This is a genomic window from Amycolatopsis sp. NPDC049688 (assembly GCF_040674975.1).
Lineage (GTDB): Bacteria > Actinomycetota > Actinomycetes > Mycobacteriales > Pseudonocardiaceae > Amycolatopsis.
This window is the reverse complement of sequence record NZ_JBFANY010000022.1, coordinates 1-57,671: the sequence shown is the minus strand read 5'-3', so window position 1 is coordinate 57,671 and position 57,671 is coordinate 1. Positions and strand designations below refer to the sequence as shown.

Sequence of the window (57,671 nt, the reverse complement as noted above, 5' to 3'; positions counted from 1 at the left end):
ATGGCCGGGCAGTACGCGAAACCGCGGTCCAACACCGTCGACGCGCTGGGGCTGCCGGTCTACCGCGGCGACATCATCAACGCCCCGGAACCCACGGTGGCCGCCCGGACCCCGGACCCGCGCCGGATGCTGCGGGCCCACGCCCACGCGCTCGAGGCGATGGACCTGGTCCGCAAGTTCTGCGCGGACGACGTCCACGTCAGCCACGAAATGCTGCTGCTCGACTACGAACGAGCCGTGCTGTGGGCGGACGCGACCGGCCCGGAACCGCGGTTGTCGAGCGGGCTGGCGCACTTCCTGTGGATCGGCGAGCGCACCCGCCAGCTCGACGGGGCCCACATCGCCTTCGCGGAGCTGCTGTCCAACCCGATCGGCCTCAAGCTCGGGCCGAGCACGACCCCCGAACAGGCCGTCGAGTACGTGGAACGCCTCGACCCGCACCGCACGCCGGGCCGGCTGACGCTGGTCAGCCGGATGGGCCACGACCTGGTCCGCGACGTGCTCCCGCCGATCGTGGAGAAGGTCGCCGCCTCCGGGCACGAGGTGATCTGGCAGTGCGACCCGATGCACGGCAACACCCGCCGGTCGGGCAACGGGTTCAAGACCCGGCACTGCGACCACGTGCTCGACGAACTCGCCGGCTTCTTCGAGGTCCACCGCGGCCTCGGCACCCACCCCGGCGGCATCCACGTCGAGGTCACCGGCGACGACGTGACGGAATGCCTCGGCGGTTCCCCCGGCGTCACCGAGGCCGACCTGCCCGCCCGCTACCGGACCGCCTGCGACCCGAGGCTCAACGCGGCGCAGTCGGTGCAGCTCGCTCGTTCGGTCGCGCAGCTGTGGTGCGGCACGCAGGTGGAGGTCCGGTGATCAGCGGGACCACCCGGCTGTACGTCGTCCTGGGCGATCCCGTCACCCAGGTCCGGTCGCCCGGGCTGCTGAACCCGCTGTTCGCGCGGCTGGGCGTCGACGCGGTGCTCGTCCCGGTGCACGCGAAACCCGCGGACCTCGCCCAGGTCGTCGGTGGCCTGCAACGCATCGGCAACCTCGACGGCATCTTCGTCACGGTGCCGCACAAGACGGCCGCCGCCGGGCTCGCCGACCACCGCAGCCCGACGGTGGAGATCACCGGCAGTGCCAATGCGCTCCGGCGGGAAGCCGACGGCAGCTGGTACGCGGAAAACTTCGACGGCCTCGGCTTCGTGGCCGGTCTCGCGGGGGCGGGCCACGACGTCACCGGGGAACGGGTGGCGCTCGTCGGCGCGGGCGGCGCCGGCAGCGCGATCGCGGCCGCCCTGCTGGACGCCGGGGTGGCCCGGCTGGCGGTGTGCGACCCGGACACCGCGAAGCTGCACGCGCTGCGCGACCGCCTGGACGCGCACTGGCCGGGCCGGACCGCCACCTCGGCCGAACCGGACACCGACGGCGCCGCCCTCGTCGTGAACGCCACGCCGCTCGGGCTGGACCCGGGCGATCCGCTGCCGTTCCGGCCGCGGCTGCTGCCCCGGGGCTGCGTGGTGGCCGACATCATCATGAAGCCACGGGAAACGCGGCTGCTGCGTGAAGCCGCGGAACTCGGCCATCCCGTGCATTGCGGAATGCACATGCTCGACGGGCAACTGGACTCCTACCGGGCCTTTTTCGGGTTGCCCTGAACGGCGGGGACTACTACCAGGCCGGGGGATGCGGCCCGGCCGGGCGCCGCCATATTTTGGGAACCGGGCGAAGATTCGGAGAAATATGGACGCGCGACAGCCTGCAGAACTCCCGCAGCCGGTCGAGTACGACGAAGCCGCGTGGAATGCACTGGTGAAACACCTGGAAAGCGAGTTCGGCGACAGCGTTGCCGCCGAGCGGAAGCCCGCGGCCGGTACGAATGCGGTGGACCTCGTTCTGCAATGCCTGATGGACTCCTACCGCGCTTTGTTCGGCCTTTGGTGAAGAGGTTCGACCCCATGGAGAATCGGAGAGACATGAACGCGCGACAGGCACCGGTGTTCCCCCAGTGGCCGCACTACGACGAGGCCGAGCGGGAAGGCCTGATCCGGGCCCTGGAGCAGGGCCTGTGGTGGCGGATGGGCGGCGACGAGGTCAATTCCTTCGAGCGCGAGTTCGCCGAGCACCACGGCGCCGAGCACGCGCTCGCGGTCACCAACGGCACGCACGCGCTCGAGCTCGCCCTGCAGTGCATGGACGTCGGGCCGGGCACCGAGGTCATCGTGCCCGCCTTCACCTTCATCTCGTCTTCCCAGGCGGCGCAGCGGCTCGGCGCGGTCGCGGTCCCGGTCGACGTCGACCCGGACACCTACTGCATCGACGTCGCGGCCGCCGCCGACGCGATCACCCCGCGCACCAAGGTGATCATGCCGGTGCACATGGCCGGGCTGATGGCGGACATGGACGCGCTCGCGAAGCTCTCGGCCGACACCGGCGTGCAGATCCTGCAGGACGCCGCGCACGCGCACGGTGCCCGCTGGCAGGGCAAGCGCGTCGGCGAGCTGGGCACGGTCGCGACGTTCAGCTTCCAGAACGGCAAGCTGATGACCGCGGGCGAAGGCGGTGCCGTGCTCTTCCCGGAGAAGGAGATGCACGAGCGCGCGTTCCTGCGCCACAGCTGCGGCCGTCCGAAGAACGACACCCGGTACCTGCACCTGATCGCCGGCTCCAACATGCGGCTCAACGAGTTCTCGGCGTCCGTGCTGCGCGCGCAGCTGAGCCGCCTCGACGACCAGATCGCGCTGCGCGACGAGCGCTGGGCCCTGCTGTCCCGGCTGCTCTCCGGCATCGACGGGGTCGTCCCGCAGGGCGACGACCCGCGCGCCGACCGCAACTCGCACTACATGGCGATGTTCCGCATCCCCGGGATCACCGAGGAGCGGCGCAACGCACTGGTCGAGAAGCTCGTCTCCGCGGGCCTTCCCGCGTTCGCCGGGTTCCGCGCGATCTACCGCACCGACGCGTTCTGGGAGATCGGCGCGCCGGACGAGAGCCTCGACGCGGTCGCGAAGCGCTGTCCCAACACCGAAGCCATCAGCGCGGACTGCGTGTGGCTGCACCACCGCACCCTGCTGGCCGGGGAGGCCGAGATGCACGCGACTGCCGAGATCATCGCCGACGCGGTGGCGTCTGCATGACGGTCAAGGTCGCCGTGGTCGGCCTCGGCTGGGCCGGCCGCGAACTGTGGCTGCCGCTGCTGCGCGAGCACGCGGACTTCGAGGTGGTCGCCGCCGTCGACGCCGACCCGGCGTCACGCGCGGCCTTCGCCAAGACGGCGGGCATCCCGGTGCACGCGGGCGTGGAAGCGCTCTCCGCGCGGGAGGTCGACCTGGCGGTCGTCGCGGTCCCGAACCACCTGCACGCCGAGGTGGCCGGCTCGCTGATGGCCACCGGGATCCCGGTCTTCCTGGAGAAACCGGTGTGCCTGACCTCCGCCGAGGTCGACGTCCTGGCCGCCGCCGAACGCAGCGGCGGGATGCTGCTGGCCGGCAGCGCCGCCCGGTACCGCGCCGACGTCGCGGCGCTGGCGCAGCTCGTGCCCGACCTCGGCGACGTCCGGCACGTCGACCTGGCGTGGGTCCGGTCGCGCGGCGTGCCGCGGGCCGGCTGGTTCACCCAGCGCGACAAGGCGGGCGGCGGAGTGCTGTTCGACCTCGGCTGGCACCTGCTCGACACGCTCGCGCACCTGCTCGGCCCGGGCCGGTTCACACAGGTGACGGGGTCGACCTCGGATGACTTCGTCAACGTCGGTGCGTGGAGCGCCGCCTGGCGCAAGGACTCCTCGGGCGCCGACACCGCCGACGTCGAGGACACCGCCCGCGGTTTCCTCGTCCGCGACGACGGCGTCTCCGTTTCGCTGCGGGCCAGCTGGGCCTCGCACGAGGCACGGGACGTCACCCTGATCCGCGTGGAAGGCAGCGCCGGCGTCGCGGAGCTGCAGTGCACGTTCGGCTTCAGTCCCAACCGCCGGCCCGAACCCGAGCTGACGCTGACCAGCGAGGGCACCACCACCCCCATCACCCTGCCCGCCGAGCCGATCGGGGCCGAGTACCGGCGCCAGCTGGACGGGCTCGCCGCCAGGCTGGCCGACCTCGGCAACCGCGGCGCCGCCGTCGCCGAGGCTCGGCCGATCGTCCGAATGATCGAAAACTTCTACGCCTCGGCCCGCTCGGCGCGCGATCCGCGCCCGGTCCCGGCGTACCAGTAGAGAGGGTGCTCCATGGCTTTCCCGATCGTCGACCGGCCCGGCACCGAGGCCGATCCCTCGGTGTCCGCCCGGCACGCGGTCGTCTTCGACCTCGACGGGGTCGTCGTCGACAGCTTCGCGGTGATGAGTGAAGCCTTCGCCATCGCCTACGCCGAAGTCGTCGGGGACGGCCCGGCGCCGTTCGAGGAGTACCGGCGCCACCTCGGCCGGTACTTCCCCGACATCATGCGGATCATGGACCTGCCGCTGGCGATGGAGGAACCGTTCGTCCGCGAGAGCTACCGCCTCGCCGACCAGGTGACGGTTTTCGACGGTGTCGTCGAACTGCTGCTGACGCTGCGCACCCGCGGGCTGCGGCTCGCCATCGCGACCGGCAAGAGCGGTCCGCGGGCGCGTTCGCTGCTCGACAAGCTCGGCCTGCTCCCGTTCTTCGCGCACGTGATCGGCTCGGACGAGGTCGCCCGGCCGAAGCCGGCCCCTGACATGGTGCTCAAGGCCCTGGACCTGCTGGACGTCCCGGCCGAACGGGCCATCATGGTCGGCGACGCGCCGACCGACCTGGCCAGCGCCCGGGACGCCGGCGTCGCCTCGGCCGCCGCGCTGTGGGCACCCCCGGACGACGTCGGCGAGCTGCTCGCCGCCGGGCCCGACGTGGTGCTGCAGCGTCCGGCCGACCTCCTCGCCCTGTGCCCGGCGCTGTCGCTCCGCTGAAGCCGGTGTACCTCGGGATCGACATCGGCGGCACGAAGGTCGCTTTCCGCGCCGAGACCGACGCCGGGCCGGTCGACGAGACGGCGTTCGCCTGGGGGCCGCGGCACAGCGCCGCGGCGGACCTCGCCCGGCTCGCGGGGCACGTGGCCGAGCTGCGGACGCGGCTCGGCTCGCCCCTGCGCGCGGTCGGGGTCGCCATGCCCGGCACGGTCTCGCCGGACGGCCGGGTCACCGCGTGGCCCAACCGTCCTGAGTGGACAGGCCTGGCCCTGGACGTGTCGCTGCAGGAGCTGTTCCCCGAGGCGGCTGTCGCGTGGGCGGACGACGGCGACCTCGGCGCGCTCGCCGAGGCCCGGGCCGCGGACTGCGGCAACCTGCTCTACCTCGGGGTCGGCACGGGGGTGGGCGGCGGCCTGGTCCTGCGTGGCGAGCCCTGCCCCGGTCCTTCCCGCGGCTCGTTCGAGCTCGGCCACGTCGTGGTCGAGCTGGACGGGCCGCCCTGCGTGTGCGGCAGGCGCGGCTGCCTGCAGGCCATCGCGTCCGGACCGGCCACTTTGGACCGTGCGGCCGACCTGCGGGAAGCGGCGGTGACGTTCGACGACCTCCGGCAGGCCCTGGGCGACGGGCAGCTGTGGGCGGTCAGTGCGGTCCGCCGCACGGCCCGCGCCCTGGCCGCCGCGGCGACGGGTGTCCAGGAGCTGCTGCACCCGGACCGCCTGGTGCTGGGCGGCGGTTTCGCGGCGGGCATCCCCGAACTCGCCGGCTGGGTTTCCGAGCACCTGACGGAGTTCGCCCGGCCCGGCCAGCTGCCGTTGCCGGTGGGACCGGCCGCGCTGGGAGGCCTGTCTTCCCTGCGCGGCGCGGTGTCCCTCGCCCGCCTGATCGCTACCAGGTGACCGGCAGCTTGACCATGCCCTGCACCGCGTGACCCGGCCGGAACGGAATCTCTGCCGCCGCGGTCGCCAGGCGCAGGTCCGGCAGCCGGTCGAACAGTTCCTGCAGCGCGACTTCCTGGATGATCCGGGCCAGGTTCTGGCCGAGGCACTGGTGGGCGCCGAACCCGAACGCGATGTGGTTGCGGGTCGGGCGGTGCCAGTCCAGCACGTCCGGGTCTTCGCGGACGTCCTCGTGGCGGTTGAGCACCGACGTCAGGAAGATGATGCCGTCGTCCTTGCGGATGGTGACCCCGCCGATCTCGATGTCCTCCGTGGCCACCCGCGTGATGCCGTCGGTGATGGAGGTGTAGCGCAGCAGCTCCTCGCCGGCCGCGCCCCACAGCGACGGGTCCGCGCGGAGCTCGGCGAGCCGCTCCGGGTTGTCCAGCAACGTGAAGATGCCGAGCGAAAGCATGCTGGCCGTGGTTTCGAAGCCGGCGCCGAGGATGACCACGGTCAGGTCGACCAGGTCGGCGCGGGACACCTCGCCCTCGGGCGCTTCGACGAGGTCGCCGAACAACCCCTCGTTCAGCTTGTGCCGGTTCTCGCCGGCCAGGGCGAGCAGGTACTCCCGGAGTTCCCCCATGGCGATCGCCGGGTTCTCGCCGGACAGCATCCGGGTCGTCCGCTCTTCGAAGTGGTCGTGGTCCTCGTACGGCACACCCAGCAGGTGGCACATCACCATCGACGGCAGCGGCTGCGCGAAGTCGGTGACGAGGTCCGCGGGCGGCCCCTTCTCGACCATCGCGTCGAGCACCCGCGCGGCGATCTCGTGGATGCGCGGCCGCAGGGCATTGATCCGCCGGTGCGTGAAGCTCGGGATCAGCCGCCCGCGCTGCACCTTGTGCACCGGGTCGTCCACACCCACCAGCGGCGGGGTGAGGCGGTTGCGGATGCGCCCGACCACCTCGGTCGTCGCGGGGAAGGCCGGGTTCCGGCGGTCGGTGGACAGGCGCGCGTCGGCCAGCAGCCGGCGGGCCTCGGTGTGGCCGGTGACGCCCCAGACCACGCGGCCGTCGTACAGCTCCAGCTGCGAGATCGGGCCGTGCGCGGCCGCCGCCCGGTAGCCGGCGGGCGGCTGGTAGGGGCAGGTCCGGTCCTCGGGGAAGGCGGCGATCTCGGTCACGGGTTCCTCGGTGGCGGTCATGGGCCGTCCTTCCGGGCGGAAAAAGCGTGCTGCGACGTCGTTTCGCGCCCACGTTAGGGAAGGGACGGGCCGCCGAGCATCCTGCAAGCTGGTAGGCGTGGGCGCTATCAGATCGAGGGATGCCCGGGCGATCACCGGTGCCCTAGCGTCCCGGAGGTGACTGCTGACACTTACCTGAGGCACCCCCACGTCGCCGGTGACGTGCTCACGTTCGTGGCCGAGGACCGGGTGTGGCTGACGTCGGTCGCGGAGGCCCTCGCCGGGACCGCGACGGCGCGGTGCGTGGTCGAGGACGCCGGTCCGGGCGGGGCGCGCGTGTCGCTGCCGCGGCTGAACCCCTCGGCGACGCGGCTGGCGTGGACGTCGGTGACGGGTGGCAACACGGTGGCGTTGCGCGGTGGCTCGCGCGAGGTCTGGTACACCGAGCTCGACGGCGGCCGCCCGCAGCAGTTGACGCACTGGGCCGACCGGAACACCGCGACCTGCGGCTGGCTTTCCGACACGGAGGTGCTGGCCCGCTCCGGCTACGGCCGCGCCGCCGACCGGCGCGCCTGGATGTTCGCCGTCCCCGTCGGGGGGCCGCCGCGCGAGGTGCCCTGCGGGCCCGCCGCGGAGCTCGCGGTGCGCGCCGACGGCGCCCAGCTGGTCGGCACGATGACGGTGTTCGAGCCGGTCTACTGGAAGCGGTACCGGGGCGGCTGCGCCGGCAAGATCTGGTATTCCCCGGACGGCAAGACGTTCGAGCCGGTGCTGCGGTCACTCGGCGGGAACCTGACCAACCCGGTCTGGGCCGGCTCGCGGATGGCGTTCCTCTCCGACCACGAGGGCGTCGGCGCGCTCTACTCCGCGGAGATCGACGGTTCGGGCCTGCGCCGGCACGGCGACCTCGGCGAGTTCTACGCGCGCAATGCGACTTCGGACGGCAACCACGTCGTCTACGAGCAGTCCGGCCGGCTCTTCCTGCTGGCGCCCGGCAGCGAACAGCCGGTGCAGCTGCGGATCCGGCTGGCGAACGCGGGCCACGGCCGGCTCCCGCGCACCTGGTCCGGGGCGACGGCGACCGGCGGCTTCGCGCTCGACCCGGCGGGCCGGCACCTGGTCGCCGAGGTGCGCGGCACCCTGCACCTGCTCCCGGCCGGAGGCGGCGAGCCCCGGCCCGTCTTCGACGTCCCGGGCGCGCGGGCGCGACTGCCCGTCGTCACCGAGGACGCCGCCACCGTCGTCTGCGTCAGCGACCAGGGTGGCGAAGAAGGCATCGACGTCCTCCCACAGGACGGCTCCCCGGCCCGCCGGCTGGCGCACGGGCAACTGGGCCGGGCGCGGGAACTCGTCGTCGCGCCCGACGGCCGGACCGCCGCGGTCGCCACGGACGTCCGGCTGCTGACCGTGGACCTGGCCGCCGGCACGCTGACCGAGCTGGTCCGCACCGACGACGACCACGGCCCCTGCGCCGGCCTCGCCTTCTCACCCGGGTCCGACCTGCTCGCCTGGGCGCAGCCGACGTCGTCCCGCGGTGGTGGCCGCAGCCGGATCCGGCTCGCCCGGCTGGCGGACGGCCACCTCGCCGACGTCACCCGCGGTCGGTTCCAGGACGGCTCACCGGCCTTCACCGCCGACGGCCGGTACCTCGCCTTCCTGTCGGGCAGCACGCTCGACCCGACGGGCCCGAACCTCAACGGGCAGCTGCAGCAGGCCGGGTTCGTCCCGGGCGTGCGGCCGCACCTGGTGCCGCTCGACGGGCGGGCGCCGTCGCCGTTCGACCCGAGCTACGGCGGCTGGCCGGAAGAGGACACGCCCGCGGAGACCGGGGTAGATCTCGAGAACCTGCCCGAGCGCGTGGTGCCGTTCCCGGTCGAGGCGGGCACCTACGAGTCCCTGGTGGCGGTCGAGGGTGGCGTGGCCTGGCTGGACCGGCCGATCCACGGCGTGCTCGGGGAAGCGACCCGGCACGCGCCCGGACCGCCGCCGATGCCGCGGCTGGTGGGCTTCCGGCTCGCCGACGCGAGCCGCCCGACGCTGCTGGAGAAGGCCGTCGGCCCCTACTCCGTCGCCGCGAACGGCGGCCGGCTGGCGTACCGCGCCGGTGGTTCCGTGCACGTCAAGCCGCTCGGCGACGACGGGACCGAGCTGGTCGCCGACCTCGGCGCGATCGAGGTCGAGACCGACCCGGCCGCCGAGTGGTGCCAGATGTTCGACGAGTCCTGGCGGCTGATGCGGGACCGGTACTGGCGCGCCGACGTCGACGGCGTCGACTGGCCGTCGATCGGCGCCCGCTACCGGCGGGTGCTGGACCGGATCGGCTGCAGCCACGACCTGTTCGACGTGATCATGGAGATGCACGGCGAGCTGAGCGTCTCGCACGTCGGCGTGTTCTTCATCGGCGGCCAGGGCCGTCCCACGCCGCCGCCCGGGTACCTCGGCGCGGACCTGGCGCCGACGGCCGGGGACGGCTGGCGCATCGAACGGCTGCTGACCGGCGACATCTCCTCGGCCATGCACCGCACCCCGCTGATCGGACCCGGCGTGACGGCCCGGCCCGGCGACGTCATCACCGCCGTGGACGGCGAGCCCGTCGACCCGGCCTACGGGCCGATGCCGCAGCTGGCCGGGAAGGCCGGCAAGCAGGTCGCGCTGACCCTGCGCCGCGACGACGCCGAGTTCCGCCTGGTCGTCGTGCCGACCCCGCACGAATCCCGGCTGCGCCACCACGACCTGACCGTCCGCCGCCGGGCCCGGGTGGCCGAGCGGACCGGCGGGCGCGTCGGCTACCTGCGGATCATCGACATGGTGGCGGCCGGGTGGGCCGACCTCAACCGCGACCTGGGCGAGGAGCTCGAGCGCACCGGGCTGATCCTGGACCTGCGGGGCAACCACGGCGGCGACCTGCACCCGCTGCTGGACCTGCTGACCCGGCGGGTCACCGGCTGGCACCGGCCGCGGTTCGCCCAGCCCTACACCTGGCCGTACGACACCGTCCGCGGCCCGGTCGTGGTGGTCGTCGACGAGTTCACCACCTGCGGCCCGGAAAACCTCGTCGTTTCCCTGCAGCTGCTCGGCGCGGCGACGCTCGTCGGCACCCGCACGCACGGCTCGATGACCGGCTCGATCCCGGCCGACCAGGCCCTCCTGGACGGTTCGCGGGTCTCCCAGCCGACGGTGTCGAAGTGGTGGGACGGGCCCGGCTGGCTGGACGGCCACGGCGTCACCCCCGACGTCGAGGTGGAGATCACGCCGCAGGACTGGGTCGCCGACCGCGATCCGCAGCTGGACACCGCGATCGACCTCGTCCTCGCGTCCCTCGACCGTGACGGCCACCCCGTGCCGCCGGAGCTCGGGCCGCCCACCCACGGCCGGCTGGAGCGCTGATGGAGGTCATCGGAAGCGGCTTTCTCGCCCGCAGCTTCGCGGCCCTCGCCGACTCCCACCCGGGGGTCGTGCTCGCCGCGTTCGGTGTGTCGGTCGCTTCCGGGATCCCCGAAGCGGATTTCGCCCGGGAAGCCACGCGCCTGTACGAGCTGATCGACCGCTGCGAACGGCGGCAGGAGCGGCTCGTGTTCTTCTCGACCGCCTCGGCGGCCATGTACGCGGTGCCCAGGGAACCGGGCCGGGAGGACGGGCCGGTCTTCCCCTCGACCGCCTACGGACGGCACAACCTGGCCCTGGAAGCGGTGCTCGCCGCCTCCCGCGCCGACTACCTCGCCCTCCGGCTGGCCCACGTCGTCGGCCCGGCGCAGCACGCGCGGATGCTGGTGCCCGCCCTGGTGCGGCAGATCGAATCGGGCGCGGTCCGGCTCTACCGCGGCGCGCGGCGGGACCTCATCGACGTCGACGACCTGGTCGACGTGGTGGACCGGCTGCTCGCCACCGGCGCGAACCGGACCGTCGTCAACGTCGCCACCGGCACGGCCACGCCGATCGAACGGATCGTGGACCACCTCGAAGCCGGGCTCGGGATCCGGGCGGAACGCGAGTACGTCAGCGAAACGGCGAGCCAGCCGGTGTCCGTCGCCCGGCTGCACCGGCTCGTGCCGGAATCCGCCCGCCTCGGCGACGACGGCTACTGCCGCCGCGTGCTGGGCAAGTACTTCCGGGAGTACGCCGGCCGCGCGCCGGCCACGACCGGCTGAGCACCCACCGTCGACCCACAGGGACGTCCTCCATGACATTCGTCGTCGAAACCCAGCGACAGCCCCGTGAAACCCTCCTGGACCGGCTCGGCACGCCGGGCGAGCCCGACCGGTTCTACACGCAGCTGGGCCGGACCGGCCTGCGCGTCAGCCGCCTCGCACTGGGCACGGTCAACTTCGGCGGCCGGGTCGAGGAGGTGGAATCCCACCGCCTGATGGACCACGCGCTGGCGCGGGGCCTCAACTTCGTGGACACCGCGAACATGTACGGCTGGCGTGTCTACAAGGGATACACCGAGGAGGTCATCGGGCGGTGGCTGGCGGCGAGCCCGTCACGGCGCGACGACGTCGTCCTGGCCACCAAGGTGGGCAACGAAATGGGCCCCGGCCCCAACGAACGCGGCCTGTCCGCGCGGCACATCGTCGCCGCGTGCGAGGCGTCGCTGCGGCGGCTGGGCACCGACTGGATCGACCTGTACCAGATGCACCTGGCCGACCACACGAGCGGCTGGGACGAGGTGTGGCAGGCGATGGAGCAGCTCGTCGGCCAGGGCAAGGTCCGGTACGTCGGCTCGTCCAACTTCGCCGGCTGGAACCTCGCGGCGGCCCAGGAAACGGCCCGGCAGCGCCACTTCCTCGGCGTGGTGTCCGAACAGTGCGGGTACAACCTGGTGACCCGGTTCCCGGAGCTGGAGGTGCTGCCCGCCGCGCAGGCGTACGGCATCGCGGTGTTCGCCTGGTCCCCGCTGCACGGCGGCCTGCTCAGCGGGGTCCTGCGGAAACTGGCCGAGGGGACGGCGGTGAAGTCCGCGCAGGGCCGCGCGGTGCCGGCGCTGGAGGAGTGGCGCGACACGATCACCGAATACGAGCGGTTCTGCCGCGAGATCGGCCGGGAGCCGGCCGACGTGGGGCTGGCGTGGGTGCTGTCCCGCCCCGGCGTCACCGGAGCGGTCATCGGCCCCCGCACGGAAGACCACGTCGACGGCGCGATCGACGCACTGGGCGCGCCCCTGTCCGAACCGGAGCTCACCCGCCTCGACGCCCTGTTCCCGCCGCCCGGCCGGGGCGGCCCCGCGCCGCAAGCCTGGATGTCGACCTGACCCCTGAGAGGAAAGCTGATGTCGCAACACAAGAACCCGGGAATCCTGCCGCACGAGTCGCCGGTGGAGAAGGAGGTCCGGGAGCGGCTCACGAAGCTGCTGACGGAGACGCCGATGCCGCCGGTGTACCTGATCGACAACCTCCCGGTGTACCTGCGGCGCCACCAGCTGGCGGACCTGCTGACGATGGACGCGCTCTACCGCGAGCTGGTCGACCTCCCGGGCGTGATCATGGAGTTCGGCGTCCTGCACGGCCGCCACCTGGCGACGCTGGCGGCGTTGCGCGGCATCCACGAGCCGTACAACTCGTTCCGCCGCATCATCGGGTTCGACACGTTCACGGGTTTCCCGGACCTGAACGAGGTGGACGAGGTGAGCCCGAGCGCGGCGGTGGGCCGGTTCGCGGTGCCGGAGGACGAGGTGGACCACCTGCGCGAGGTCCTCGCGGCGCACGAAGCGGGAGATCCGGTGTCGCACGTCCAGCGCACGTTCGTGGTGCAGGGCGACGTCCGGGAGACGGTGCCGCAGTACCTGGCGGAGAACCCCGAGACGGTGATCGGGATGGCGTTCTTCGACCTGGACCTCTACGAGCCGACGCGGGACGTGTTCGAGGCGATCCGGCCGCACCTGACGAAGGGCAGCATCCTGGCGTTCGACGAGCTCGGCCACCCGCGGTGGCCGGGGGTCACGAAGGCCCTGCGGGAGACGCTGGGGCTGGAGAACCTGACGCTGCGGCAGCTGCCGCACCGGGAGCAGCCGGTGATCTACGCCAAGTGGGGCGAATAGCCACCGAAACGCCGAAAGGGCGCGCCGCGAGCAATCGCGGCGCGCCCTTCCGGCATAAACCTCAGCGAGTCAGCGAACCCGTGTACGTCCGGTTCACATCCACCGCCGAAACGCTCACATACCCGTCCAGCAACGCCTTCGTGTCACTCCCGGGCTCGAGCACCGGCGGCGGCGTCACCGCGTTGTACCCGATCTGGTACGTCCCATCACCGTTCGGCGTGTACGCGATCCGCCCCTGCACCACACGCCCCACCGTCGTCCACCGCACCGGCGAAGGCCCGGATCCCGGCTGGACGTCCGGCTGGTTGACGTTCACCAAAGCCATGTCCTGCACGAACGTCCACGTCCGCGGGGAAGCGAGCAGCCGCACCACGACGTCGGCCGCGGCCGCATACGTGTCGTTCGAAGGCGGGGGCGAAACCTGCGTCCCCGCACTGACCGCCACCGCGGGCACGCCCCGCTCGACCGCCACCGTGGCCGCGCCGATCGTGCCGGAGCCGTTCACCGCGATGTCCGTGTTCGGGCCCGAATTGATACCCGACACCACCAGGTCCGGGCCGCCGGTCCAGCCGAGGCGCTGCGGCAGCACGCCGGTCAGCGCGATGTCGACCGAGTCCGCCGGCGTCACCGACGGGCTGTCCGCCGCACACGGGGCAGTCCCCTGGCAGACACCGAGCACCAGGCCGTGCCCGGGCGCGTTCGCGCAGTCCGCGGCGAACTCGGCCGGCACGGCCAGGGGCGGGGCCACGGCGACGAAGGGCGCGCCCGACACGGCCCGGCTCTTGCCGCTCTGCTGCCCCCACGGCCCGACGATGGCGACGTCGGCCCCGGCCCGGCACAGGGCCTGGCGGAGCACGTAGATCCCGCGCCCGTCCGATCCGTTGGCCTTCGCGGCCTGCACCCCGTCGTCGTTGACCAGCACGACCTTCTTGCCCGCCAGGGAAACCCCGTCTTCCCGGGCGCTGGCCGGTGCGGGCACCGCCACCGCCGTGACCACCGCCGCGGCGGCCGCGGCCCGCAGAACTTTGGACAGCATCGTCCTCCTCTTCCGGATCTTCCGATCAGTTGTGTGCGTGGACGAGCCATTCGATGCGCCGGACCACTTCGGACGGCAGCGGCAGCGCGGCGATCTCCCGTGCCAGCCCGGCCGCGGCCGCCGCGTAACGAGGGTCGGAGATGATCTCCTGGCACTTTTCCGCGATCGCCTCGGTCGTGGCCTGCTCGTGCGTGAGCATCAGCGCGGCACCCGCCTCGACGAGCCGGCGGGCCATGTCCAGCTGGCGGAACTGGCCGGCGTCGGGGAGCAGCACCTGCGGCACGCCGAAGCTCAGCGCCGTCATCATCGTGCTGCCGCCGCTCTGGTGCACCAGGACGTCGCAGGTGGGGGCGAGGACGTCGAGCGGGATCCAGCCCACCTCGACGTTCTTGGCGTCCAGCCGCTCCCGCAGCGTGGGGACGGCCTCCTCGGGCACCGCCACCGCCGCTTCCACGTCGAGCGTGGTGACGTTCTCGACGATGCCTTGGACGAAGTCGTACTGGTGGTAGTCGGCCACGCCCGTCCCGACGGTGATGCCGACGCGCCGGTCCGCGCCCTTGGTGTACATCCACGGTTCCAGGCGGCACTGCGAGTTGCCCGCGATCCAGCGCATCATCTGCCCGTGCTTCGAGCCCGGTTCCCGCAGGCTCGGCGGCATGACCTCGACCAGCAGGTCCGGCTCGGGCAGCGCGTCCAGCCCCAGGTCCGCCAGCTCCTTCTGCAGCTGGGCGGTCGCCCCGGCGTCGAACAGCTTCGGGTCGTGGATGTCCCACGCCTGCCGCACGTACGGGACGCCGAGCCGGGCGGCCAGCAGGGGTGCGCCGTAGGCCAGCATGCCGCCGATGACGACGTCCGGGCGCCAGCTTTCGCCGAACGCCACCAGGCTGTCCATCGGCAGGGTTTCGATCACCGCGAACAACCGGCCCGCCCAGTGCTCGCGCTCGACGGCGTCGGCCGGCACCTCCGCCAGCCCGTGTTCGGCGCGGATCTGTTCCCGGGTCAGGTTCGGCTGCATGACCGGCACCGCGGGCAGCCCGGCCGCGGCGATCGCCGGGACGACGTCGTCGGCGGCCGCGGTCACCATCACCTGGTGCCCCGCGTCGCGCAGGGCGGTGGCGAGCGAAACGTGGGCGAAGAACGTCGACGGGGTGATCCCGGCGAGCACGATGACCTTCAAGTGTCCTCCTGGCTACTGATCCGTCCTCAGTGGACGGTGGCGGTTCACCACAGCGTGTGCAGGCCCGTCAGCAGGCTGCGTGCCTCGACGTTGAAGTAGTTGCTGTACCGCACCAGGTTCGTGGCCTGCCGGGCGGTCATCCAGATGAAGTCCGGCGGCACCTCGACCGGGAAGTCGTCGCCCACCTCGACCACGACGTACCGGTTCTCCGCGTGGTGGAAGCGCCCGCCCTCCTCCGAGTGCACGACGTCGTGCTTGACCGCCTCGGGCGGGGCGTCCAGCACGTGCCGCAGGTACCGCGGCGGCTCGGCGCCCTCGTAGTTCTCCGGCGTGCAGTGCACGGTCGGGGCCATCTCGATGACGTCGAACGTGCCCGCCTGGGTGCGGGCCTGGACGAGCACGTGGAGCACGCCGCCGATCCGCTTGGCCAGGAAGGCGAGCAGCCCGCGGCCGACCGGCGCCAGCATCGGCTGCGTCCAGTGCGCCACCTCGCGGTTGCTCGCCTGGACGTCGACGCCGATCACCGAGAAGTACCGGCCGTTGTCGTGGCTGATGTGCTTGTCCGTGGAGTACCAGCCGTCCACCTGGTTGAGCGGGATCCGCTGCTGGTCCAGGCTGTGCTTGGTCTTGGCTTCGGTGAACCAGCTGAGCACCGACGGCAGCTCGTGCAGCGCGCCCTTGCGCTCGGCCAGCGACCGCAGGAGCGAACCGCGGAACGAGTCCTCGTCGAGGATCGACGGCCGGTCGACCGGCGCGGCGAACGGGATGCCGGAGAGCACCGTCCGCGAGTCCATGTTGACCAGGTTGTCCACGTGCAGCAGCTCGTGCAGCTGCGCCAGCGTCAGCCAGCAGAAGTCCTCGAGCACCGGGATGTCGTCGGTCACCTCGATGACCATGTTGCGGTTGCGCTTGTGCAGGAACCACGCGCCCTGCTCGGACTGCAGCACGTCGACCAGCACCCGGCCGCGCCACGGGGCCGTGAAGTACTCCAGGTACGGGATGGGCTTGCCCTTGTGCACCCGGGTGTAGTTGCTGCGGGTCGCCTGCAGGGTGGGGGAGAGCTGGGTCAGGTTGACGTTGCCCGGCTCCATCTTGGCCTGCATCAGGCAGTGCAGGACGCCGTTGAACTCCTTGACGAGGATGCCGAGGATGCCGGTTTCCGGCTGCCGGATGATCGGCTGCGTCCAGTGCGCGTGCTCGCCGTGGTCGGTGTGCACCGCCAGGCCTTCGACCGCGAAGAACCGGCCGCTGTCGTGGACGAGGTTGCCGCTGCCGGGCTGGAACCGCCAGCCGGCCAGCTCGCCGAACGGGACCTGGGTGACCTGGTAGCTGTTGGCCGCCTGGCGTTCGGCGAACCACTCGTGGAACGCCGGGGTCGGGACCACCACGCGGTCGTGCGTGTTGGCCGACTCGGTGAACCGGCGCAGCAGGTCGTCGTCGGTCGTGGTCAGCAGCCCGGCAGTGGACATCGGCGCGCGCCCTCTTTTCCTTCGACCGTGGGATCAAGCCGCTGTCGGCCCGCATGAGTCGTCCCGATTCGTCCGTAGGCTAGGGCGGTGGCCCGCGGCCGGACATCCCTCGTTCTGATAGCGGCGGCCGGTTGCGGAGGGCGAACGACCAGCTTGAGGGATCCGCGGTCACCGGTGCTCCCGGTAAGTAACTGTCTGGCCGAACAGAACCGCGCGAACCTAGGGAGACCGGTGTTCGAGACACACGAGCAGCACGTCTGGATGCGCGGGGAAGTGCCGCCCGCGAAGGTCCGGTACGACGAGGAAACGCGTATCCACCACGTCTACGGGTACGACGACGCGCTGGCGGTCATGATGGACCCGGCGACGTTCTCCAGCAATTCCCAGCGGCTGATGCCGAGCAAGTTCAAGTTCGCGACGGAACTGACCGACGGCAACATGGTGCGGCTCGATCCCCCCGAGCACACCCAGCTGCGCAGCATCGTCAACCGCGGGTTCACCCCGCGGATGATCGACAACCTGGACGGGCGCATCGAGTCTCTGACCCACGAGCTGCTGGACGAAGCCGAAGACGGCGACCGGATGGACCTGGTGGAGGCGCTCGCCTACCCGCTGCCGGTGATCGTGATCGCCGAGATGCTCGGCGTGCCGGGGTCGGACCGCGTCTGGTTCAAGCAGCTGATGACCAAGCACCTCAACAGCGACAAGGACGCGCTGGAGGACGTGGCGGCCGCGATGGAACAGCGCGTCGCCGACATCCAGCAGCTGCGGGCGTACCTGGCCGAGCACACCGCCGAGCGCCGTCGCACCCCGCGCGAGGACCTGCTGACCGCGCTGGTCCAGGCCGAGGTGGACGGCGACCGGCTCACCGACGCCCAGGTGGTCAACTTCGCCAACCTGCTGCTGATCGCCGGGCACGTCACCACCGCGTCGATGCTCGCCAACACCGTGCTGGCGCTGGACATCAACCCGGTGCAGGCCAAGCGGATCCGCGAGGACCGGGAGCTGGTGCCGGGCGCGATCGAGGAGTCGCTGCGGATGTACCCGCCGTTCCAGCGCATCATCCGGGCGACCATGGTGGACACCGAACTCAGCGGGCACAAGATCCCCAAGGATCGCCTGGTTTCGGTGTGGATCGGCGCGGCCAACCGCGAAGAACGCATTTTCGCCGATCCCCACAGTTTCGACCCGACCCGCGACTACAAGCTGCACCTGTCGTGGGGCCACGGCGTGCATTTCTGCCTGGGCACGCCGCTGAGCCGGCTGGAGGGCCGGATCGCGCAGAACATCCTGTTCGACCGCTACCCGGAACTGCGCACCGACCCGGAACGGCCGCCGGTTTCCCAGCCGTCGCCCGATTTCACCGGCCTGCAGTCGCTGCCGGTCATCCTCCGCTAGCGCACGCCGGGCCTATCAGGTTGGGGGATGTTCGCCGGGTGCCGTCTCCCTATGTTCGAAAACGGGCCTCGGCGCGTTCCGGCCCCGGGCCGGCGAATCGCCCGCATTCCGACTCGAGGAGAGGTTCATGACCAGCACCGCCGAGACTTCGGCCGAAAAGGTGGATCTGTTCGCCCCGGACGTGATCGCCGACCCGTGGGCCGCGCACGCCAAGGTGCGGGAGGCGCCGACCCTGCAGATCGGCGGGTTCATGGGCGGCCCGCCGATGTTCCTGGCCGCCCGCTACGAACACGTGAAGAGCGTCCTCACCGACCCGCGGTTCCTCACCAACCCGCCCGAGGACGCGGACATCGAGGACATCCGCAACGGCGTGTTCCAGCACCTGGAGATGCCGGAGGAGCTGATCCCCTGGCTGAAGAACCTCATCAACGCCTCTGACGGCGACGACCACGCCCGGCTGCGCAAGCTGGTGTCCTACGCGCTCACCAACCACCGGGTGAGCAAGTTCCGGCCCCGCGTCGAGGAAATCGCCGCGAAGCTGCTCGACGACCTGGCCGAGGCGACCAAGGACGGTTCGCCGATCGACCTGGTCCAGGCGTACTGCTATCCGCTGCCGATCCAGGTGATCTGCGAGCTGGTCGGCGTCGACGTCGAGGACCGGCCGATCTGGAAGACCTGGAGCGACGCCATGGCGACGCTCGACGGCAAGACGCTCCCGGGCGCGGTACGCGCCGCCCTCGCCGGCGCTCGTGCGCTGATCGCCCGCCGGCGGGCCGAGCCGAAGGACGACCTGGTCACCGCGCTCGTCCAGGTGCAGACGAAGGACCCGGGCATCGTCACCGACGACGAGCTGGTCGGCATCCTGTTCAGCCTGGTCACCGCCGGGCACCAGACGACCACCTACCTGATCGGCAACTCGGTGCTCGCCCTGCTGGAGCACCAGGACCAGCTCGCGCGGCTGAAGGCGGACCCGTCGATGTGGGCGCAGGCCGTGCGCGAGCTGCAGCGCCTGGGCCCGATCCAGTTCGGGCAGCCGCGGTTCGGCACCGAGGACATCGAACTCGGCGGCGTGCTGATCCCGCGCGGGATGCCCGTCGTGCCGATGATCATGGGCGCGAACAGCGACCCGCGGAAGTTCCCGGAGCCGGAGAAGCTGATCGTCGACCGGCTGAGCGTCGGCAGCGAGAGCCACCTCGGGTTCGGCAAGGGCATCCACCGGTGCCTGGGCCAGCACGTCGCCTACCTGGAGGCGGAGGTGGCGCTGCGCGGCCTGTTCACCCGGTTCCCGGACCTGTCGCTGGCGGTGCCGCGCGACGAGGTCCCGTGGATCCTGCGGCCCGGGTTCACCCGGACCAAGGACCTCCCGGTGCTGCTGGGCAAGCCGTCGTCCTGAAGCCGCGGCCTCGAGCCGTGAAAGCTCGCCGGGGGCGAGTGCCCCGGGGCACTCGCCCCCGGTGGTCGTCCCGGGGCCACGTTGTTGAGGAGGCACCATGGAATCCGCGCCGACCACCACCGCCGACCGGCTCAAGGAACTGCGCCGCCGCACCGAAGAAGTGGTGGCGCACGGCTCCGTCCGCGCGGCCGAACGCCAGCACCCCCGGGGCAGGCTGACCGCGCGGGAACGCATCGACCTGCTGCTCGACCCCGGGTCGTTCGTCGAGCTGGACGCGTTCGTCCGGCACCGGTCGGTCAACTTCGGCCTGGAGCACAACCGGCCGCTGGGCGACGGCGTCGTCACCGGGTACGGCGAGGTGGACGGGCGCCCGGTCTGTGTGTACAGCCAGGACGCCAGCGTGTTCGGCGGCTCGCTGGGCGAGGCGCACGGCAGCAAGATCGTCAAGGTGATGGACCTGGCGGTCAAGACCGGACGGCCGATCGTCGGCATCAACGACGGGGCCGGCGGCCGGTTGCAGGAAGGCGTGGTCGCGCAGGCGATCTACGGCGAGATCTTCCGCCGCAACGTGCGCACGTCGGGCATCGTGCCGCAGATTTCGCTCATCCTCGGGTCCTGCGCCGGCGGTGCCTGCTACTCGCCCGCGCTGACCGACTTCGTCGTGATGGTCGACGGCAACTCGCACATGTTCCTCACCGGCCCGGACGTCATCCGCGGCGCGACCGGGGAGCAGGTGGGCATGGAGGAGCTGAGCGGCGGCCTGACCAACAACACGCGCTCGGGCAACGCGCACTACCTCGGGTCCAGCGACGAAGACGCGATCGGGTACGTCCAGCAGCTGCTGTCGTACCTGCCGTCCAACAACCTCGCGGATCCGCCCACGTTCGCGCCCGGCGCGGTGTCCGCCGGCGCCGCCGACCTCGACACGCTGGTCCCGGACCTGGCGACGCAGCCCTACGACATGCGGGAAGTCCTGCGCTCGGTGGTCGACGAGGGCGAGCTCGACGAGGTGCAGGAGCTGTACGCGCCGAACGTCATCGTCGGGTTCGCCCGGATCGAGGGGCAGAGCGTCGGGATCGTGGCCAACCAGCCGCTGCAGCTGGCCGGGTGCCTCGACATCAACGCGTCCGAAAAGGCCGCCCGGTTCGTGCGCACCTGCGACGCGTTCAACGTCCCGGTGGTCACCTTCGTCGACGTCCCCGGTTTCCTGCCCGGCACCGAGCAGGAGTGGAACGGCATCATCCGGCGGGGCGCCAAGCTCATCTACGCCTACGCCGAGGCGTCGATCCCGCTGGTCACCGTGGTGATCCGCAAGGCGTACGGCGGCGCCTACGACGTCATGGGCTCCAAGCACCTCGGCGCCGACCTCAACTTCGCCTGGCCCACCGCGCAGATCGCGGTGATGGGGGCGAGCAACGCCACCGACGTGTTGTACCGCAAGACGATCGCCGAGGCGGCCCGCCAGGCTGCCGACGTCGAGGCGCTGCGCGCCAAGCTGGCCAAGGAGTACGAGGAAACCCTGCTGACCCCGTACCTGGCGGCCGAGCACGGGTACGTCGACGCCGTCATCGAGCCGTCGCAGACCCGGGAGTACGTGGCCACCGCCCTGAAGAGCCTTCGCGGCAAACGGGACCTGCGGCTGCCGCGCAAGCACGGCAACATCCCGCTCTGATCCGCGGTGCCTCCGGCCGGGCGGAACCGCCCGGCCGGAGGGGTCGTCAGTGCCCGCTGTGCCCCGTCGCCTGCTGTCCACTGTGGACGCCGACGTGCGGGTGCATGTGGAACCGGGCGATCTCCGGCGGGTGCACGACGAACGGGCGCATCATGCCCATGTCCTCGTGCTCGAGGATGTGGCAGTGGTACATGAACTCGCCGCTGGCGCCGTCGAACTGCCCGGCCACGGTGATCCATTCCCCCTGCCGCGCCTGGAAGGTGTCCTTCCAGCCCTCTTCCCACTGCTCGATCGCCGGCCCCGGGTTCGGTGCCGGCAGCGGCCGCGAGGTGCCGCCGACCGGGACGTTGAACGCGGTCAGGTCGGTCCACGTCGTCCGCGACAGCAGCTGCAGCCGCGTCATGTGGATGTGCATCGGGTGCGGCGACCCGCCGAGCTGCAGGAAGTGCCACACCGCCCACCGGCCGCGGTCGATGAAGATCGTCCGCGTGTCGTCGAACAGGCCGGCGACCTTCTTGAACGTCCGGACGTTCCCCGAGGCGGGATCGGTGAGCTGGATGATCCCGGTCGCCGGGAACGACGCCGGCAGCTCGGCCGGGTCGGTGATCTCCCGCAGCTCCCACATCGTCGGGTCCGGTTCGCCGGCCACGGTCCCCGGCAGCAGCGCCACGTAGACCTCGTCGTGGTCGGCCGGCACGGTGGTGCCGGACGCGAGCCGCACGTAGGACTTCGACAGCTTCGGGGGCACCACGACCGCCCGGGCCCGCGACGCGACGCGGAACTCCATGATGTCCGGTTCGCCGACGCTGCCGGTGTTGGACAGCCGCAGGCGCTGGCCCGGGAACCGGCTGAAGTCGACCAGCAGGTCGACGCGTTCGGCCGGGCTGATGGTCAGGCCGCCGGCCGGCATCGGCACCGGCGCGGGCAGCAGCCCGGCGTCGGTGCCCGCGATGCGGATCGCGTCGTTGTGCAGGACGCCCGCCTCGTCGATCAGGTCGAGGCGGAAGAACCGCGAGTTCGCCGCGTTGAGCACGCGGAAGCGGTACAGGTCCCCGGTTACGTCGAGGTGCGGCCAGATGACGCCGTTGACGAGCTGGAAGGGACCGGTGACCGGCGCGGTCGTCCCGGTCGCCGGCACGTACGGCAGCTTGTACAGCAGCTGGCCGGTGAGCGCGCCGGTGGCCGGGTCGGTGTCGAGGTTGCGGTCGCTGATGACCAGCGGGATCTCCCGCTCGCCCCGCGGCAGCCCGGCCGCGTCCTCTTCGGCGTCGCGGATCAGGTACATGCCCGCCAGGCCGGAGTAGACGGTGAACCGCGTGACGGCCATCGCGTGGTCGTGGTACCAGAGCGCCGTCGCCGCCTGGCGGTTCGGGTACTCGGTCAGCTGCGCGTCCCCGGCCGGGACGCCGTTGTGCGCCCAGCCGTCGTTGTGGGCCGCGGTCACCGCGCCGTGCAGGTGGACCACGTTCCACGGCGGGATGTCGGCGACGCCGTCGTAGAGCGAAACACCGGAAGGCAGGCTGCCGTCCGGATTGCGATAACCGGGCGTGTACGCGGGCGACGGTTTCGCGAACGGAACCCGGGCCGCCACCAGGGGAATTTTGCCGGTGAGTTCGTTGCTCCACGCGACGCGCACGCGTTTCCCGCTGCGCACTTCGACGGTCGGGCCGGGGTACGACCCTTCGAAGGTCCACAGTGCCGTTTCGGGCAGCTGGGAATGCAGCTTCACCCGCGCGTTCGTCATGCGGACGGTGATCAGGTCCTGCTGCGGCCGCAGTACCGGCGGGATCCGCAGCGGGTCGAGGAACTTGGTCAAGCCGAAATTCGGGGCCCCAGGCCCGAGCGGCTGGGCCGGGGGTGCGGCCGCCGCTTCGGGTGCGCCCGAGCCGAACAGGCTCGGGCCGAACATGTTCACGCCCACCACCAGACCCGCCGAGCCGAGCATGGCGGAGGTGAGGAACGTGCGGCGGCCGACGGACTCGTCGGGCTCACCGTCCACGTCATCCAACGGATAAGCATCGTTCACGGGGGGCATCATCAGCCACCGGATGCCCGAATTGCCAGGGTAATAGGGGCCGGTACCGCGGAACTACTCATGTTGGTAGTGGCCCCCCGCCGCGGCGTCCGAAATCCTGGCGGGGCGTGGCATCGCACGCTGACTGGAGGGCTTTTTCGTGCCGACGGCTCTGTTCCCGACCGTCCTGTCACCGGGGGCGGGAACCGCCGCCGTGGCGCTGGCTAGGGTGGCGCCATGACCGCCCCCGCCGAACCGGCGTCGCCGTCTTCCCTGCTGGCTCTCCTGAAACCCCATCTGGGCCGTTACCGCCGCCCGCTCGTCGTGATCGTCGTGCTCCAGCTGGCGCAGGCGGTGGCGTTGCTGTACTTGCCGACGCTGAACGCCGACGTGGTCGATTACGGCGTGCTGACCGGCAACACCGGCTACATCCTCGGGCACGGCGGGATCATGCTGGCCGCCACGCTGGCGCAGATCGCCTGTGCGGGCGGCGCGGTGTACCTCGGCGCGCGGGTCGCGATGGGACTGGGGGCGGACCTGCGGGCCGCGCTGTTCGACCGCGTGTCGGGCTTTTCCGCGCGGGAGATGGCCCGATTCGGCCCGTCGTCGCTGCTGACCCGCAGCACCAACGACGTCCAGCAGGTGCAGCTGATCCTGTACACCACGCTGGCGATGCTGCTGACCGCGCCGTTCGTCGGGATCGGCGGGATCGTGCTGGCCGTGCGGCAGGACGCCCCGTCCTCGCTGGTGCTGCTGGTGGCGGTGCCGGTCGGGGCGCTGACGATCGGCCTGCTGATCCGGCAGATGGTGCCGGCGTCCCGGCTGCTGCAGCGGTTCGTGGACGCGGTCAACCGCGTGATGCGCGAGCAGATCACCGGCATCCGCGTGATCCGGGCGTTCGTCCGGGACGAGAACGAACGCCGCCGGTTCGCCGGGGCGAACACCGACCTGATGGGCGTGGGCATCCGCCTCGGCCGGGTGCAGGCGTTCTTCGGCGCCACTTCGCTGTTCATCTCCAACGTGGCCGCGGTCGCGGTGCTGGCCATCGGCGGGCACCGGGTGGCCGGCGGCACGCTCCAGCTGGGCACGCTGATCGCCTTCCTGACCTACCTGACGCTGACCCTGGGCGCGGTCACGCAGGGGCTGAGCGTCTTCATGATGGCGCCGCGGGCGAAGGTCAGTGCCGGCCGGATCACCGAGGTGCTGGCCACCGAGCCGGGCATCGCCGAGCCGGCCAAGCCCGTCACCGTCGAAAAGTGGCGCGGGAACCTGGAACTCGAGGACGTCACCTTCGGCTACCCGGGCGCCGAGGTGCCGGTCCTGCGCGGGGTGAGCCTGGCCGCCCGGCCCGGCCGGACCACCGCGATCATCGGCTCGACCGGCAGCGGCAAGACGACTCTGATCAACGTGATGGCGCGGCTGCTCGAAGTGGACGAAGGCGCGGTGCGCATCGACGGCGCCGATGTCCGCCAGGTGGCCCGGCGCGATCTGTCCGAACTGGTCGGCCTGGTGCCGCAGCGGGCCTACCTGTTCGCCGGGACGGTCGCGGACAACCTGCGCTACGGCAACCCGGCCGCCGACGAGGCCCAGCTGTGGCACGCGCTGGAGGTCGCGCAGGCCGCCGAGTTCGTCCGGGCCATGCCCGAGGGCCTCGACACGGTGCTCGGGCAGGGCGGCAGCACGGTGTCCGGCGGGCAGCGGCAGCGGCTGGCGATCGCGCGGGTGCTGCTGGCCCGGCCGCGGATCTACCTGTTCGACGACGCGTTTTCCGCGCTGGACACCACGACCGAGGCGGCGGTGCGCAGCGCGCTGGCCCGCGAGATCGGGGACGCCACCCAGGTGATCGTCGCCCAGCGCGTGTCCACCATCCGGTATGCGGAGACGATCGTGGTGCTCGAAGCCGGCCGGGTCGAGGCCACCGGCACCCACGAGGAACTGCTGGCCACCAGCGCCACCTACGCGCAGATCGTCGACTCGCAGCTGACCGTCGGGGAGGCGGCCTGATGACCACCGCGAAGCCGGCGGCCGGCCGCGGCACCGCACTGCGGCTGCTCGGCACCATGCGCCCGGACTGGGCGCGGATCACCGCGATGGCCCTGCTGGCCATCGTCAGCAACGCCACCCTGGTCACCATCCCGTCGCTGCTCGGCGACGCCACCGACGCGATCGTGGACGGCATCCGCGGCGGCGGCGTCGACTTCGGCGCCGTCAACCGGTTCCTGCTGTGGGCGGGGGTGCTGGCCGTGCTGTCGGGGACGAGCACCGTCGCCCAGGGGCGGCTGACCGCCACCGTCGTGCAGCGGATGGCGTACCGGCTGCGCGAACGCACCAACCTGACGCTGTCGCGGCTGCCGCTGTCCTACTTCGACACCCAGTCCCGCGGCGACCTGCTGTCCCGGACCACCAACGACATCGACAACGTCTCGCAGTCCGTGCAGCAGACGGCCAGCCTGCTGCTGACGTCGGTGTTCCTGTTCCTCGGGTCGCTGGTGATGATGCTGCGCATCTCGCTGCTGCTGACCGTGGTCGCGCTGGTCGTGCTCCCGGTGACGCTGTGGGCCGCCAAGGCGCTCGCCCGCCGCGCGAAGCCGCAGTTCGCGCAGCAGTGGAAGGCCACCGGGGCGCTCGGCGGCCACCTGGAGGACGTCTACACCGGGCACGACCTGGTCACCGCGTTCGGGCGCTGGGGCCAGGCGCGGGAGAAGTTCGCCGCGCACAACGACGACGTCCGCACCGCCGCCGCCGGGGCGCAGTTCCGGGCCGGGCTGGTCGCGCCGGCCCTGACGTTCCTCGGCAACGTCGGTTTCGTGCTGATCGCGGTGGTCGGCGGGGTGCGCGTCGCGGGCGGGGCGCTGACCATCGGCTCGCTCCAGGCGTTCATCCAGTACGTGCTGCGGTTCAACCAGCCGATCTCGCTGATCGCGTCGCTGATCGGCCCGATCCAGTCCGCGCTCGCGTCGGCCGAGCGGGTGTTCGAGCTGCACGACGCCGAGCCCCAGCGACCCGACCCGGAGCACCCCCAGCGGCCGGCGACCATCACCGGCCGGGTCGTGTTCACCGGCGTCTCGTTCCGGTACGTCCCGGACCGGCCGCTGATCGACGACCTGTCCCTGACTGTCCAACCGGGACAGACGGTGGCGATCGTCGGCCCCACCGGAGCCGGCAAGACGACGCTGGTCAACCTGCTGCTGCGGTTCTACGACACGGACGCGGGCACGATCGCCGTCGACGGCGTGGACATCACGGACATGACCCGCGACGACCTCCGCCGCCGGATCGGCATGGTGCTCCAGGACACGTGGCTGTACGGCGGCACGATCGCCGACAACATCGCCTACGGCCGGCCGGACGCAACCCGCGAGCAGATCACCGCCGCCGCGACCGCGGTGCACGCGGACCACCTGATCCGCACTCTCCCCGAGGGTTACGACACGGTCCTCGACTCCGAGGCCGACGGCCTCTCGGCGGGGGAGCGCCAGCTGATCACGATCGCCCGGGCGTTCCTGGTCGAGCCGGCGATCCTGGTGCTCGACGAGGCGACCAGCGCGGTGGACACGCGCACCGAAATGCTGGTCCAGCAGGGCTTGGCGGCGCTGCGCGAGGGCCGCACGAGCTTCGTGATCGCCCACCGGTTGTCGACGATCCGCGACGCCGACGTGATCCTGGTGATGGAGGCGGGCCGGATCGTGGAGCAGGGCAGCCACCGCGAACTGATCGAGGCGGGCGGCGCGTACGCGCGGCTGCACGCGGCGCAGTTCACGGCCAGCCCGGCCGCGTCCGACGCCTGACGGCCCCGGCGGAACTACCAACTAGCGGTATGGGGCTCCAGGCTCGCTTTCCCTAGCGTGGTGAGCGATGAGTGACAGCATGCGCACCCCGTCCGGCATCCCGGTGCGGGCGGTCTACGGGCCGGCGGACCGGCAGGCCGATCCGCCGGAGCCGGGCACGTTCCCGTTCACGCGCGGGAACTTCGCCACCGGATACCGCAAGAAGCTGTGGACCTTCCGGCAGTACTCCGGGTTCGGCACGGCCGAGGAGTCGAACCGCCGGTACCGCTACCTGCTGGACCAGGGCAGCACCGGCCTGTCGGTCGCGCTCGACCTGCCCACCCAGTGCGGGTACGACTCCGACGAGCCCGAAGTCGGCGAGGAGGTCGGCCGGGTCGGCGTGGCCGTCGACACGCTCGCCGACGCCGAGGTCCTGTTCGCCGGTATCCCGCTGGACAAGATCAGCACCAGCTTCACCATCAACGGCACCGCCGCGATCCTCCTGGCCTTCTACGTCGCCGCCGCCGAACGGGCCGGGGTCTCGCGCGGCAAGCTGACCGGCACCATCCAGAACGACATCCTCAAGGAGTACGCCTCCCGCGGCACCTGGATCTGGCCGCCGGAGCCGTCGCTGCGGCTGATTGCCGACACCATCGAGTTCTGCGCCGCCGAGGTGCCGAAGTTCAACGCCATCTCCGTCGCCGGCGCGCACTTCCGGGACGCCGGGGCGACCGCCGTCCAGGAGATGGCCTTCACCCTCGCCGACGGCGTCACCTACTGCGACACCGTGCTGGCCCGCGGCCGGATGACGATCGACGAGTTCGCCCCGCAGATCTCCTTCTTCTTCTACACCCACGGCGACTTCTTCGAGGAGATCGCCAAGTACCGCGCCGGGCGGCGGCGCTGGGCGACGATCGTCCGCGAGCGGTACGGCGCGAAGACGGACAAGGCGGCGATGTTCCGATTCGGCTGCGTCGCCGGCGGCGCCTCGCTGTACGCGCCGCAGGCGCAGAACAACACGGTCCGCGTGGCCTACGAGGCGATGGCGTCCGTGCTCGGCGGCGTCCAGTCGATGTTCACCGCCGCGTGGGACGAGCCGTTCGCCCTGCCCAGCGAGGAGTCGGCGACGCTCGCCCTGCGGACGCAGCAGATCCTCGCGCACGAGACCGGCGTCGCCCGGGTCGTGGACCCGCTCGGCGGCTCCTACTTCGTCGAGGCGCTCACCGACGCCACCGAGGAACGCATCGTCGCGATCATGGCGGACCTCGACGCCCACGGCGGAATGGTCCAGGCCATCGAGGACGGCTACCTCCAGGGCCTGATCGCCGACGAGGCCTACCGGCTGCACCGGGACGTCGAGGCGGGCGAGCGCCCGGTCGTCGGCGTCAACCGGTTCACCTCGGCGGAGGAACCGCCCGAGATCACGATGTACGAGCTCGACGGCGAAGGCCGGGAACTGCAGCTGAAGCGCCTGGCGCGGGTGAAGGCGGAGCGTGACGGCGGGGCCGTGCGCGCCACCCTCGCCGCGCTGGCGAAGACCGCGGAAGGCGACGGAAACCTGATGGGACCGCTGATCGACTGCGCGAACGCCTACTGCACGATCGGCGAGATCGTCGCCGAGCTCAAGCGGGTCTGGGGCGAGTTCCGGCAGCCGGTGGTGTTCTGATGCCGGCCAGGGTGCTGATCGCCAAGCCGGGCCTGGACGGCCACGACCGCGGCGCGAAGATCGTCGCCCGCACGCTGCGGGACGCCGGGTTCGAGGTGATCTTCACCGGCATCCGCAAGCGGATCGAGGAGATCGTGACGATGGCCCTGCAGGAGGACGTCGCCGTGGTGGGGCTGAGCATCCTCTCCGGCGCGCACCTGTCGCTGACCACGCGCACGGTCGACGCGCTGCGGGCCGCGGGCGCCGGCGACATCGCGGTGATCGTCGGCGGCACGATCCCGCCGTCGGACGTCCCCAAGCTGGAGGCGGCGGGCGCAGCGGCGGTCTTCCCGACCGGGACGGCGCTGGACGTGCTGGTGGCCGAGGTCGGCAAGCTGACGGCGGAGCCGCGGTGACCGCCGGCCCGCTCGCGGGCATCCGCGTGCTCGAGGCCGGACACATCCTCGCCGGCCCGTACGCCACGATGCTGCTGGCCGACCTGGGCGCGGAGGTCATCAAGATCGAGCCGCCGTCCGGGGACCTTTCGCGGCAGGTGAGCGACGCCTACTTCGCCAGCATCAACCGGAACAAGCGCAGCCTCTGCCTCGACCTGACCACCGCGGAAGGCCGCCGTCGCCTCGGGGAACTGGCCGCCGAGTCGCACGCGCTGCTGGTCAACCTGAAGCCGTCGGTGATCCACCGCCTCGGCCTCACCTACGACTCGCTGCGGCGGTGGAACGAGCGGATCGTCTGCGTCGCGATCACCGGCTACGGCCTGGACGCCGGCGACGAGCCCGCCTTCGACTACGTGGTCCAGGCGGCGACCGGGGTGGCCGCGCTGACCGGCGACCCGGCCGGGCCGCCGACCCTGCCGGGGTATTCGGCGGCCGACAACTCCGCCGGGCTGGCCGCCGCGCTCGGCCTGCTGGCCCAGATCGTCTCCGGCCGCGGCGGCCAGGTCGAGGTGACGCTGCGGGACGTGATGCTGTCCCAGCTCAACTACCGCGCCTCGGCCTACCTCAACGAGGGCACCGAGCCGCGCCGCCTCCCGTCCGGCGCGCACTCGTTCTACGTGCCCGCCCAGCTCTTCGGCACGGTAGCGGGCCACCTCGCCCTGTTCGTCACGCACGACGGGTTCTGGAAGTCGTTCGCGGCGGAGGCGGGCATCGACGGCTTCGCGACGATGGCCGAGCGCGTGGCCCGGCGGGACGAAGTGCTGGCAGTGGTGTCGGAGGTGCTCGCGACGGACACCGCGAAGTCCTGGGAGGCCCGGCTGCGCCCGCTCGGCGTGCCGGCGTCGGCGGTGCGGACGCTGCCGGAGGCCCTGGCCGCGACCCCGGAGGCCATCGTGACGGCCGGGGAATTCCGGCTGGTCGGCAGCCCGGTGCGGATCGCGGGGTACGAGCCGGAACACCGGCCGCCGCCGCAGCTGGGCGAGTACGCCTAACGAGCGGGAACCGCGGCCCGCAGCCGGTTCCGGAGCTCATCCACCAAGTCCTCGAGCCCCTGCCGCCCGTTCGCGGTGCCGAAGACGTGGTAGTCCGGCCGTACCAGCGCCGAAGTCGCCCCGAACCGCGCCAGGAACGGCCGGAGGACGTCGTCGTCCGGCCGCACCACGCGGGCACCGAGCGAAGCCAGGAACGGAGAGTCGTACTCCTCGGTGGTGACCAGCACGAAACCCGGCCCGACACCGGGCCCCTGCGGCACCACCACACCCGCCCCCGGGCTTTCGTGCAGCAGCCCGCCAGTGAGCGGCGAAGCCGGTTCGGGACGGCCCGCCGGTTTGCCGCGGCGGTTCGCCAGCACCGTTTCGTCCCGCTCGGCGGCCGCCGCCGGGTCCGTCACGCAGATGACCCGGCCCAGCTGGACCGACGCGAGGATCGCTTCCTTCGCCTGCTCCCGGCGTTCCGTCTCGTAACTGTCCAAAATGGACTCGTCGGCCAGTCCGCCGAGCACCAGGTCCAGCTTCCACGCCAGGTTGGTGACGTCGCGGATACCCGAACACATGCCCTGCCCGGCGAACGGCGGCATCAGGTGCGCCGCGTCGCCGGCGAGCAGGACGTGCCCGGCCCGCCACCGGTCGGCCCACCGGGCCTGGAAGATGTAGGTCGTGCTGCGCAGCAGGGTGGCCGTTTCCGGGGTGACGCCGAAGGGCGCCATCAGCCGCCACGCCGTCTCGTCCTTGTTGAGCTCCGCCGCACTTTCCCCGGGCAGCCGCATGAACTCCCAGCGACGGCGGCCGGGGCCGCTGCCGACGAGCGTCGTGGGCCGGGCCGGGTCGCAGATCTGCACGTTCGTCGGCACGAACTCGCGCGGCTCGTGCAGCCGGACGTCGCAGAGCAGCCACTCGTAGGAGAAGCCGAGGTCGGTCACCGGCACGTCGAGGTGCTCGCGGACGAAGCTGTTGGCGCCGTCGCAGCCCACGACCCACCGCGCCGAGATCGTCCGCGGCACCTCGTCTTCGTCGACGGCAGTCACCTCGACGCCCGCGTCACCGTCGGCGATGCCCACCACCTCGTGCCCGCGCAGGACCGTGATCCCCGGGAGCGCCTGCGCCCGGGCCGCGATCAGCTCCTCCAGCGCAGGCTGGTGCATGGTGTTCGCGTCCGGCCAGCCGTACCGGCCGGTCGTCGAGAAGGCGATGTCCAGCAGGGTCCGGCCGTCGGCGGTCTGCCACTGGTAGCCGTTGGCCGGCGCGGTGATCGCGGCGAGGTCGCCGCCGATGCCCGTGGCGGCCAGCAGCCGGGCGGTTTCGCCGTCGAAGCTGGTCGCCCGGGGCAGTTTGTACGGCCGGGGCCGCCGTTCGAGCACCGTCACCCGCCGGCCGCGCTGCGCCAGCAGCACCGACAGGGTCGCGCCGATCGGGCCGTTGCCGACGATGACGACGTCGGTGTCCGTCACGGCAGCTCGTTCCGGAGCACGTGGTTCACCCGCTCGCGGACGCAGGCGATCCGGTCGGGCAGCGACGGGTCGCCTTCCGGCCACACCAGGTCGATGCCGACCCGGCCGCCGAACGTGCTCATGACATAACCGCCGAGGGCGAGGGTCTCGCGCATCCGGGACGCGGAGTGCAGGTTGGCCAGCCGCAGGCCGGCCGGGGTGCGCATCGGCGGGGCCACCCCCCAGTTCATGATGCTGACCACGGCGAGGGCGAGCTTCGGGTCCCACGGCTTCGCGGCCGCCGGCTGCGAGAACATGTCGAGGATGCTGCGCTGCACCGAGCCGTCGGCCAGCCCGGCCCGCAGCTGCTCGCCGATCGCCCGGCCGATCACCACGGCCTCGGGCGCCATCCCCGGCGACACCTTGAACCCGGCGCCGCCGAGCACGTTCGTGCCCTCGGTCGCGCCGACCGGAGGAGCCAGCCGGCTGCGCAGGTTCACCGAGTACCGGTACACCAGGTCGGTCAGCGGCATGTCGCGGAGCTCGGCCTCGGCGAGCAGGATCGCGCCCGACACCAGGCCGTTGATCGTCACCTTCTCGCGGTGGCCGAGGTCCGCCAGCGCCGCCGTTTCGGCTTCGGAGAGCCGGTGCTGGACGACGTGCCGGACGACCGGTTCCGCGGGGGACACCGCGGGCGGCGGCCCGGCCGCCGGGGGGCCGTCGGCGTGGATGCCTCGCTCGGCGAGCAGATCCTCGAGCGACCGGGGGTACGGCTGCCGCGGCAGGTCGAACGGCACGCCCTCGACCACGTCGGTGTAGCACGACCAGAGCGTCGAGAGGATCGCCGTGGCGTGGTGCGCGTCCCCGACGCTGTGCTGAAGCGCGAAGCAGACACTGGCCTCGTCGCCGTCGCGGACGACGTTGAGCGCACTCAGCGCCCGGCTCTGGTCGAGGTCCAGCCCGTCCAGCGGCCGGGCCGGGTCGCCGTCGGCGAACCGGATCTCCGGCCGCGCGTCGGATTCGGTGAGCACGACGCCGTCGCCGTCGATCTCGACCTTGGCCGCGAGGTGCGGGTAGGCGCGGTACACTGCTTCGAACGCGGTGGTCAGCGCTTCGGGGTCCAGCCGGCCGGTCGCGCGCACCGTGTAACCGATGTACGCCTCCTTGACCGCGTGGATCCGTTCGCTGGGCGCCAACGCCCGCCGGACACCAGCTCGCGTCACGAGTTCCTCCAGTGCATCGCGGTCACGGCCGGCTCAGTGCGGCGCCGGCCAGCTTTTCGGTCATCGTCGCGATCATCGGGGCGGCCTGCTCGACCAGGAAGAAGTGGCCGCCCGGCAGCACGTGCAGGTCGGCAGGCCCGGTCGTGTGCTCGGCCCAGGCGCGAGCTTCTTCGACGGACACCCGCGGATCGCGATCGCCGGTGAACGCCGTGATCGGGCAGTCCAGCCGCCGCCCCGGCTCGTGCCGGTACTTCTCCACCGCCCGGTAGTCGCTGCGGATGGCGGGCAGGATCATCGCCAGCAGCTCCGGGTCGGCCAGCATGGCCGCGTCGGAACCGCCCAGCTTCCGCAGCTCGGCCACGAGCCGCTCGTCCGACACCCCGCGGAGGTCGTCGTCGCGGTAGCGCGACGGCGCCCGGCGTCCGGACACGAACAGGTGCACGGGCGCGGGCAGCCGCAACGCGATTTCGTAACCGATGAGCGCGCCCATGCTGTGCCCGAACAGCGCCAGCGGCCGGTCGTCGAACGGCCGCAGCACGGCGAGGATCTCCTCCGCCAGCCCGCCGATGCTGCCGACGGGCGGTTCGTGCCGCCGGTCCTGGCGCCCCGGGTACTGCACCGCCAGCACCTCGACCTCGGGCGCGAGCGCCTTGGCCAGCGGGAAGAAGAAGCTGGCCGAGCCGCCGGCGTGCGGCAGGCACACCAGGCGGACCCGGGCGTCGGGTGCCCGTTCGAAACGGCGCAACCACTTCTCGGCGTCTGGTCGGTCCACGAGCGGCCTTTCGCGGTCAGGCGAGGTTCAGGGGAAGGGTCTTGGTCCGGGTGAACGCCGGCCGCAGGATCCACGGGAGCTCGTCCCGCGGCACGGCCAGCGACAGGTCCGGGAACCGGGTGAACAGCGCGTGCAGCGCCACCTCCGCCTCCTGGTAGGCCAGGTGCTGGCCCAGGCAGCGGTGGATGCCCTTGCCGAAGGACAGGTGCATCTCGTTGGCGACGGTCAGCCGGTCGACGATCAGCTTGTCCGGCTCGGAGAACTTCCGCGGGTCGGTGTTGGCCGCCAGCAGCAGCGGCGCGACCGGCGCCCCCTTCGGGATCGTGACGCCGCCCAGCTCGACGTCCTCCGACGGGAACCGCACCTGCGTGAACTGCAGCGGCCCCAGCCGCTGCAGCTCGCGCACGGCCTGCGCCCACAGCGACGGGTCGGCCTTCAGCCGCGCGAGCTGCTCGGGGTGTTCGAGCAGGAAGAGCACGGAGTTGCCGATCAGGTACGTCGTCGTCTGGTGCCCGGCGGTGACGAGGCTGAACAGGATGCCGACGATCTCGTCGTCGGAGACGCGCGAGGGGTCCTCGGCCTGCGCCTGCACGAGCGCGGTGACCAGGTCGTCCTTCGGTTCGACGCGCCGGCGGGCCATCAGCTCCCGCGAGAGGGCGATGCACTTGCGCAGCGCGGGCGGGATGTTCGGGGCGTCCATGGTCGCCATCGCGTTGCCCCAGGCGTGCCAGGCGGCGCGGTCCTCCTCGTCGATGCCGACGAGCTCGCAGATCACCGTGACCGGCAGGGGGAAGCAGAACTCCTCGACCAGATCGACCGGCGACCCGTCGGCGCTCTGCGCGACCATCTTGTCGATCAGGTCCTCGGTGATCTTCTCGACGCGGGGCCGCAGCGCGTTGACCCGGCGCGCGGTCAGCAGGTACGAGACCAGCTTGCGCAGCCGCGTGTGCTCCTCGCCGTCGGCGGAGTTGAGCTTGTTGGCCATCCACGGGATGAGGTCCTCGGGAAAGTTCATCCGCTTGAAGATGCCGTCGCGGATGTCGGCCATCGGCGAGTCCGCCGGCGGGTTCGTGAGGAACCGCGGATCGGTGAGCACCTGCAGCACGTCGTCGTAGCGGGTGGCCAGCCACATGTCCGGCCCGCCCATCATGGTGCCGAGGTTCAGCGTCCCGTGCCCGGCCAGGGGTTCCTCGCGCAACCGCGCGTACCAGCCGAACGGGTCGGCGACGACCTCCGGCGACAGCAGGTCGACCGGTTCGGCCTTCGGCCCGGCAGTGGCGGTCATGGCACTCCCTCTCCTGGTGGCGGACGTTCGGAGCGTAGGAAAGCGGCGGCCGCTCGAGCATCCCCCAACCTGACAGTGCTCGACGTGTCCCTTGTGGACAGTCGGGGGCGGCGCTATCAGGTCGGGGGATGCCCGGCCGCCCGCGTTCGACCTAGCCTGCGACGAGACTCGTGCCCGCAGCGACCGAGGAAGCGCGAATGCTGACGACAGAAGAGACGATAAAAGGCCTGTTCGCCAGGTTGACCGGGGACGACAAGCACCTGGCGGCCGCGACATCCACGCTGGACGTCCTCTGGGTGCTCTACGACCGCGTGCTGAACGTGTCGCCGGAGAACATCGGCGACCCCGGCCGGGACCGGTTCTACCTGTCCAAGGGCCACGGGCCGATGGCCTACTACACGATGCTCGCCGCGAAGGGCTTCATCGAACCGGAAACCCTGGACACCTGGCGGACGTTCGGCTCGCCGCTCGGCATGCACCCGGACCGCAACCTGGCGCCCGGCGTGGAGATCAGCGCCGGTTCCCTCGGCCACGGGCTCCCGCTCGGCGTCGGCACCACGCTCGCGCTGCGCGCGCAGGGCCACCACGACGCCCGCGTCTTCGTGCTCATGGGCGACGGCGAGTTCGACGAGGGCAGCAACCACGAGACGATGGCGATCGCCGGCCGGCTCGGCCTGGACCGGCTCACCGCGATCGTCATCGACAACAAGACGGCGAGCCTCGGCTGGCCCGGCGGGATCGCCGCCCGCTTCGCCGGCGAGGACTGGCGGGCGAGCACGGTGAACGGCCGTGACCACGACGCGCTGTACGAGGCACTCACCAGGGAGCCCGACGGGCGGCCGCAGGTCGTCGTGGCGGAGATCCTCCCGTTCGCGGAAGGGGGCGCGGCATGACCGCCCAGCTGACCAGGAAGCAGATGCGGACCGTCTGGGCGGAAACGGTGGTCGAGTCGCTCGACACCGACCCGCGCCTGGTCGTGCTGACCGCGGACATCTCGTCGTGGTTCTTCTGGGAGGCCAAGAAGGAGCACCCGGACCGGGTGGTCAACCTCGGCATCCGGGAGCAGGCGATGATCGACATCGCCGGCGGGTTCGCGCTGGCCGGGATGCGGCCGATGGTGCACACCTACGGGCCGTTCCTGATCGAGCGGCCGTTCGAGCAGATCAAGATCGGCCTCGGCCACCAGGACGTCGGCGCGGTGCTGGTCAGCGTCGGCGCCTCCTACGACGACCCGTCGTGGGGCCGCACCCACCAGGCACCCGGTGACGTGGCGCTGCTCGACACGCTGCCGGGCTGGACCGTGCACGTGCCGGGGCACGAGGACGAGGTCGCCCCGCTGCTGCGCCAGGCGATCGCCGGCGACGGGCGGGTCTACGTCCGGCTGTCCGAGCGCGCCAACGCCGAGGCGGTGCCGGTGTCCGACGGGTTCACCGTGCTGCGCCGGGGCAGCCGGGGCGTGGTGCTCGCGGTCGGCCCGGTGCTGGACCAGGTGCTCGCGGCGACGGAGACGCTGGACGTCACGGTGCTGTACGCGTCGACCATCCGCCCGTTCGACCACGCCGGCCTGCGCGCGGCGGTGGCCGCGGCCCGGCCGGACGTGGTGCTGGTCGAGCCGTACCTGCGCGGCACCTCGGCGTTCGAGGTGGGCGAGGCGCTCGCCGACGTCCCGCACCGGCTGCGGTCGTTCGGCACCTGGCGGGACCGCGAGGCCCGGGTGTACGGCACGGCCGAGGAGCACGACCGCCTGCTGGGCGTGGACGCCGAGAGCCTGAAGGCGTCGATCGGCGACTTCGTCAGCTGACCGCACACCGAAAGGGCCGGCCCGGACGAATTCCGGACCGGCCCTCTAGGCGTGCCGTATCAATAGGTCAGGGCGCGTCCCAGACGACCGGCAGCGTGTGCACCCCGAAGGTCAGCATGTCGTTGCGCAGGGTGACCTCCTCCGGCGGCACGGCGAGGCGGAGGCCGGGCAGCCGGCGCAGCAGCTCGGGGTAGCCGATCTGCAGTTCCATCCGGGCCAGCTGCTGGCCGAGGCACTGGTGCACGCCGTGGCCGAAGGCCAGGTGCGGGCCGCGGGGCCGCGTCACGTCCAGCTCCTGCGGGTCGGCCCAGTGCTGCGCGTTCCGGTTGGTGGCGAGCACCGAGACGACCACGGTCGAGCCGGCCGGGATCCGCTCGCCGAAGAACTCCAGGTCCTCCGTGGCGAACCGGAAGAGCCCGGGGTTGATCACCGACAGGTAGCGCAGCAGCTCTTCGACGGCGTCCTCGGTGCGGGACGGGTCGTCGCGCAGCGCGGCGAGCTGGTCCGGGCGCTGCAGCAGCACGAAGACGCCCAGCCCCAGCATGCTCGCCGTGGTGTCGTAGCCGGCCAGGAGCAGCAGGTTGGCGATGTTGACGAGCTCGTCGTCGGTGAGCGCCGGGTCGGCCCCGGCGTGGTGGATCAGGCCGGAGAGCAGGTCGTCGGCGGGGTTGGCGCGCTTCTCGTCGATCAGCCGCTGGATGAAGGCACGCAGGGCCTCGAAGTTCTCCATGCCCTCCTTGACCGGCAGATCCATCCGCAGCAGCATCTTGGCGCGTTCCTGGAACTCCCCGCGGTCCGCGTAGGGCACCCCGAGCAGCTCGCAGATCATCAGCGAGGGGACCGGGAAGGCGAAGTCGGCCATCAGGTCGGCGGTGGTGCCCTTGGCCAGCATCGCGTCCAGCTGCCCGGCGACGATCTCCTCGATCCGGGCGCCGAGCTCGCGGATCCGGCGGACGGTGAACTGCCCGGTGAGCAGCTTCCGGTACCGGGTGTGCTCGGGGGGATCCATGTTGATGAAGGACCCGGCCCGCGCCTTGTCGTTGCGCAGCCGGTCCCGGACCTCCTCGGGCAGCTCCTTGAACCGGGGGTGGTAGCTGAACCGGTCGGAGGAGAAGCGCGGGTCGGACAGCACCGCGCGGGCCTCGTCGAAGCCGGACACCAGCCAGAACGGGTCGCCCCCGGCCAGCTGCGCCTTGGCGATCGGGCCCTGCCCGGCCGCGGCCACCAGGGCGGCCGGCACGGAGAAGGGGTCCTCGCGGCGGACGTACTGCTCCGGAAGGGGCGAGCGCATCGATTCGTTGCCGGACTCGGTCACCTTGGTCGTCACTGCGGCGGAACTCCATTCCCGATAGCACGCGGGCCGGACGGCGATCGACGGGAACAGGCGGCGGTCCCGCGACTGGCCTGGTCACGTCGGAGCCTAGGTCGGTGCTCGCGGGCCGGGCATCCCTCGGTCTGATAGGTCTGCGCGGGCTCCGGAGGTGACTGTCAAAGTAGGGGTGTTCCCGCGTGAACGGCGTCGACAGCATGGGGTGGTCCGACTGGCCGCTGGCTGAGCGAGGTGTCCCGTGAGCGTCGTCCTTCTTCTGAACGGTCCCAACCTGGGTGTGCTGGGCCGGCGCGAGCCGGAGATCTACGGCACCGACACGCTCGCCGACATCGAGAAGGCCGTCGCCGAAGAGGTGCGGCCCCGCGGGTGGGAGGTTCGGTCGATCCAGCGCGAGGGGGAGGGCGAGCTGGTCGCCGCGATCCACGAGCACCACGACACCACGGTGGGCGCCATCGTCAATCCCGGAGCGCTGATGATCGCGGGCTGGAGCCTGCGCGACGCGCTGGCGAGCTACGCGCCGCCGTGGATCGAGGTGCACCTGAGCAACGTGTGGGCGCGCGAGCAGTTCCGGCACGAGTCGGTCATCGCCCCCCTCGCCAGCGGCGTGGTGGTCGGTTTGGGGGCCTTCGGGTACCGCCTGGCGGCGCAGGCACTGCTGCATCTGGCTGCCGGTAACAGCTGAAAGTGCGGGGCCCCGGCTAAGGGCGTCCCCCGGCCGGCTTACGACATAAGGCGGCCATTACGACATAGCGTCGGCAGATGGTTGGTTGACTACTAACCGAATACACCCTAGGCCAGTAGGCTGATTCGAACGCCGGTAAGGCAGAGAATCTTGTTGGTGCACAAGGGAGATGGCAGGAAGAGAGCATTCCGGAAGACTGTGATCGTCGTCACAAGGGCATAGGCGGGGCTCGGGCCGAAGCTATCGTGGGCGAGGCAAAGAGGTTAATCTTTCACAAGCCAACTGGGAGGTGGCTGTGGCGCGCTCATTTTCGTCCTGCCTGCGTGCCCCTGTGCGTTGATCAATCCGCTGCGCCACGAACAGCGACTTGACGCGGTGCGCATTACCTTGGCTTGGCTGGGCGGCCTTCTGCGGCCAATGCCGTCCGCAGCCGGTGGTGTGAAATTCGCGAAAAGTGCGGCGCGCCGCAAGATCGAATCTGCTTCGTCTATTTCTGGGGATGGCCGATGTTGGACGTATCAACCTTGCATGTGCCGAGAAATCCATTCACCGGATTCGGCGACGATTTGATGCAGCGATCCTGCGACACCGCGGGATTCCTCCGCCGGTCCGCTTCCTCGTGGTTCGACGGGCGGCTCGACCGGGGCCTGGAGTGCGCCAAAGCGGCCGCCGCGGGGCGCCGCCAGGACGCGCCCGAGCTCCACGACCTGGCCCAGTTCTGGTACGTCGGGCTGCTCATCAAGGCACGGGAGCTCGAGTCGGGCCGCCGGGTGCTCGACGCGACCGAGGCAGCCCGGAGCGCGGCGCCGTCGGAGCGGCTGACCGCGGTGTCGCACAACGTCCGGGGCAGCCTGCTGTTCGCCATGGGCAGCGTCGACGGGGCGATGACCGAGATCAGCACGGGTCTGCGGATCGCCGAAGGGTGCGGCGACCGGTCCCTGCGGCCGCCCAGTTACGTGGTGCTGGCGCTGGGCGCGTTGCGCCGGGCGGACATGCGGGCGTGCCGGCACTTCGTGGACAAGCTGGCCGACGAAGCCCTGCTGGGCTACTTCGGGCAGGCGCCGGGCGCGTGGGTGGCGGCGCAGGCCGTCGAGGCGCGCAGCGGCGTGGAGAGCGCGGCGAGCCTCATCGCCGGCATCGTCACGAACCCGGTGGTGCTCCGCCAGCTCCTGGTCTCGGAGCCGGCGGCGGCGTCCTGGCTGGTCCGCGTCTGCGGCAAACTGGGCGCGGACGACCTGGCGAAGCTCGCGGTGGACGCGGCCACCGCGGTGGCCGCCGAGCAACCGGAATTCAGCGTGATCCGGGGTTCGGCGCTGCACGCGGCCGGGTTGCTGGAAAAGGACGCCGCCAAATTGCGCGAAGCGGCGGAAATCCATCCCGACCGCTGGTGTGCGGCTTCCGCACGCGAAGACCTGGCGAGCCTGCTGGCGGCCCGGTCCTCGGACCGGGACCGGACGATCCGCGTTCTCGAATCGGTATTGGACACGTATGCGGCGGTGAGCGCCACCCGTGACGCGGCCCGGGTGGTGAACAAACTCCGCGAATACGGCGTGCGGCGGCGCACGGCCCGGAACGTGGAATGCGAAGGAGTGGTGCCGCACGGGCTGACGAGCACGGAGTTCGCGGTCGCCGAACTGGTGAGCCAGGGCAACACCAACAACGAGGTGGGCAGGCAGCTGTTCATTTCGCGGCACACGGTGGCGTTCCACCTGAAGAAGGTTTTCCAGAAGATGAACATCACCTCACGGGTCGAGCTGGCGGCCGCCTGGAAGATGGTCTCCTGACGCGCTGACCGCCGCCGGGCAGGTTGGGTGCCGGGCCCGGGCGGGGACGGCTCGGGTGACCAATCGGTCACTTCGGGTGACCGTGGTTCGAATCGGTGTCCGCTGGGCACACCGCGAGGGTCACCCCGGCGTCGCGACGGGCAGCGCAGCCCGCGACGCCACCGGTGACGCGCTCGGTGCGCGCCGCTGCCCCGGTGCCGTGGCAGTGGTGTGGCCGCCGGCGTGCCCGGGGCGGGGTGGCGAGGTCGCTGGTGGCTCCGGCAGCCTCTCGCCGCCTCTCCTTGTGTCTCTGTGTCTCTGCATCTCTCCGCGCGCTGCCTCGACGCGCCCGGCCGCCGTCGCCTCGGGCTCCGGCGAGGCCTCTGCCGGACCGTCGGGCCAACCGATCCACGCCCCCTGCCCGACCGGAAATCACCCTCACCCGACCCGGCACCGGTTCCACCCCGTGGCCTACGCCATACCCTGCAGACCCGGCATAACCCCAGCTAGAGACCCCAAGGTGGCGTTACCGACCAGTAGCTGGAATGATATTCGGCCGCTCACGCTCCGCTGAACCTCTTCCACGCTGCGCCAACCGGCGGGACCCCCGTGTGGCATCTTGACTGGAAGCGCCGGTGGGGTCACGCTTACTCCCGACGGCGAAACCGGGGCCCTTGCGGGAGGGACCTCCGGCTCGCCCGGAGGCATACCTGAAGACGTTGCGAAGCAGGCTGGGCCCCATCGGGAGCGCCCCCTGGACAAGCCGCGACGTTCGGGCTAGACTGCCTCTTTGCGCTGCCCTCTTTCAGGCTGCCCGGAGCCGGTAGTTAGGATAGTGGGCACACGGCACCCTTGACAGTCGCTGATAGCTGTTGCTATGGCGGCCGTCACCGCTCATTGTCCCCGGAAGGACGCATCTTGGCAGTCTCTCCCGCGAACCAGGCCACTGCTGCGACCAACTCGGCTGAATCTCGCTCGGAGGCCACGGGAATCCCCGGCGCGCCCAAGCGGGTTTCCTTCGCAAAGATTCGCGAACCCCTGAACACCCCCAACCTGCTCGACGTCCAGATCCAGTCGTTCCAGTGGTTCACCGGGGACGAAGCGTGGTTCCAGCGCCGTGTCGAGGAGGGTGAAGAGAACCCGGTCGGCGGCCTCGAAGAGGTCCTCAACGAGATCTCGCCGATCGAAGACTTCTCCGGTTCGATGTCCCTGTCCTTCTCCGCCCCGCGCTTCGACGAGGTCAAGGCCTCGATCGAGGAGTGCAAGGACAAGGACATGACGTACGCCGCCCCGCTGTTCGTCACGGCGGAGTTCGTCAACAACAACACGGGCGAGATCAAGAGCCAGACGGTCTTCCTGGGCGACTTCCCGGTGATGACCGACAAGGGCACCTTCGTCATCAACGGCACCGAGCGTGTCGTGGTGTCCCAGCTGGTCCGCTCGCCGGGTGTCTACTACTCCAAGGACATCGACAAGACCTCCGACAAGGACGTCTTCAGCGTCCGGGTCATCCCGAGCCGGGGTGCCTGGCTGGAGTTCGACGTCGACAAGCGCGACACCGTCGGCGTCCGCATCGACCGCAAGCGCCGCCAGCCGGTCACCGTGCTGCTGAAGGCGCTCGGCTGGACCACCGAGGCGATCCGCGAGCGCTTCTCCTTCTCGGAGACCCTGCTCGCCACCCTCGAGAAGGACCACACCGCCGGCACCGACGAGGCGCTGCTCGACATCTACCGCAAGCTCCGCCCGGGCGAACCGCCCACGAAGGAGAGCGCGCAGACCCTGCTGGAGAACCTGTTCTTCAAGGCGAAGCGCTACGACCTGGCCAAGGTCGGCCGGTACAAGGTCAACAAGAAGCTGGGCCTCTCGACGCCGATCGAGAACGGGACGCTGACCGAAGAGGACATCGTCACGATCATCGAGTACCTGGTCCGGCTGCACGCCGGCGAGGACAAGATGACCGCCGCGAACGGCACCGAGATCCCGGTCGAGACCGACGACATCGACCACTTCGGCAACCGCCGCATCCGCACCGTCGGCGAGCTGATCCAGAACCAGATCCGGGTCGGCCTGTCGCGCACCGAGCGCGTCGTCCGCGAGCGCATGACCACGCAGGACGTCGAGGCGATCACCCCGCAGACCCTGATCAACATCCGCCCGATCGGCGCGGCGATCAAGGAGTTCTTCGGCACCTCGCAGCTGTCGCAGTTCATGCAGCAGACGAACCCGATCGACGGCCTGACCCACAAGCGCCGCCTCAACGCGCTGGGCCCGGGTGGTCTGTCGCGTGAGCGCGCCGGCATGGAGGTCCGGGACGTCCACCCGTCGCACTACGGCCGGATGTGCCCGATCGAGACGCCGGAAGGCCCGAACATCGGCCTGATCGGCTCGCTCTGCTCGTACGCGCGGGTCAACCCGTTCGGCTTCATCGAGACGCCGTACCGCAAGGTCGTCGAGGGCCGGGTCACCGACCAGATCGACTACCTGACCGCGGACGAAGAGGACCGGTTCGTCAAGGCCCAGGCCAACGCGCCGATCTCGGACGACGGCACCTTCATCGAAGACCGGGTCATGGCCCGCCGCAAGGGCGGCGAGGTCGAGCTGATCGACCCGCTCGACATCGACTACATGGACGTGTCGCCGCGGCAGATGGTCTCGATCGCGACGGCGATGATCCCGTTCCTCGAGCACGACGACGCGAACCGCGCGCTGATGGGCGCGAACATGCAGCGTCAGGCCGTGCCGCTGCTCCGCAGCCAGGCGCCGTACGTCGGCACCGGCGTGGAGCTGCGCGCCGCGATCGACTCCGGCGACATGCTGGTCGCCGAGCAGTCGGGCGTGGTCGAGGAGCTGTCGGCCGACCTGATCACGGTCATGCACGACGACGGCACGCGGAAGAGCTACAGCCTCTACAAGTTCCGCCGCTCGAACCACGGCACCTGCTTCAACCACCGCCCGATCGTCAACGAGGGCGACCGGGTGGAAGCCGGCCAGGTCATCGCCGACGGCCCGTCCACCGAAAACGGTGAGGTCGCCCTCGGCAAGAACCTGCTGGTCGCGGTCATGCCGTGGGAAGGCCACAACTACGAGGACGCGATCATCCTCTCCGAGCGCCTGGTGCAGGACGACGTGCTGACGTCGATCCACATCGAGGAGCACGAGATCGACGCCCGCGACACGAAGCTGGGCGCCGAGGAGATCACCCGGGACATCCCGAACGTCTCCGAAGAGGTCCTGGCCGACCTCGACGAGCGCGGCATCATCCGGATCGGTGCCGAGGTCCGCGACGGCGACATCCTGGTCGGCAAGGTCACGCCGAAGGGCGAGACCGAGCTGACCCCGGAGGAGCGCCTGCTGCGCGCGATCTTCGGCGAGAAGGCCCGCGAAGTCCGCGACACCTCGCTGAAGGTGCCGCACGGCGAGACCGGCAAGGTCATCGGCATCCGGGTGTTCTCCCGCGAGGACGACGACGAGCTGCCCCCGGGCGTGAACGAGCTGGTCCGCGTCTACGTGGCCCAGAAGCGCAAGATCCAGCCGGGCGACAAGCTCGCCGGCCGGCACGGCAACAAGGGTGTCATCGGCAAGATCCTGCCGGTCGAGGACATGCCGTTCATGGAGGACGGCACCCCGGTCGACATCATCCTGAACACGCACGGTGTGCCGCGACGGATGAACATCGGCCAGATCCTCGAGCTGCACCTCGGCTGGCTGGCCTCGCAGGGCTGGACGATCGAGGGCGACCCGGACTGGGCGAAGAACCTTTCGCCCGAGCTCCGCGACGTCGCGCCGGGCACGAACACCGCCACCCCGGTGTTCGACGGCGCGAAGGAAGAGGAGCTCACCGGGCTGCTCAGCAGCACGAAGCCGAACCGCGACGGCGAGCGGATGGTCAAGGAGAACGGGAAGGCCAACCTGTTCGACGGCCGTTCCGGCGAGCCGTACCCGTACCCGGTGTCCGTCGGCTACATGTACATCCTGAAGCTGCACCACCTGGTCGACGACAAGATCCACGCCCGCTCCACCGGCCCGTACTCGATGATCACGCAGCAGCCGCTGGGTGGTAAGGCGCAGTTCGGTGGCCAGCGCTTCGGTGAGATGGAGTGCTGGGCGATGCAGGCGTACGGCGCCGCCTACACGCTGCAGGAGCTGCTGACGATCAAGTCGGACGACGTGGTCGGCCGCGTCAAGGTGTACGAGGCCATCGTCAAGGGCGAGAACATCCCCGAGCCGGGCATCCCGGAGTCGTTCAAGGTGCTCCTCAAGGAGCTCCAGTCGCTGTGCCTCAACGTCGAGGTGCTCTCCAGCGACGGTGCGGCGATCGAGATGCGCGACTCCGACGACGAGGACCTCGAGCGCGCCGCGGCCAACCTCGGCATCAACCTGTCCCGCAACGAGTCGCCCTCGGTGGACGACGTCGTGCACTGATCGCGAGCTGAGCTCCGGGGTCGGCCTCCCGCAGGCCCCGGAGCTCGCCCGCCAACCCCTCTAGCCGAAACAACCCCAAGGGGATCTAGACGTGCTGGACGTCAACTTCTTCGATGAGCTCCGCATTGGTCTCGCCACGGCCGACGACATCCGTCAGTGGTCGTACGGCGAGGTCAAGAAGCCGGAGACCATCAACTACCGGACGCTCAAGCCCGAGAAGGACGGCCTCTTCTGCGAGAAGATCTTCGGCCCGACCCGGGACTGGGAGTGCTACTGCGGCAAGTACAAGCGCGTCCGCTTCAAGGGCATCATCTGTGAGCGCTGCGGCGTCGAGGTGACCCGCGCCAAGGTGCGCCGCGAGCGGATGGGCCACATCGAGCTGGCCGCCCCGGTCACCCACATCTGGTACTTCAAGGGTGTTCCCTCGCGCCTCGGCTACCTGCTGGACCTGGCGCCGAAGGACCTCGAGAAGATCATCTACTTCGCGGCTTACGTCATCACCGGCGTGAACACGGAGCTGCGCCACAACGACCTGCCGACCCTCGAGAACGAGATCGGCGTCGAGCGCAAGAACCTCGAGACCAAGCGTGACGCGGACATCGAAGCCCGCGCGCAGAAGCTCGAAGCCGACCTGGCCGCGCTGGAGGCGGAGGGCGCCAAGTCCGACGTCCGCCGCAAGGTCAAGGAGGGCGGCGAGCGCGAGATGCGCCAGCTGCGCGACCGCGCCGGCCGCGAGCTGGACCGCCTCGAGGAGGTCTGGACGACCTTCACGAAGCTCGACACCCGCCAGCTGATCGCCGACGAGCTGCTCTACCGCGAGCTCGTCGACCGCTACGGCGAGTACTTCACCGGCGGCATGGGCGCGGAGGCCATCCAGAAGCTGGCCACCGAGTTCGACGTCAACGCCGAGGCCGACAGCCTGCGCGACACCATCCGCAACGGCAAGGGGCAGAAGAAGCTCCGCGCGCTGAAGCGGCTCAAGGTCGTCGCGGCCTTCCAGGCCACCGGCAACGACCCGCGCGGCATGGTGCTCGACGCCGTCCCGGTGATCCCGCCGGACCTGCGCCCGATGGTGCAGCTGGACGGTGGCCGCTTCGCGACGTCGGACCTGAACGACCTGTACCGCCGGGTGATCAACCGGAACAACCGCCTCAAGCGGCTGATCGACCTCGGCGCGCCCGAGATCATCGTCAACAACGAGAAGCGGATGCTGCAGGAGGCCGTCGACGCGCTGTTCGACAACGGCCGCCGCGGGCGTCCGGTCACCGGCCCGGGCAACCGGCCGCTGAAGTCGCTGTCCGACCTCCTCAAGGGCAAGCAGGGCCGGTTCCGCCAGAACCTGCTCGGCAAGCGCGTCGACTACTCGGGCCGTTCGGTCATCATCGTCGGCCCGCAGCTGAAGCTGCACCAGTGCGGTCTGCCGAAGGACATGGCGCTCGAGCTGTTCAAGCCGTTCGTCATGAAGCGGCTGGTCGACCTGAACCACGCGCAGAACATCAAGTCCGCCAAGCGGATGGTGGAGCGCTCGCGGCCGCAGGTGTGGGACGTGCTGGAAGAGGTCATCACCGGCCACCCGGTGATGCTGAACCGCGCGCCGACGCTGCACCGCCTCGGCATCCAGGCCTTCGAGCCGCAGCTGGTCGAGGGCAAGGCCATCCAGCTGCACCCGCTGGTCTGCGAGGCGTTCAACGCGGACTTCGACGGTGACCAGATGGCGGTGCACCTGCCGCTGTCGGCCGAGGCGCAGGCCGAGGCCCGGATCCTGATGCTGTCGGCGAACAACATCCTGTCGCCGGCGTCGGGCCGCCCGCTCGCCATGCCGCGACTGGACATGGTGACGGGTCTGTTCCACCTGACCCGTCTCAACGAGAACGCCGAGGGCGCGGGCAACGCGTACTCGTCGCCGGCCGAGGCCATCATGGCCTACGACCGCAAGGCCCTGAGCCTGCACGCCCCGGTCAAGATCCGCATCACCGACCGGCAGCCGGCCAAGGCCGACGAGCCGCGGCTCGCGGAGAAGGGCTGGGAGCCGGGCAAGGCGTGGCTGGCCGAGACGACCCTGGGCCGCGTGCTGTTCAACGAGCTGCTGCCGGCGGACTACCCGTTCATCAACGAGCCGATGCCGAAGAAGCGGCAGGCCGCGATCGTGAACGACCTCGCCGAGCGGTACTCGATGACCCAGGTCGCGCAGACCCTGGACCGCCTGAAGGACGCCGGGTTCTACTGGGCGACCCGTTCGGGCGTCACCGTCGCCATCTCGGACGTGCTCACCCCGGTGGGCAAGAAGGCCATCCTCGACGAGTACGAGGGCAAGGCCTCCCAGGTGGAGAAGCGCTACCAGCGCGGTCAGCTGTCGCACGCCGAGCGCAACAACGAGCTCGTCAAGGTGTGGACGCAGGCCACCGAAGAGGTCCACAAGATCATGGAGACGGCGCTGCCGGACGACAACCCGATCGCCATGATCGTGAAGTCGGGCGCCGCCGGTAACATGACGCAGGTCCGGTCGCTGGCCGGTATGCGTGGCCTGGTGTCGAACCCGAAGGGTGAGTACATCCCGCGTCCGATCAAGGCCAACTTCCGTGAGGGCCTGTCGGTGGCGGAGTACTTCATCGCGACGCACGGTGCCCGGAAGGGTCTGGCGGACACGGCGCTCCGGACCGCCGACTCGGGTTACCTGACCCGGCGTCTGGTGGACGTCTCGCAGGACGTCATCGTCCGCGAGATCGACTGCGGCACCACCCGCGGCATCATGATGCCGATCGGCGAGGACATCGGCGACGGCAAGGTCCTGCGCGACCAGCACGTCGAGACCTCGGTGTACGCGCGGAACCTCGCGACGGACGCGGTGGACGCCAAGGGCAACGTCGTGCTGAACGCCGGCGACGACCTGGGCGACCCGGCCATCGAGAAGCTGCTCTCCAGCGGCATCTCGAAGGTCAAGGTCCGCTCGGTGCTGACCTGTGAGTCGGCCGTCGGTATCTGCGCGACCTGCTACGGCCGCTCGATGGCGACCGGTCAGCTCGTCGACGTCGGCGAGGCGGTGGGTATCGTCGCCGCCCAGTCGATCGGTGAGCCGGGTACGCAGCTGACGATGCGTACGTTCCACCAGGGTGGTGTCGCCGGTGACGACATCACGACCGGTCTGCCCCGTGTCCAGGAGCTCTTCGAAGCTCGTGTCCCGAAGGGCAAGGCGCCGATCGCCGACGTCGATGGCCGCGTGCGCATCGAGGAGAGCGAGCGCTTCTGGAAGATCACGCTGATCCCGGACGACGGCGGCGAAGAGATCGTCTTCGACAAGCTGTCCAAGCGTCAGCGGCTCGCGAACACCCCGAACGGCCCGCTGGGCGACGGTGACCACGTCCACGTCGGACAGCAGCTGCTCGAGGGCACGCCGGACCCGCACGAGGTCCTGCGGGTCATGGGGCCGCGCGAGGCGCAGATCCACCTGGTGGACGAGGTCCAGAAGGTGTACCGGGCGCAGGGTGTGTCGATCCACGACAAGCACATCGAGGTCATCGTCCGGCAGATGCTGCGCCGGGTGACGATCATCGACTCCGGGGCCACGGACTTCCTGCCGGGCGAGCTGCCCGAGCGGACCAAGTTCGAGGCGACGAACCGGGCCGCGGTCGCCGAAGGCGGCGAGCCGGCTTCGGGCCGTCCGGTGCTGATGGGGATCACGAAGGCGTCGCTCACCACGGACTCGTGGCTGTCGGCGGCGTCGTTCCAGGAGACCACGCGAGTCCTGACCGACGCGGCCATCAACGGCCGCTCGGACAAGCTCGTGGGCCTCAAGGAGAACGTGATCATCGGTAAGCTGATCCCGGCCGGTACGGGCATCAACAAGTACCGCAACATCCAGGTGCAGCCGACCGAGGAGGCCCGGGTCGCGGCGTACGCGATCCCGTCCTACGACGACGGCTACTACACCCCGGACGTGTTCGGTACCGGCACCGGTGCCGCGGTTCCGCTGGACGACTACGACTTCGGCCGCGACTTCCGCTGAAGCTAGGTCACGGGAAAGGCCCTCGCCGGGTTTCCGGCGGGGGCCTTTCCCCTTTCGTCACCCGATCGGGTATTCACCCGCCCGGTCTTTCGCTAGAGTGACCCGGTTCACGCGGTTCGGGGGCTTTGCGCGTATCAACGGGTAATCAGGGGTGACTGTTCGTGAACACATCCAGAAGCGCGCGCTCGCTCGCGCGCGGTTTCGCCGCCTTGACGGCCGCAGCCGTGCTGACCAGCGTGTTCGCCGCACCGGCCGGTGCGGACGAACCGACACCGACGTCGGCCGCGCCGTCCACATCGGAGGCGCCGGCCAGTTCCGCGGCACCGACCTCCACCGCGCCGGTTTCCCCGGCGCCAGAAAGCAAGCCGGCGGCGCAGCCGCAGGCCGAGCCCGCGCAGCGCGCGCAGGTCACGGCCTCGATCGTGGGCCTCAAGGACGACTACGCGTCCGACGAGGAAGTCCACTTCACGTTCAAGCTGAAGAACACCGGCGGCGTCACCGCCACCGGGGTCTGGGTTTCCCAGCACATCGACCAGCCGACCGACCTGCAGGTCGCGTACGACCCGGGCTGGGGTGACCTGACCTACGGGCGGGGGATCAAGCTCGAGCCGGGGCAGACGTACGAGCTGCCGGTCACCGGGCACATCCGGGACATCGGCAAGGACATCGTGCGCGTCCGGGGCGTCGTGTTCGACGATTCCCACTTCGGCATCGGTGACTTCGACGCCTCCGCGCACGTCACGCCGGCCTCCGGCGAGGCGTCGGGCGTCGTGTACGGCGACAAGAACGGCAACGGCGTTCGTGACCGCGGGGAAGAGCTGCCGGGGATCAAGCTCACCCTCCGGTACGTCCACGGCGACGTCACGTACACCGCGACGAGCGACGAGGACGGCAACCTCACCTTCAAGGTCCCGGCCGCGGACTACTACCTCGGCGGCGACGTGGTCGGCGGCTGGCTGTTCCCGTGGCACACCGTCCACATCGGCGCGGGCACGAAGCTGGACCTGCGCGGGGCACCGCCGCTGAACGGCGCGCTCACGGCGTCGATGAAGTTCACCCAGGACAGCTACCAGGTCGGCGAAACCGCGCACGTCACGGTGACCCTGGCCAACTCCGGGCCGATCCCGCTCGTCGGCGTCGTGGCCGCGTGCAACCGCATCGGCGACCCGTACATCCTCAGCGGCCGCACCGCCGGCTGGGGCGACCTCGCCGGGGACGGGGTGACGATCGCCGCCGGGGAGACCCGGGTGATCGACGTGTCCGAGGCCGTCCCGCAGGCCGCGTTCAACCGCGGCATCGTCGTGGCCGCCTGCGACTTCGGCTACTCGGAGGTCGACACCGAAAACCACGCGCAAGCCCACGCGCAGGCGGCTGTCCCGGGCGCCAAGGCCGTCGTCGAGGGCAACGTCGGCGTCTTCGACGACCAGGGCCAGGTGAAGCAGGGCCTCGCCGGGGTCAAGGTCGTCCTGGTGTCCGACCGGCACTGCCCGGTCGCCGGCGAACGGACCACCGACGCGAAGGGCCACTTCGAGTTCCTCGACGTCGCACCCGGGCCGCAGTACCACCTGTACCTGCTGCCCCCGGCGGGCTGGAAGATCAAGTACGAGAACCCGATGTGGATCGACGTCTGGGGTCCGCCGGAGAACCACCGCGTGTGGCGGATCGACGCGGAGCAGGGTGACGCGCCCCTCCCGGCCGTGCCCGCCAACCCGGCGGACTGCACCACGGCCACCCCGCCGCCCGGCCCGGCCGGCGGCACCGGCGGCGGCCAGAGCGGCGGCTCCGGCCTGGCCAGCACCGGCGTCGACGCGACCGCCCTCGGCGCCCTCGCCCTGATCGCCTTCGCCCTCGGCGGCGGCCTGGTGTTCGGCGCCCGCCGGCGCCGGCGTTCCGCCTGACGCAGGGAAAAGCGCCCTCGGTCCACAGTGGACCGAGGGCGCTTCTGCGTCCTAGTGCAGGCTGCCGCGGGACACCGGGAAGTCGAAGTAGGTGTCCGGGAACGGCTCGTCGTTCAGCGTGTAGTGCCACCACTCCTCGGGCAGGTTGCGGAAGCCCGCGGCGGCCATCGTGGACCGCAGCAGGTCGCGGTGCTGCCGGGCCGCGCCGGTGATCGCCGGGTTGTCGGTGTGGGCCAGCGGGTCGAAGCAGTCGTAGCCGGTGCCCATGTCGACCGTGTTGTCCGGGAACCGCTGCTCCCGCGGCGCGAAACACGCCTCGAGCGGCTCACCCGGGATGTAGGGCCGCTGGAACCGCGGCGGGATCCGCACGAGCGTGAGGTCCATCGTGCTGCCGCGGCTGTGCCCGGACTTCTCGGCGATGTACCCCTCGGCGAAGAGCCGGTCCTTGGCGACGTCCGGGTAGAACTCGGCCTTCATCTTCTCGTCGGTGAGGTCCTTCGCCCACCGCACGAAGTGGTCGACGGCGCGCTGCGGCCGGTAGCAGTCGTACACCTTGAGCGTGTAGCCCTGCCGGACCACCTGCGCCTGCGCCTTCCGCAGCCCTTCGGCGGCCTGCCGGGTCAGGATGCACAGCGGCTGCCGGTACCCGTCGATGCGGCGGCCGACGAAGTTGTGCCGCGTGTCGTAGCGGATGTCCTGCAGGATCGACGGTGCGACGTCGGAGAGCGCGACGAACGCCCCGGACGTGGTGGCTTGCGCGGGCGTGGGCACGGTGAGGCCGCCCAGAGCGGCGAGGGTGACGGCGAGGGCACGCACCCGGCGGGTGGAGATCGGCATCCCTCTCGTCTATCAGTTCCGCCCCGGGCGCACAGCCGCCGTCGGAGTCAGGACCAGCCGTCGGCCTTCGTCGCGCGCAGGAAGTCGTCCGACGGCGGTTGCACCGGCCGCCCCTCGAACTGCGTCGACAGCACCACCGACGACCGCAGCTCACCGTGCTTGCCGAGCCGTTCCAGCAGGCCCTCGAAGTGTTCGAGCGACGCCGCCCGGATCTTCAGCATCGTGCAGTGGTCGCCGGACAGCCGGTGGATCTCCACGACTTCCGGGTAGTCCTCGGACTTCGACGTCTTCAGCAGGCAGCTGCTCAACGCGCACCGCATCTGGACGAACGCCTGCAGCGGCTGGCCCGTGCGCCGCGCGTCGACCTGCGCGCGGTACCCGGTGATCACCCCGGTCTCCTCGAGCCGCCGCACCCGCTCGGCCACCGCCGGCGCCGACAGGTTGATCCGGCGGCCGAGTTCCTTGAACGACAGCCGCCCGTCGGCCTGCAGCAGGTCCAGCAGCCGCCAGTCGACGTCGTCCAGCGCCTTTTCCGAACGAAAGGTCATGGCCCCCATTTTCCTTCCGAAGGGTGGCCGCGGCGACGGATTTGCCGTCGGCCGTCCCTTCGAACCCGGCCCGGAGATCCCTAAAGTTGCTGGTCATGGGGACTTCGACGGTGACCGGCCGGGCCCGGTCCACGGGGGTGTTGTTCGCCGGTGTCGCGTTGCTCAACACGGCCACGGTCGGCCTGGGCACCGCGGCCACGCTGATCGTCGCGGCCGGCAGCGGCGCGGTGTGGAGCGGGCTGCCGAGCGTGGCGAACGTGCTCGGCACGGCGGCGGGCGCGCTCGGCGCCGGGACGCTGCTGCCGGTCCACGGCAGCCGTCGCGTGCTGGCCGCCGGCTACGGCCTTTCCGCGGCCGGCGCGCTGGTGGCGTTCGGCGGCGCGCTGGCGACGTCGGTCGTCCCATTGCTGCTGGGCATCCTGCTGGTCGGCCTGGGCAACGGCGGCGCGCAGCTCTCGCGGTACCTGGCCGCGGACCTCTACCCGGAGGACCGCCGGGGCCGCGCGCTCTCGACCGTCGTCTGGGGCGGGACCATCGGCGCGCTGGCCGGGCCGGCCCTGATGGCGCCCGCGGCGAGTGCCGCGGCCGGCTTCGGCTGGCCGTCGCTGTCCGGCCCGGTCGCGGTGGCGGTCCTGGCCACGGCGGGCGCGGCGCTGGCAGCGGTGTTCCTCCCGCGGCACGTCCCTGCGCAACGACGACCCGCCGCCCGTGGCCCGGTACGGCGAACCGGTGTCGTGCGGCCGCTGGTCGCGATGGTCGCCGCCCAGCTCACGATGGGCGCGGTGATGACCATGACGCCGTTGCAGCTGCAGGCCCACGGGCACGGCCTCGGCGTCGTCGGCTGGGTGCTGAGCGCGCACCTGTTCGGGATGTTCGCGCTGGCGCCGCTGTCCGGCCGGATCGCCGACCGCTGGGGCCCGCGCGTCGCGATCAACGCCGGCCTCGGCGTCCTCGCGCTGGCGACGGCGACCGCGCTCGCCGCCCCCACCGCCCACACGTCCGGGCTGCCGATCGCGCTGTTCCTGCTGGGCTACGGCTGGAACCTCGTGTTCGTCGGCGGCAGCGCGCAGCTCAGCCGGGACCTCGCGCCGGAGACGCGCAGCCGGGTGCAGGGCACGGTCGACGCGGTCGTCTGGTCGGCGTCCGCGCTGGCCGGGCTGGGCTCCGGGGCGTTGTTCGCCGGCGGCGGGTACGCGCTGGTGGCGGTGGTCGGGGGCGTGCTGGCCCTGCTGCCGCTGGCTTTCTCCGTCGCCCGTGACGACGGGTAGCCGGGCCGTTGTCGGCAAATCTCTCGTCACCGGGGCCGCGTCCGCCCGGACAAGATGGGCCGTGGCTGACTCTGTGCCTTTCACGGACAACTTCTCGGACCTCTCGAACACGCAGGGGTACCAGTTCGAGTTCCGCTGCGAACGCTGCGGCAACGGCTTCCGATCCGCCTTCCAGCGCGACAACGTCGAGACCGGGCGAAGCGTGCTTCGCGCGGTGGGCTCGTTCTTCGGCGGAACCCTGCGGGACCTGAGCAATTCGGCCGACCAGTGGCGCTATGACCGCGCGACGAACTCACCGGCCAAGGACCGCGCGCTCGCCGCCGCGGTCGAGGAGATCACCCCGAGCTTCCGCCAGTGCCGCGGCTGCGGCGACTGGATGTGCCAGACGCAGTGCTGGAACGAGGAAATCGGCCAGTGCCTGCGCTGCTCGCCGAGCGTCGCGGAGGAGATCTCCCGCGCTCAGGCATCGGCCCAGCGCGACCAGATCTGGGACAAGGCCCGCGAGAAGGACTGGACCGCGGGCCTCGACATCGACACCCGCGCGAAGGTGACGTGCCCGGGCTGCGGCCTGAAGGCCGACGGCGGCAAGTTCTGTTCGTCGTGCGGCACTTCGCTGGCGTTGAAGGTCACCTGCGGCGGCTGCGGGAGCGAGAGCAACAAGCCCGGGGCCCTGTTCTGCTCGGACTGCGGCACCAAGCTCTGACGCCGTCCGGCGGATCCGGGCGGTCGCGGGCACGATGGAGGCATGACGCCCGCGACCAAGCGCCTCACGGTGATCGCCGTGGTCCTGATCACGGCGGGCGCGATCCTGCTGTCGGTGGGGGCGATCGGCTTCCGGGCCACGTCCGACCAGCCGGACGCCAACATCGGCGCGGGGTTCGCCCTCCTCGCCGGGCCCTACGTCGTCGGCCTCGGCCTGGTGTTCGCGTTGTCGGCCGGCCTGACCCACCTCACGACGCGCCGCCGCTGAAGCTCCACAGCGCCGCGGGCAGGTGATCGGCCAGGTCGGCGAGGTACTGCGCTTCGGCGGTGACGTTCTGCCGGGTCGCGCAGCCCGGGCCCCAGGTCCGCGCGGCGCCGTGCTCGACGACGACCTCCCGCTGCCCGAAGCGCGGGTTCGCCGCGAGCCACCGGGCCAGCTCGGCGTCGAGGGCCGAGCCCGGCGGCAGGGTCGGCATCGACACCGGCCGGCCCGGGACGATCCGCAGCTCCGGGCCCGGCGGGACCCGCACCTGGGTGACGTGCAGGTCGCGGAAGTACGTGTGGTCGTCGAAGTGCCGGTAGGACTCGCGCGTGTCGATCGCCAGCACCGGCCGGTCGCCGAGGCGGAACTCGACCCAGGGATCGGCCGGCGGCCCGGTCAGCGGTCGCCCGGCCGGGTGAACCACACCGAAGCTGGGGGAGCCGCCATCGTCACCGCTGCCGAACGTGCCGCCGCGCTCCGCCGCGAACGCCCGGAACCAGTGGCTGGCCCGGCTCGCGGCGGCCTTGCGCTGCGACCGCCACCAGAGGGCGGCGGCCACCGCGGCCACCACCACGAGCACGCCGATCGTGAAGAGCGTCTGCATCGTCAGAAGTCCAGGTCCTCGCGGGTCTCCTCGACGGACTGGTCCCGGCCGGTCCCGTCGTAGCCGCTCGCCTTCTTGGCGTTCTTGACGTGGCTGGTGAGCTTGCCGAGGTGGTCGTTCACCGTCTTGGCCGGGTTGTCGCCGGGATCGGCCGGGTTGTAGCCGAGCACGCCCTTGACCGCCGCTTCGCCACCCTTCTTCAGCGCTTCGGTGGCGCCGGCCTTCAGCATCGTCTTCGTGTAGTCGACCTTCCCGGCGGCGTCGAGCACGGGGTTCTCGAACGCCTTCGCCCAGCGCTTGCCGATCAGGCCCTGGTCGCCGACGGCCTTCTGGAGCAGGTCCTTGCCCTCGTTCTCCTCGGCGATCTTCGTCAGGGACTTGCCCAGGGTGGTCGTGGCGAACTTCTGCTGCAGCTTCCGGAGCCAGTCGAGCACCTTCTGCAGCAGCTCACGCAGCTTGTTCACCTTCTGCGTGGTCTTCGCGGTCGTCTGGGCGGCCTTGACCTCGGTCACCGGGGCGGCGGCGGACAGCGAGGCCCCGCAGGTCGGCACCGCGGCGGCCAGCGCGGGCACCCACAGCAGGATCAGCCAGGTCACGAACTCGGTGAGGATCGCCTTGATCAGGTCCTCGGCGAAGCTCATCAGCATGCTGTTCAGCTGCAGCATCCGGGCGAGGTCACCGGACTTCCCGGCGACGCCTTCGATGCCGTGCGCGAACTCGCCCAGCGCGGCCTTCGCCGCGTTGCTCGCGTCGCCCTCCCAGTCCTTCAGGGACTCGTCGGCGACCTCGGCGAAGTTCCTGGCCAGCTGGTCGAGCCCGGTGGCGATCGCGCCGAAGTTCTCCGCCGCGACGCCCAGCGCGGGCCCGTCGCCGCTGACGAAGTGGATCGCGTCCTGGATCGGCTGGACCGCGTTGACCAGGAAGTTCAGCCCCTGCCCGACCAGCCAGCCGAGCGGGTCGGTGGCGATGTCGGTGATGGTGCTGGAACTCGACTGGATGAAACTCGCGGTGTCCGTCGCGATGGTGCCGAGTGCGAGCGTGATGTCGGCGCCGTCGGGCTGCGGCGCGAAGACCGCCTTCGTCACCGAGACCGCGTCCTTGCCGACGGTGACGGCGCTGCCGGCGAAGGGGATCGCCTTCACCGCGTTGCCGGTGTTGACGCCGAGCACGGTGTTCGGGTCGTCGGACTTGACGGTGATCCCGCGCGCGACGTCTTCGACCTCGGCCATGGCGTTCCCCTCAGTGCTTTCCCGGGCCGTCGAGCAGGGTCTCGACCTGGCCGAAGAAGGTTTTGTGGTCGTCTTCGACGCCTTGGTAGACGTTCGCCGCGTCAGTCAGCTTCGCCTGCGCCGAGGCGAGCCCGTCCGCGATGGAGGCCAGCAGGGACTGCAGCTCGCGCAGGGTGTCGTCGTAGCCGCCCTTGGTGAAGACGCCGACGACGCCCCACGACTTGTCACCGACGTCGGCCTGGCTCACCTTTTCGGTGATCTTCGCGCCCTGCTCGCGGTATTTGCCCAGGTCGCCGACGTACTTGTGCAGCGCGTCCACCCGGACGCGGTAGCCGCCGCCCATCAGTCCTCCTCGTCGAACAGGTTCCGCAGGAACCGGTCGCCCGCCGACGGGCCCGCGGCGGGTGGCGCGGCCGGCGGATCGGCCGGGCGCAGCACCCGCTGTTCCGAGAAGTCTTCGGGCGCTCGCTCTTCCGGCAGCTTCGCCCGCAGCTCTTCGACGGTGGTCCCGAACGCCACGGCCTGCGTCTCCAGGACCTGGTCGACGAGGCCGAGGTCGTCGCCCATGTTTTCCTCGACGATGACGGCCTGCCGCCGCGCCGCCTCGCCGACGGCTTCCCGGAGCGTCGCCAGCAGCGTGGCGGAGAGGGCCCGGGGCCCCTTGGCGAGCGCGGCCTCGGTGAACTCGACGTCCAGGACGGCCCCGCCGGGCCCGGTGACGACGGTGACGCCCCCGTCTGCCGAAGAGGCGCTCGCCCGCAGTCCGGCGAGCTGCTGCTGCATGGTCCCCAGCCCGGCGAACCGGTCATCGGCGTTGCGCACGCCGGCCCGGAACCGTTCGAACTCGGCCACCAGGTGCTCGAACTCGGCCGTCATGTCCCGTCCCTTCCCGCTGCGTGCCGACCCATCGTGACGCCTCGACCGCACTGTGACGCACGGAACGCCCGATCCGATCCCACTGCATCACCCGGCCGGGTAATGGGTAGGTTGCGGCCGGAGAGGGAAGCAGGGGACGACGCGCGAGGAGTGTGTGATGACCAGCACCGAAGGGGCCACCGGCCCGTCCGAGGAACCGAAGTCGACGGGCAGCCACGCGGCCCCGGAGGGAGCGGGCGTCCACCCGCTGATCGACCTGTCCCGCGACCCGAACCCGGGCAAGCCGGACCACGCCAAGCCGGACGAGGACTGACCCAGCGGCCTTTCGACACACAGGAGCTGGGTGGTCATCCCGTCGCCTGAGGCCGTCAAATCACTTTGAGCCGGGCCCGCAACACAGAGCGCAACGCGCGGGTGACAGCGCGAGATTGCGGGCCCGGCTCAAAGTGATAGGCCTCAATCAGGCGACGGGATGACCACCCAGCGGCCCACCTCGTTAACGTGAGGTGGCAGCGGGACGAGGGGTCATCCCGGAGCCTGCCCGTCCGGCGAGGACATGTCTTTAGAGCTGCGGCAGAAAGATCTGCCGCGGCTTTGCTCTGCCGTGGCAGGGGAGCGGGTCCGACCTCCCCCGCCCCTCCGGTGGGATTTTCAGCCGCCGGTCGGGTTTGTCAAGGCGGGAAAGCGTGCCTTGACAAACCCGAC

Annotated in this window: 47 protein-coding genes (1 of these 47 running past the window's edge); 30 read left to right on the top strand and 17 right to left on the bottom strand. The window is 71.0% G+C overall.

The genetic code is table 11. From position 1 onward, the window contains the following. The 7 genes from AB0J55_RS41725 to AB0J55_RS41695 all read left to right on the top strand — a co-directional run. Positions 1 to 870 carry the 3' portion of a 3-deoxy-7-phosphoheptulonate synthase gene (locus tag AB0J55_RS41725; protein ID WP_364262274.1) on the top strand. Its footprint begins 390 nt before the window's first position, so 870 of the gene's 1,260 nt are visible here — the last part of the coding sequence; its start codon lies beyond the left edge, outside the window; it ends in the stop codon at positions 868 to 870. Continuing rightward, on the top strand, positions 867 to 1,655 hold the full coding sequence (locus AB0J55_RS41720; protein WP_364262271.1) for a shikimate dehydrogenase: 789 nt from the start codon (positions 867 to 869) through the stop codon (positions 1,653 to 1,655). Before AB0J55_RS41725 ends, AB0J55_RS41720 begins: the two co-directional genes overlap by 4 nt. 85 nt (positions 1,656 to 1,740) lie before the next feature. After that, positions 1,741 to 1,941 (top strand): hypothetical protein, encoded by a 201-nt coding sequence (locus AB0J55_RS41715; RefSeq protein ID WP_364262268.1) that lies wholly within the window; start codon positions 1,741 to 1,743, stop codon positions 1,939 to 1,941. A gap of 32 nt (positions 1,942 to 1,973) precedes the next feature. Next, complete coding sequence (gene rifK, locus AB0J55_RS41710; RefSeq protein ID WP_364262265.1) at positions 1,974 to 3,134, top strand: 3-amino-5-hydroxybenzoate synthase; 1,161 nt, start codon at positions 1,974 to 1,976, stop codon at positions 3,132 to 3,134. Then, complete coding sequence (locus AB0J55_RS41705; RefSeq protein WP_364262262.1) at positions 3,131 to 4,204, top strand: Gfo/Idh/MocA family oxidoreductase; 1,074 nt, start codon at positions 3,131 to 3,133, stop codon at positions 4,202 to 4,204. The genes rifK and AB0J55_RS41705 overlap by 4 nt, the downstream gene beginning before the upstream one ends. Before the next feature lie 12 nt (positions 4,205 to 4,216). Further along, complete coding sequence (locus tag AB0J55_RS41700) at positions 4,217 to 4,915, top strand: HAD-IA family hydrolase (RefSeq protein WP_364262259.1); 699 nt, start codon at positions 4,217 to 4,219, stop codon at positions 4,913 to 4,915. Further along, entirely contained in the window at positions 4,891 to 5,811 is a 921-nt protein-coding gene (locus tag AB0J55_RS41695) for an ROK family protein (protein WP_364262256.1), read from the top strand. The genes AB0J55_RS41700 and AB0J55_RS41695 overlap by 25 nt, the downstream gene beginning before the upstream one ends. On the opposite strand, the gene AB0J55_RS41690 is transcribed toward AB0J55_RS41695, so the two are convergent. Beyond that, positions 5,801 to 6,997, bottom strand: a complete 1,197-nt coding sequence (locus AB0J55_RS41690; RefSeq protein WP_364262253.1) for a cytochrome P450 — start codon at positions 6,995 to 6,997, stop codon at positions 5,801 to 5,803. The genes AB0J55_RS41695 and AB0J55_RS41690 overlap by 11 nt on opposite strands. A gap of 156 nt (positions 6,998 to 7,153) precedes the next feature. Here AB0J55_RS41690 and AB0J55_RS41685 point away from each other — a divergent pair, with 156 nt between their 5' ends. From AB0J55_RS41685 to AB0J55_RS41670, 4 genes are read left to right on the top strand one after another with little or no spacing between them, the layout of a single operon-like run. Then, positions 7,154 to 10,363, top strand: a complete 3,210-nt coding sequence (locus AB0J55_RS41685) for a PDZ domain-containing protein (RefSeq protein WP_364262250.1) — start codon at positions 7,154 to 7,156, stop codon at positions 10,361 to 10,363. Then, entirely contained in the window at positions 10,363 to 11,124 is a 762-nt protein-coding gene (locus AB0J55_RS41680) for an NAD-dependent epimerase/dehydratase family protein (RefSeq protein WP_364262246.1), read from the top strand. Before AB0J55_RS41685 ends, AB0J55_RS41680 begins: the two co-directional genes overlap by 1 nt. Positions 11,125 to 11,156: 32 nt before the next feature. Beyond that, positions 11,157 to 12,224 carry an aldo/keto reductase gene (locus AB0J55_RS41675; RefSeq protein ID WP_364262243.1) on the top strand — a complete coding sequence of 356 codons (1,068 nt, stop codon included), beginning with the start codon at positions 11,157 to 11,159 and terminating at the stop codon, positions 12,222 to 12,224. 18 nt (positions 12,225 to 12,242) lie between these two features. Next, positions 12,243 to 13,010, top strand: a complete 768-nt coding sequence (locus tag AB0J55_RS41670; protein ID WP_364262240.1) for a class I SAM-dependent methyltransferase — start codon at positions 12,243 to 12,245, stop codon at positions 13,008 to 13,010. Positions 13,011 to 13,071: 61 nt separating this feature from the next. On the opposite strand, the gene AB0J55_RS41665 is transcribed toward AB0J55_RS41670, so the two are convergent. Genes AB0J55_RS41665 through AB0J55_RS41655 form a run of 3 tightly spaced genes read right to left on the bottom strand, consistent with a single transcriptional unit; the run spans position 13,072 to position 16,692 of the window. After that, complete coding sequence (locus AB0J55_RS41665; RefSeq protein WP_364262237.1) at positions 13,072 to 14,046, bottom strand: 5'/3'-nucleotidase SurE; 975 nt, start codon at positions 14,044 to 14,046, stop codon at positions 13,072 to 13,074. A gap of 25 nt (positions 14,047 to 14,071) precedes the next feature. Then, on the bottom strand, positions 14,072 to 15,223 hold the full coding sequence (locus tag AB0J55_RS41660) for a glycosyltransferase (protein WP_364262234.1): 1,152 nt from the start codon (positions 15,221 to 15,223) through the stop codon (positions 14,072 to 14,074). Between the two features lie 44 nt (positions 15,224 to 15,267). Beyond that, the gene (locus tag AB0J55_RS41655; protein ID WP_364262231.1) at positions 15,268 to 16,692 is read right to left on the bottom strand and encodes an NDP-hexose 2,3-dehydratase family protein; all 1,425 of its coding nucleotides are present in this window, start codon (positions 16,690 to 16,692) and stop codon (positions 15,268 to 15,270) included. A gap of 231 nt (positions 16,693 to 16,923) precedes the next feature. Between AB0J55_RS41655 and AB0J55_RS41650 the strand changes: the two genes are divergently transcribed. From AB0J55_RS41650 to AB0J55_RS41640, 3 genes are all read left to right on the top strand, one after another. Beyond that, entirely contained in the window at positions 16,924 to 18,090 is a 1,167-nt protein-coding gene (locus tag AB0J55_RS41650; protein ID WP_364262228.1) for a cytochrome P450, read from the top strand. 127 nt (positions 18,091 to 18,217) lie between these two features. Further along, complete coding sequence (locus AB0J55_RS41645) at positions 18,218 to 19,483, top strand: cytochrome P450 (RefSeq protein WP_364262224.1); 1,266 nt, start codon at positions 18,218 to 18,220, stop codon at positions 19,481 to 19,483. A gap of 97 nt (positions 19,484 to 19,580) precedes the next feature. Then, positions 19,581 to 21,155, top strand: coding sequence for an acyl-CoA carboxylase subunit beta (locus AB0J55_RS41640; RefSeq protein WP_364262221.1), 1,575 nt, complete (start codon positions 19,581 to 19,583; stop codon positions 21,153 to 21,155). A gap of 46 nt (positions 21,156 to 21,201) precedes the next feature. Here the strand turns inward: AB0J55_RS41640 and AB0J55_RS41635 are convergent, their stop codons facing one another. Continuing rightward, positions 21,202 to 23,100, bottom strand: coding sequence for a multicopper oxidase domain-containing protein (locus AB0J55_RS41635; protein WP_364262361.1), 1,899 nt, complete (start codon positions 23,098 to 23,100; stop codon positions 21,202 to 21,204). A 306-nt stretch (positions 23,101 to 23,406) separates the two neighbouring features. On the opposite strand from AB0J55_RS41635, the gene AB0J55_RS41630 reads away from it, so the two are divergent. From AB0J55_RS41630 to AB0J55_RS41610, 5 genes are all read left to right on the top strand, one after another. Next, positions 23,407 to 25,173: an ABC transporter ATP-binding protein gene (locus tag AB0J55_RS41630; RefSeq protein WP_364262218.1), complete on the top strand. Its 1,767-nt coding sequence runs from the start codon at positions 23,407 to 23,409 to the stop codon at positions 25,171 to 25,173. Continuing rightward, positions 25,173 to 26,957, top strand: a complete 1,785-nt coding sequence (locus AB0J55_RS41625) for an ABC transporter ATP-binding protein (protein ID WP_364262215.1) — start codon at positions 25,173 to 25,175, stop codon at positions 26,955 to 26,957. Before AB0J55_RS41630 ends, AB0J55_RS41625 begins: the two co-directional genes overlap by 1 nt. 67 nt (positions 26,958 to 27,024) lie before the next feature. Next, positions 27,025 to 28,602, top strand: coding sequence for a methylmalonyl-CoA mutase family protein (locus AB0J55_RS41620; RefSeq protein ID WP_364262212.1), 1,578 nt, complete (start codon positions 27,025 to 27,027; stop codon positions 28,600 to 28,602). Beyond that, complete coding sequence (locus AB0J55_RS41615) at positions 28,602 to 28,997, top strand: cobalamin B12-binding domain-containing protein (protein ID WP_364262209.1); 396 nt, start codon at positions 28,602 to 28,604, stop codon at positions 28,995 to 28,997. The genes AB0J55_RS41620 and AB0J55_RS41615 overlap by 1 nt, the downstream gene beginning before the upstream one ends. Further along, positions 28,994 to 30,028, top strand: a complete 1,035-nt coding sequence (locus tag AB0J55_RS41610; protein ID WP_364262206.1) for a CoA transferase — start codon at positions 28,994 to 28,996, stop codon at positions 30,026 to 30,028. Before AB0J55_RS41615 ends, AB0J55_RS41610 begins: the two co-directional genes overlap by 4 nt. On the opposite strand, the gene AB0J55_RS41605 is transcribed toward AB0J55_RS41610, so the two are convergent. Genes AB0J55_RS41605 through AB0J55_RS41590 form a run of 4 tightly spaced genes read right to left on the bottom strand, consistent with a single transcriptional unit; the run spans position 30,025 to position 34,741 of the window. After that, positions 30,025 to 31,482: a bifunctional 3-(3-hydroxy-phenyl)propionate/3-hydroxycinnamic acid hydroxylase gene (locus AB0J55_RS41605; protein WP_364262203.1), complete on the bottom strand. Its 1,458-nt coding sequence runs from the start codon at positions 31,480 to 31,482 to the stop codon at positions 30,025 to 30,027. The two genes, AB0J55_RS41610 and AB0J55_RS41605, sit on opposite strands and share 4 nt — an antisense overlap. Further along, entirely contained in the window at positions 31,479 to 32,684 is a 1,206-nt protein-coding gene (locus AB0J55_RS41600; RefSeq protein ID WP_364262200.1) for an acyltransferase, read from the bottom strand. Before AB0J55_RS41600 ends, AB0J55_RS41605 begins: the two co-directional genes overlap by 4 nt. A gap of 22 nt (positions 32,685 to 32,706) precedes the next feature. Next, on the bottom strand, positions 32,707 to 33,429 hold the full coding sequence (locus AB0J55_RS41595; RefSeq protein WP_364262358.1) for an alpha/beta fold hydrolase: 723 nt from the start codon (positions 33,427 to 33,429) through the stop codon (positions 32,707 to 32,709). 43 nt (positions 33,430 to 33,472) lie between these two features. Next, positions 33,473 to 34,741, bottom strand: a complete 1,269-nt coding sequence (locus tag AB0J55_RS41590) for a cytochrome P450 (RefSeq protein ID WP_364262197.1) — start codon at positions 34,739 to 34,741, stop codon at positions 33,473 to 33,475. A 197-nt stretch (positions 34,742 to 34,938) separates the two neighbouring features. Here AB0J55_RS41590 and AB0J55_RS41585 point away from each other — a divergent pair, with 197 nt between their 5' ends. Then, positions 34,939 to 35,634 (top strand): thiamine pyrophosphate-dependent enzyme, encoded by a 696-nt coding sequence (locus tag AB0J55_RS41585; RefSeq protein ID WP_364262194.1) that lies wholly within the window; start codon positions 34,939 to 34,941, stop codon positions 35,632 to 35,634. Next, positions 35,631 to 36,542 (top strand): transketolase, encoded by a 912-nt coding sequence (locus AB0J55_RS41580; protein ID WP_364262190.1) that lies wholly within the window; start codon positions 35,631 to 35,633, stop codon positions 36,540 to 36,542. The genes AB0J55_RS41585 and AB0J55_RS41580 overlap by 4 nt, the downstream gene beginning before the upstream one ends. 67 nt (positions 36,543 to 36,609) lie before the next feature. On the opposite strand, the gene AB0J55_RS41575 is transcribed toward AB0J55_RS41580, so the two are convergent. Continuing rightward, on the bottom strand, positions 36,610 to 37,869 hold the full coding sequence (locus AB0J55_RS41575) for a cytochrome P450 (protein WP_364262187.1): 1,260 nt from the start codon (positions 37,867 to 37,869) through the stop codon (positions 36,610 to 36,612). A 241-nt stretch (positions 37,870 to 38,110) separates the two neighbouring features. Here AB0J55_RS41575 and AB0J55_RS41570 point away from each other — a divergent pair, with 241 nt between their 5' ends. The 4 genes from AB0J55_RS41570 (at position 38,111) to AB0J55_RS41555 (ending at position 48,742) form a co-directional block, all read left to right on the top strand. Next, positions 38,111 to 38,554, top strand: coding sequence for a type II 3-dehydroquinate dehydratase (locus AB0J55_RS41570; protein ID WP_364262184.1), 444 nt, complete (start codon positions 38,111 to 38,113; stop codon positions 38,552 to 38,554). 569 nt (positions 38,555 to 39,123) lie between these two features. Next, a complete protein-coding gene (locus AB0J55_RS41565; protein ID WP_364262181.1) occupies positions 39,124 to 40,338 on the top strand; it encodes a LuxR C-terminal-related transcriptional regulator in 1,215 nt (404 codons plus the stop codon). 897 nt (positions 40,339 to 41,235) lie between these two features. Continuing rightward, complete coding sequence (locus tag AB0J55_RS41560; RefSeq protein ID WP_364262178.1) at positions 41,236 to 44,739, top strand: DNA-directed RNA polymerase subunit beta; 3,504 nt, start codon at positions 41,236 to 41,238, stop codon at positions 44,737 to 44,739. 91 nt (positions 44,740 to 44,830) lie between these two features. Then, positions 44,831 to 48,742: a DNA-directed RNA polymerase subunit beta' gene (locus AB0J55_RS41555; protein WP_364262175.1), complete on the top strand. Its 3,912-nt coding sequence runs from the start codon at positions 44,831 to 44,833 to the stop codon at positions 48,740 to 48,742. A gap of 145 nt (positions 48,743 to 48,887) precedes the next feature. On the opposite strand, the gene AB0J55_RS41550 is transcribed toward AB0J55_RS41555, so the two are convergent. Continuing rightward, complete coding sequence (locus tag AB0J55_RS41550; RefSeq protein ID WP_364262172.1) at positions 48,888 to 49,154, bottom strand: hypothetical protein; 267 nt, start codon at positions 49,152 to 49,154, stop codon at positions 48,888 to 48,890. 10 nt (positions 49,155 to 49,164) lie between these two features. Between AB0J55_RS41550 and AB0J55_RS41545 the strand changes: the two genes are divergently transcribed. Next, the gene (locus tag AB0J55_RS41545) at positions 49,165 to 50,640 is read left to right on the top strand and encodes a hypothetical protein (protein ID WP_364262169.1); all 1,476 of its coding nucleotides are present in this window, start codon (positions 49,165 to 49,167) and stop codon (positions 50,638 to 50,640) included. Positions 50,641 to 50,691: 51 nt separating this feature from the next. Here AB0J55_RS41545 and AB0J55_RS41540 read toward each other — a convergent pair whose 3' ends face one another. Next, the gene (locus AB0J55_RS41540) at positions 50,692 to 51,477 is read right to left on the bottom strand and encodes a M15 family metallopeptidase (protein ID WP_364262166.1); all 786 of its coding nucleotides are present in this window, start codon (positions 51,475 to 51,477) and stop codon (positions 50,692 to 50,694) included. Between the two features lie 47 nt (positions 51,478 to 51,524). Further along, positions 51,525 to 52,025 carry an Lrp/AsnC family transcriptional regulator gene (locus AB0J55_RS41535; RefSeq protein ID WP_364262163.1) on the bottom strand — a complete coding sequence of 167 codons (501 nt, stop codon included), beginning with the start codon at positions 52,023 to 52,025 and terminating at the stop codon, positions 51,525 to 51,527. Positions 52,026 to 52,120: 95 nt separating this feature from the next. Here AB0J55_RS41535 and AB0J55_RS41530 point away from each other — a divergent pair, with 95 nt between their 5' ends. The 3 genes from AB0J55_RS41530 to AB0J55_RS41520 all read left to right on the top strand — a co-directional run bounded on the left by AB0J55_RS41530 (position 52,121) and on the right by AB0J55_RS41520 (position 54,263). Next, entirely contained in the window at positions 52,121 to 53,293 is a 1,173-nt protein-coding gene (locus tag AB0J55_RS41530; RefSeq protein ID WP_364262160.1) for an MFS transporter, read from the top strand. Positions 53,294 to 53,354: 61 nt separating this feature from the next. Next, on the top strand, positions 53,355 to 53,996 hold the full coding sequence (locus AB0J55_RS41525) for a zinc ribbon domain-containing protein (protein ID WP_364262157.1): 642 nt from the start codon (positions 53,355 to 53,357) through the stop codon (positions 53,994 to 53,996). 42 nt (positions 53,997 to 54,038) lie between these two features. Next, positions 54,039 to 54,263, top strand: a complete 225-nt coding sequence (locus AB0J55_RS41520) for a hypothetical protein (RefSeq protein ID WP_364262154.1) — start codon at positions 54,039 to 54,041, stop codon at positions 54,261 to 54,263. On the opposite strand, the gene AB0J55_RS41515 is transcribed toward AB0J55_RS41520, so the two are convergent. The 4 genes from AB0J55_RS41515 to AB0J55_RS41500 are packed head-to-tail and all read right to left on the bottom strand — an operon-like array spanning position 54,244 to position 56,966. After that, positions 54,244 to 54,861 carry a hypothetical protein gene (locus tag AB0J55_RS41515; RefSeq protein ID WP_364262151.1) on the bottom strand — a complete coding sequence of 206 codons (618 nt, stop codon included), beginning with the start codon at positions 54,859 to 54,861 and terminating at the stop codon, positions 54,244 to 54,246. The genes AB0J55_RS41520 and AB0J55_RS41515 overlap by 20 nt on opposite strands. Before the next feature lie 2 nt (positions 54,862 to 54,863). Next, on the bottom strand, positions 54,864 to 56,090 hold the full coding sequence (locus tag AB0J55_RS41510) for a hypothetical protein (protein ID WP_364262148.1): 1,227 nt from the start codon (positions 56,088 to 56,090) through the stop codon (positions 54,864 to 54,866). Between the two features lie 10 nt (positions 56,091 to 56,100). After that, positions 56,101 to 56,433 (bottom strand): hypothetical protein, encoded by a 333-nt coding sequence (locus tag AB0J55_RS41505; protein WP_364262145.1) that lies wholly within the window; start codon positions 56,431 to 56,433, stop codon positions 56,101 to 56,103. Next, the gene (locus tag AB0J55_RS41500; RefSeq protein WP_364262142.1) at positions 56,433 to 56,966 is read right to left on the bottom strand and encodes a YbaB/EbfC family nucleoid-associated protein; all 534 of its coding nucleotides are present in this window, start codon (positions 56,964 to 56,966) and stop codon (positions 56,433 to 56,435) included. The genes AB0J55_RS41505 and AB0J55_RS41500 overlap by 1 nt, the downstream gene beginning before the upstream one ends. 157 nt (positions 56,967 to 57,123) lie before the next feature. Between AB0J55_RS41500 and AB0J55_RS41495 the strand changes: the two genes are divergently transcribed. Then, positions 57,124 to 57,279, top strand: a complete 156-nt coding sequence (locus tag AB0J55_RS41495; RefSeq protein WP_364262139.1) for a hypothetical protein — start codon at positions 57,124 to 57,126, stop codon at positions 57,277 to 57,279. The last annotated feature ends 392 nt before the right edge of the window (positions 57,280 to 57,671 follow it).

Excerpts from the sequence above, each read along its gene's own strand:
- AB0J55_RS41715 (WP_364262268.1), top strand. The coding sequence starts at position 1,741 with ATGGACGCGCGACAGCCTGCAGAACTCCCGCAGCCGGTCGAGTACGAC.
- rifK (WP_364262265.1), top strand. The coding sequence starts at position 1,974 with ATGAACGCGCGACAGGCACCGGTGTTCCCCCAGTGGCCGCACTACGAC.
- AB0J55_RS41705 (WP_364262262.1), top strand. The coding sequence starts at position 3,131 with ATGACGGTCAAGGTCGCCGTGGTCGGCCTCGGCTGGGCCGGCCGCGAA.
- AB0J55_RS41700 (WP_364262259.1), top strand. The coding sequence starts at position 4,217 with ATGGCTTTCCCGATCGTCGACCGGCCCGGCACCGAGGCCGATCCCTCG.
- AB0J55_RS41690 (WP_364262253.1), bottom strand. The coding sequence starts at position 6,997 with ATGACCGCCACCGAGGAACCCGTGACCGAGATCGCCGCCTTCCCCGAG.
- AB0J55_RS41680 (WP_364262246.1), top strand. The coding sequence starts at position 10,363 with ATGGAGGTCATCGGAAGCGGCTTTCTCGCCCGCAGCTTCGCGGCCCTC.
- AB0J55_RS41675 (WP_364262243.1), top strand. The coding sequence starts at position 11,157 with ATGACATTCGTCGTCGAAACCCAGCGACAGCCCCGTGAAACCCTCCTG.
- AB0J55_RS41670 (WP_364262240.1), top strand. The coding sequence starts at position 12,243 with ATGTCGCAACACAAGAACCCGGGAATCCTGCCGCACGAGTCGCCGGTG.
- AB0J55_RS41665 (WP_364262237.1), bottom strand. The coding sequence starts at position 14,046 with ATGCTGTCCAAAGTTCTGCGGGCCGCGGCCGCCGCGGCGGTGGTCACG.
- AB0J55_RS41655 (WP_364262231.1), bottom strand. The coding sequence starts at position 16,692 with ATGTCCACTGCCGGGCTGCTGACCACGACCGACGACGACCTGCTGCGC.
- AB0J55_RS41645 (WP_364262224.1), top strand. The coding sequence starts at position 18,218 with ATGACCAGCACCGCCGAGACTTCGGCCGAAAAGGTGGATCTGTTCGCC.
- AB0J55_RS41640 (WP_364262221.1), top strand. The coding sequence starts at position 19,581 with ATGGAATCCGCGCCGACCACCACCGCCGACCGGCTCAAGGAACTGCGC.
- AB0J55_RS41635 (WP_364262361.1), bottom strand. The coding sequence starts at position 23,100 with ATGCTCGGCTCGGCGGGTCTGGTGGTGGGCGTGAACATGTTCGGCCCG.
- AB0J55_RS41630 (WP_364262218.1), top strand. The coding sequence starts at position 23,407 with ATGACCGCCCCCGCCGAACCGGCGTCGCCGTCTTCCCTGCTGGCTCTC.
- AB0J55_RS41625 (WP_364262215.1), top strand. The coding sequence starts at position 25,173 with ATGACCACCGCGAAGCCGGCGGCCGGCCGCGGCACCGCACTGCGGCTG.
- AB0J55_RS41620 (WP_364262212.1), top strand. The coding sequence starts at position 27,025 with ATGAGTGACAGCATGCGCACCCCGTCCGGCATCCCGGTGCGGGCGGTC.
- AB0J55_RS41615 (WP_364262209.1), top strand. The coding sequence starts at position 28,602 with ATGCCGGCCAGGGTGCTGATCGCCAAGCCGGGCCTGGACGGCCACGAC.
- AB0J55_RS41590 (WP_364262197.1), bottom strand. The coding sequence starts at position 34,741 with ATGACCGCCACTGCCGGGCCGAAGGCCGAACCGGTCGACCTGCTGTCG.
- AB0J55_RS41585 (WP_364262194.1), top strand. The coding sequence starts at position 34,939 with ATGCTGACGACAGAAGAGACGATAAAAGGCCTGTTCGCCAGGTTGACC.
- AB0J55_RS41580 (WP_364262190.1), top strand. The coding sequence starts at position 35,631 with ATGACCGCCCAGCTGACCAGGAAGCAGATGCGGACCGTCTGGGCGGAA.
- AB0J55_RS41565 (WP_364262181.1), top strand. The coding sequence starts at position 39,124 with ATGCAGCGATCCTGCGACACCGCGGGATTCCTCCGCCGGTCCGCTTCC.
- AB0J55_RS41540 (WP_364262166.1), bottom strand. The coding sequence starts at position 51,477 with ATGCCGATCTCCACCCGCCGGGTGCGTGCCCTCGCCGTCACCCTCGCC.
- AB0J55_RS41535 (WP_364262163.1), bottom strand. The coding sequence starts at position 52,025 with ATGACCTTTCGTTCGGAAAAGGCGCTGGACGACGTCGACTGGCGGCTG.
- AB0J55_RS41530 (WP_364262160.1), top strand. The coding sequence starts at position 52,121 with ATGGGGACTTCGACGGTGACCGGCCGGGCCCGGTCCACGGGGGTGTTG.
- AB0J55_RS41520 (WP_364262154.1), top strand. The coding sequence starts at position 54,039 with ATGACGCCCGCGACCAAGCGCCTCACGGTGATCGCCGTGGTCCTGATC.
- AB0J55_RS41515 (WP_364262151.1), bottom strand. The coding sequence starts at position 54,861 with ATGCAGACGCTCTTCACGATCGGCGTGCTCGTGGTGGTGGCCGCGGTG.
- AB0J55_RS41510 (WP_364262148.1), bottom strand. The coding sequence starts at position 56,090 with ATGGCCGAGGTCGAAGACGTCGCGCGCGGGATCACCGTCAAGTCCGAC.
- AB0J55_RS41505 (WP_364262145.1), bottom strand. The coding sequence starts at position 56,433 with ATGGGCGGCGGCTACCGCGTCCGGGTGGACGCGCTGCACAAGTACGTC.
- AB0J55_RS41500 (WP_364262142.1), bottom strand. The coding sequence starts at position 56,966 with ATGACGGCCGAGTTCGAGCACCTGGTGGCCGAGTTCGAACGGTTCCGG.
- AB0J55_RS41495 (WP_364262139.1), top strand. The coding sequence starts at position 57,124 with ATGACCAGCACCGAAGGGGCCACCGGCCCGTCCGAGGAACCGAAGTCG.